This is a genomic window from Mesorhizobium sp. SEMIA396, assembly GCF_024518615.1.
Taxonomy (GTDB): Bacteria; Pseudomonadota; Alphaproteobacteria; order Rhizobiales; family Rhizobiaceae; genus Mesorhizobium.
Map to the genome: position 1 here is coordinate 111,744 of NZ_JANIFC010000005.1, position 55,417 is coordinate 167,160.

The 55,417-nt window shown below is 64.0% G+C and carries 57 protein-coding genes and 1 tRNA gene (2 of these 58 only partly in view); 21 read left to right on the top strand and 37 right to left on the bottom strand.

The annotated features are described in order from the left end of the window. Window positions 1–420: the 5' portion of an Hsp20 family protein gene (locus tag NP503_RS14385; protein ID WP_023760739.1), read on the bottom strand. 6 nt of this gene lie to the left of the window's left edge; only the first 420 of its 426 coding nucleotides appear in the window; the start codon lies at window positions 418–420; the stop codon falls past the left edge of the window. 315 nt (window positions 421–735) lie between these two features. Between NP503_RS14385 and NP503_RS14390 the strand changes: the two genes are divergently transcribed. Continuing rightward, window positions 736–1,677 carry a nucleoside hydrolase gene (locus NP503_RS14390; RefSeq protein ID WP_127267108.1) on the top strand — a complete coding sequence of 314 codons (942 nt, stop codon included), beginning with the start codon at window positions 736–738 and terminating at the stop codon, window positions 1,675–1,677. Between the two features lie 164 nt (window positions 1,678–1,841). Here NP503_RS14390 and NP503_RS14395 read toward each other — a convergent pair whose 3' ends face one another. The 10 genes from NP503_RS14395 to NP503_RS14440 all read right to left on the bottom strand — a co-directional run bounded on the left by NP503_RS14395 (window position 1,842) and on the right by NP503_RS14440 (window position 9,042). After that, window positions 1,842–2,153, bottom strand: a complete 312-nt coding sequence (locus NP503_RS14395; protein ID WP_127267107.1) for a hypothetical protein — start codon at window positions 2,151–2,153, stop codon at window positions 1,842–1,844. Between the two features lie 110 nt (window positions 2,154–2,263). After that, window positions 2,264–2,878: a LysE family translocator gene (locus NP503_RS14400; RefSeq protein WP_127267106.1), complete on the bottom strand. Its 615-nt coding sequence runs from the start codon at window positions 2,876–2,878 to the stop codon at window positions 2,264–2,266. A gap of 114 nt (window positions 2,879–2,992) precedes the next feature. After that, a complete protein-coding gene (locus NP503_RS14405; protein ID WP_127267105.1) occupies window positions 2,993–4,444 on the bottom strand; it encodes an amidase in 1,452 nt (483 codons plus the stop codon). Between the two features lies 1 nt (window position 4,445). After that, a complete protein-coding gene (locus tag NP503_RS14410) occupies window positions 4,446–5,351 on the bottom strand; it encodes a ribokinase (protein WP_127267104.1) in 906 nt (301 codons plus the stop codon). A gap of 153 nt (window positions 5,352–5,504) precedes the next feature. Then, on the bottom strand, window positions 5,505–5,987 hold the full coding sequence (locus NP503_RS14415; RefSeq protein WP_127387361.1) for a hypothetical protein: 483 nt from the start codon (window positions 5,985–5,987) through the stop codon (window positions 5,505–5,507). After that, the gene (locus NP503_RS14420; RefSeq protein WP_127267102.1) at window positions 5,962–6,474 is read right to left on the bottom strand and encodes a hypothetical protein; all 513 of its coding nucleotides are present in this window, start codon (window positions 6,472–6,474) and stop codon (window positions 5,962–5,964) included. The genes NP503_RS14415 and NP503_RS14420 overlap by 26 nt, the downstream gene beginning before the upstream one ends. Then, window positions 6,441–6,833, bottom strand: coding sequence for a hypothetical protein (locus NP503_RS14425; protein WP_127267101.1), 393 nt, complete (start codon window positions 6,831–6,833; stop codon window positions 6,441–6,443). Before NP503_RS14425 ends, NP503_RS14420 begins: the two co-directional genes overlap by 34 nt. 21 nt (window positions 6,834–6,854) lie before the next feature. Beyond that, window positions 6,855–7,325, bottom strand: a complete 471-nt coding sequence (locus NP503_RS14430; protein WP_127267100.1) for a hypothetical protein — start codon at window positions 7,323–7,325, stop codon at window positions 6,855–6,857. Between the two features lie 222 nt (window positions 7,326–7,547). After that, on the bottom strand, window positions 7,548–8,423 hold the full coding sequence (locus NP503_RS14435; protein WP_127267099.1) for a bifunctional helix-turn-helix domain-containing protein/methylated-DNA--[protein]-cysteine S-methyltransferase: 876 nt from the start codon (window positions 8,421–8,423) through the stop codon (window positions 7,548–7,550). Window positions 8,424–8,547: 124 nt separating this feature from the next. Further along, a complete protein-coding gene (locus NP503_RS14440) occupies window positions 8,548–9,042 on the bottom strand; it encodes a DUF2244 domain-containing protein (protein ID WP_127267098.1) in 495 nt (164 codons plus the stop codon). A gap of 22 nt (window positions 9,043–9,064) precedes the next feature. Here NP503_RS14440 and nth point away from each other — a divergent pair, with 22 nt between their 5' ends. Next, window positions 9,065–9,889 (top strand): endonuclease III, encoded by an 825-nt coding sequence (gene nth, locus NP503_RS14445; protein WP_127267097.1) that lies wholly within the window; start codon window positions 9,065–9,067, stop codon window positions 9,887–9,889. A gap of 1 nt (window position 9,890) precedes the next feature. On the opposite strand, the gene NP503_RS14450 is transcribed toward nth, so the two are convergent. The 4 genes from NP503_RS14450 to NP503_RS14465 form a co-directional block, all read right to left on the bottom strand. Next, on the bottom strand, window positions 9,891–11,399 hold the full coding sequence (locus tag NP503_RS14450) for a tripartite tricarboxylate transporter permease (RefSeq protein WP_127271814.1): 1,509 nt from the start codon (window positions 11,397–11,399) through the stop codon (window positions 9,891–9,893). Between the two features lie 10 nt (window positions 11,400–11,409). Next, window positions 11,410–11,883 carry a tripartite tricarboxylate transporter TctB family protein gene (locus NP503_RS14455; RefSeq protein WP_127271254.1) on the bottom strand — a complete coding sequence of 158 codons (474 nt, stop codon included), beginning with the start codon at window positions 11,881–11,883 and terminating at the stop codon, window positions 11,410–11,412. 75 nt (window positions 11,884–11,958) lie between these two features. After that, window positions 11,959–12,936: a tripartite tricarboxylate transporter substrate-binding protein gene (locus NP503_RS14460; RefSeq protein WP_127271256.1), complete on the bottom strand. Its 978-nt coding sequence runs from the start codon at window positions 12,934–12,936 to the stop codon at window positions 11,959–11,961. Between the two features lie 135 nt (window positions 12,937–13,071). After that, window positions 13,072–13,527 carry a DUF2214 family protein gene (locus NP503_RS14465; protein ID WP_127271258.1) on the bottom strand — a complete coding sequence of 152 codons (456 nt, stop codon included), beginning with the start codon at window positions 13,525–13,527 and terminating at the stop codon, window positions 13,072–13,074. A 202-nt stretch (window positions 13,528–13,729) separates the two neighbouring features. Here NP503_RS14465 and NP503_RS14470 point away from each other — a divergent pair, with 202 nt between their 5' ends. Continuing rightward, a complete protein-coding gene (locus NP503_RS14470; protein WP_127271811.1) occupies window positions 13,730–14,263 on the top strand; it encodes a GNAT family N-acetyltransferase in 534 nt (177 codons plus the stop codon). A gap of 137 nt (window positions 14,264–14,400) precedes the next feature. Here NP503_RS14470 and NP503_RS14475 read toward each other — a convergent pair whose 3' ends face one another. Further along, window positions 14,401–15,171 (bottom strand): IclR family transcriptional regulator, encoded by a 771-nt coding sequence (locus NP503_RS14475; RefSeq protein ID WP_127269609.1) that lies wholly within the window; start codon window positions 15,169–15,171, stop codon window positions 14,401–14,403. Between the two features lie 184 nt (window positions 15,172–15,355). Here NP503_RS14475 and NP503_RS14480 point away from each other — a divergent pair, with 184 nt between their 5' ends. The 5 genes from NP503_RS14480 (at window position 15,356) to NP503_RS14500 (ending at window position 20,562) form a co-directional block, all read left to right on the top strand. After that, entirely contained in the window at window positions 15,356–16,330 is a 975-nt protein-coding gene (locus NP503_RS14480; protein WP_127269608.1) for a tripartite tricarboxylate transporter substrate binding protein, read from the top strand. A 122-nt stretch (window positions 16,331–16,452) separates the two neighbouring features. Continuing rightward, complete coding sequence (locus tag NP503_RS14485; protein ID WP_027037688.1) at window positions 16,453–16,989, top strand: tripartite tricarboxylate transporter TctB family protein; 537 nt, start codon at window positions 16,453–16,455, stop codon at window positions 16,987–16,989. Window positions 16,990–16,993: 4 nt separating this feature from the next. Then, a complete protein-coding gene (locus tag NP503_RS14490) occupies window positions 16,994–18,517 on the top strand; it encodes a tripartite tricarboxylate transporter permease (protein ID WP_127269607.1) in 1,524 nt (507 codons plus the stop codon). A gap of 15 nt (window positions 18,518–18,532) precedes the next feature. Then, window positions 18,533–19,717 (top strand): CaiB/BaiF CoA-transferase family protein, encoded by a 1,185-nt coding sequence (locus tag NP503_RS14495; protein ID WP_127271808.1) that lies wholly within the window; start codon window positions 18,533–18,535, stop codon window positions 19,715–19,717. Next, window positions 19,714–20,562 (top strand): citryl-CoA lyase, encoded by an 849-nt coding sequence (locus NP503_RS14500; protein ID WP_127270868.1) that lies wholly within the window; start codon window positions 19,714–19,716, stop codon window positions 20,560–20,562. The genes NP503_RS14495 and NP503_RS14500 overlap by 4 nt, the downstream gene beginning before the upstream one ends. Window positions 20,563–20,566: 4 nt before the next feature. On the opposite strand, the gene NP503_RS14505 is transcribed toward NP503_RS14500, so the two are convergent. Both NP503_RS14505 and NP503_RS14510 read right to left on the bottom strand, forming a co-directional pair. Beyond that, complete coding sequence (locus tag NP503_RS14505) at window positions 20,567–21,043, bottom strand: NUDIX hydrolase (RefSeq protein WP_127270867.1); 477 nt, start codon at window positions 21,041–21,043, stop codon at window positions 20,567–20,569. Between the two features lie 127 nt (window positions 21,044–21,170). Next, complete coding sequence (locus tag NP503_RS14510) at window positions 21,171–21,479, bottom strand: hypothetical protein (protein ID WP_127270866.1); 309 nt, start codon at window positions 21,477–21,479, stop codon at window positions 21,171–21,173. Window positions 21,480–22,134: 655 nt separating this feature from the next. Between NP503_RS14510 and NP503_RS14520 the strand changes: the two genes are divergently transcribed. Beyond that, window positions 22,135–30,216: an autotransporter outer membrane beta-barrel domain-containing protein gene (locus tag NP503_RS14520; protein WP_306254134.1), complete on the top strand. Its 8,082-nt coding sequence runs from the start codon at window positions 22,135–22,137 to the stop codon at window positions 30,214–30,216. Window positions 30,217–30,251: 35 nt separating this feature from the next. Continuing rightward, window positions 30,252–30,830 (top strand): invasion associated locus B family protein, encoded by a 579-nt coding sequence (locus tag NP503_RS14525; protein ID WP_127272727.1) that lies wholly within the window; start codon window positions 30,252–30,254, stop codon window positions 30,828–30,830. Between the two features lie 87 nt (window positions 30,831–30,917). Here the strand turns inward: NP503_RS14525 and coaBC are convergent, their stop codons facing one another. The 6 genes from coaBC to ubiE form a co-directional block, all read right to left on the bottom strand. Beyond that, window positions 30,918–32,150, bottom strand: coding sequence for a bifunctional phosphopantothenoylcysteine decarboxylase/phosphopantothenate--cysteine ligase CoaBC (coaBC, locus tag NP503_RS14530; protein WP_127302015.1), 1,233 nt, complete (start codon window positions 32,148–32,150; stop codon window positions 30,918–30,920). A gap of 25 nt (window positions 32,151–32,175) precedes the next feature. Continuing rightward, window positions 32,176–32,577 (bottom strand): type II toxin-antitoxin system VapC family toxin, encoded by a 402-nt coding sequence (locus NP503_RS14535; protein ID WP_127270488.1) that lies wholly within the window; start codon window positions 32,575–32,577, stop codon window positions 32,176–32,178. A 2-nt stretch (window positions 32,578–32,579) separates the two neighbouring features. Further along, window positions 32,580–32,834: a hypothetical protein gene (locus tag NP503_RS14540; protein WP_127270486.1), complete on the bottom strand. Its 255-nt coding sequence runs from the start codon at window positions 32,832–32,834 to the stop codon at window positions 32,580–32,582. A gap of 2 nt (window positions 32,835–32,836) precedes the next feature. Continuing rightward, window positions 32,837–33,046 (bottom strand): hypothetical protein, encoded by a 210-nt coding sequence (locus NP503_RS14545; protein WP_127270485.1) that lies wholly within the window; start codon window positions 33,044–33,046, stop codon window positions 32,837–32,839. Between the two features lie 74 nt (window positions 33,047–33,120). After that, the gene (ubiB, locus tag NP503_RS14550) at window positions 33,121–34,695 is read right to left on the bottom strand and encodes a 2-polyprenylphenol 6-hydroxylase (RefSeq protein ID WP_127272445.1); all 1,575 of its coding nucleotides are present in this window, start codon (window positions 34,693–34,695) and stop codon (window positions 33,121–33,123) included. A 70-nt stretch (window positions 34,696–34,765) separates the two neighbouring features. Continuing rightward, window positions 34,766–35,542, bottom strand: coding sequence for a bifunctional demethylmenaquinone methyltransferase/2-methoxy-6-polyprenyl-1,4-benzoquinol methylase UbiE (gene ubiE / locus NP503_RS14555; protein ID WP_127266931.1), 777 nt, complete (start codon window positions 35,540–35,542; stop codon window positions 34,766–34,768). A 134-nt stretch (window positions 35,543–35,676) separates the two neighbouring features. Here ubiE and NP503_RS14560 point away from each other — a divergent pair, with 134 nt between their 5' ends. From NP503_RS14560 to NP503_RS14570, 3 genes are all read left to right on the top strand, one after another. Continuing rightward, window positions 35,677–36,651, top strand: a complete 975-nt coding sequence (locus tag NP503_RS14560; protein WP_127266930.1) for an adenosine deaminase — start codon at window positions 35,677–35,679, stop codon at window positions 36,649–36,651. A gap of 146 nt (window positions 36,652–36,797) precedes the next feature. Next, on the top strand, window positions 36,798–37,427 hold the full coding sequence (upp, locus tag NP503_RS14565; RefSeq protein ID WP_127266929.1) for a uracil phosphoribosyltransferase: 630 nt from the start codon (window positions 36,798–36,800) through the stop codon (window positions 37,425–37,427). A gap of 222 nt (window positions 37,428–37,649) precedes the next feature. Beyond that, window positions 37,650–38,213, top strand: a complete 564-nt coding sequence (locus tag NP503_RS14570; RefSeq protein WP_127266928.1) for a TIGR02281 family clan AA aspartic protease — start codon at window positions 37,650–37,652, stop codon at window positions 38,211–38,213. An 84-nt stretch (window positions 38,214–38,297) separates the two neighbouring features. On the opposite strand, the gene deoA is transcribed toward NP503_RS14570, so the two are convergent. From deoA to NP503_RS14600, 6 genes are read right to left on the bottom strand one after another with little or no spacing between them, the layout of a single operon-like run. Next, window positions 38,298–39,617 carry a thymidine phosphorylase gene (deoA, locus tag NP503_RS14575; protein WP_127266927.1) on the bottom strand — a complete coding sequence of 440 codons (1,320 nt, stop codon included), beginning with the start codon at window positions 39,615–39,617 and terminating at the stop codon, window positions 38,298–38,300. Continuing rightward, window positions 39,617–40,426 carry a purine-nucleoside phosphorylase gene (locus NP503_RS14580; protein WP_127266926.1) on the bottom strand — a complete coding sequence of 270 codons (810 nt, stop codon included), beginning with the start codon at window positions 40,424–40,426 and terminating at the stop codon, window positions 39,617–39,619. The genes deoA and NP503_RS14580 overlap by 1 nt, the downstream gene beginning before the upstream one ends. A 30-nt stretch (window positions 40,427–40,456) precedes the next feature. Then, window positions 40,457–40,849, bottom strand: a complete 393-nt coding sequence (cdd, locus tag NP503_RS14585) for a cytidine deaminase (protein WP_127266925.1) — start codon at window positions 40,847–40,849, stop codon at window positions 40,457–40,459. Window positions 40,850–40,905: 56 nt separating this feature from the next. Continuing rightward, entirely contained in the window at window positions 40,906–41,877 is a 972-nt protein-coding gene (locus NP503_RS14590; protein WP_127266924.1) for an ABC transporter permease, read from the bottom strand. Window position 41,878: 1 nt separating this feature from the next. Further along, window positions 41,879–43,018: an ABC transporter permease gene (locus tag NP503_RS14595; protein ID WP_127266923.1), complete on the bottom strand. Its 1,140-nt coding sequence runs from the start codon at window positions 43,016–43,018 to the stop codon at window positions 41,879–41,881. Further along, the gene (locus tag NP503_RS14600) at window positions 43,015–44,547 is read right to left on the bottom strand and encodes an ABC transporter ATP-binding protein (protein ID WP_127266922.1); all 1,533 of its coding nucleotides are present in this window, start codon (window positions 44,545–44,547) and stop codon (window positions 43,015–43,017) included. The genes NP503_RS14595 and NP503_RS14600 overlap by 4 nt, the downstream gene beginning before the upstream one ends. A 229-nt stretch (window positions 44,548–44,776) precedes the next feature. Between NP503_RS14600 and NP503_RS14605 the strand changes: the two genes are divergently transcribed. Next, window positions 44,777–44,983, top strand: a complete 207-nt coding sequence (locus NP503_RS14605; RefSeq protein ID WP_206517192.1) for a SlyX family protein — start codon at window positions 44,777–44,779, stop codon at window positions 44,981–44,983. 22 nt (window positions 44,984–45,005) lie between these two features. Further along, window positions 45,006–45,413 (top strand): hypothetical protein, encoded by a 408-nt coding sequence (locus NP503_RS14610; protein ID WP_127266920.1) that lies wholly within the window; start codon window positions 45,006–45,008, stop codon window positions 45,411–45,413. Here the strand turns inward: NP503_RS14610 and NP503_RS14615 are convergent. The 5 genes from NP503_RS14615 to NP503_RS14635 form a co-directional block, all read right to left on the bottom strand. Further along, window positions 45,408–45,869, bottom strand: a complete 462-nt coding sequence (locus NP503_RS14615; protein WP_127266919.1) for a GNAT family N-acetyltransferase — start codon at window positions 45,867–45,869, stop codon at window positions 45,408–45,410. The genes NP503_RS14610 and NP503_RS14615 overlap by 6 nt on opposite strands. 115 nt (window positions 45,870–45,984) lie before the next feature. Continuing rightward, entirely contained in the window at window positions 45,985–46,974 is a 990-nt protein-coding gene (locus NP503_RS14620; RefSeq protein WP_127266918.1) for a BMP family protein, read from the bottom strand. A 208-nt stretch (window positions 46,975–47,182) separates the two neighbouring features. Continuing rightward, window positions 47,183–47,848 (bottom strand): peptide-methionine (S)-S-oxide reductase MsrA, encoded by a 666-nt coding sequence (msrA, locus tag NP503_RS14625; RefSeq protein ID WP_127266917.1) that lies wholly within the window; start codon window positions 47,846–47,848, stop codon window positions 47,183–47,185. Between the two features lie 100 nt (window positions 47,849–47,948). Continuing rightward, window positions 47,949–48,272, bottom strand: coding sequence for a hypothetical protein (locus NP503_RS14630; protein WP_127266916.1), 324 nt, complete (start codon window positions 48,270–48,272; stop codon window positions 47,949–47,951). 308 nt (window positions 48,273–48,580) lie between these two features. Further along, the gene (locus tag NP503_RS14635; RefSeq protein ID WP_236383026.1) at window positions 48,581–49,285 is read right to left on the bottom strand and encodes a hypothetical protein; all 705 of its coding nucleotides are present in this window, start codon (window positions 49,283–49,285) and stop codon (window positions 48,581–48,583) included. 361 nt (window positions 49,286–49,646) lie between these two features. On the opposite strand from NP503_RS14635, the gene NP503_RS14640 reads away from it, so the two are divergent. Continuing rightward, a tRNA-Ser gene (locus NP503_RS14640) sits at window positions 49,647–49,736 on the top strand. Between the two features lie 192 nt (window positions 49,737–49,928). Here NP503_RS14640 and NP503_RS14645 read toward each other — a convergent pair. Together NP503_RS14645 and NP503_RS14650 are read right to left on the bottom strand one after the other, a co-directional pair. Continuing rightward, the gene (locus tag NP503_RS14645) at window positions 49,929–51,146 is read right to left on the bottom strand and encodes an FAD-binding oxidoreductase (protein WP_127271854.1); all 1,218 of its coding nucleotides are present in this window, start codon (window positions 51,144–51,146) and stop codon (window positions 49,929–49,931) included. A 15-nt stretch (window positions 51,147–51,161) separates the two neighbouring features. Next, the gene (locus NP503_RS14650) at window positions 51,162–51,926 is read right to left on the bottom strand and encodes an HpcH/HpaI aldolase/citrate lyase family protein (protein WP_127268822.1); all 765 of its coding nucleotides are present in this window, start codon (window positions 51,924–51,926) and stop codon (window positions 51,162–51,164) included. A gap of 109 nt (window positions 51,927–52,035) precedes the next feature. Between NP503_RS14650 and NP503_RS14655 the strand changes: the two genes are divergently transcribed. The 5 genes in view from NP503_RS14655 to NP503_RS14675 are tightly spaced (at most 50 nt apart) and all read left to right on the top strand, a layout consistent with a single transcriptional unit that may run on beyond the window. Beyond that, window positions 52,036–52,926: a 2-hydroxy-3-oxopropionate reductase gene (locus tag NP503_RS14655; RefSeq protein WP_127268821.1), complete on the top strand. Its 891-nt coding sequence runs from the start codon at window positions 52,036–52,038 to the stop codon at window positions 52,924–52,926. Window positions 52,927–52,932: 6 nt separating this feature from the next. Then, a complete protein-coding gene (locus tag NP503_RS14660; protein WP_127268820.1) occupies window positions 52,933–53,745 on the top strand; it encodes a shikimate dehydrogenase in 813 nt (270 codons plus the stop codon). Then, a complete protein-coding gene (locus NP503_RS14665; protein ID WP_127268819.1) occupies window positions 53,738–54,544 on the top strand; it encodes an SDR family NAD(P)-dependent oxidoreductase in 807 nt (268 codons plus the stop codon). The genes NP503_RS14660 and NP503_RS14665 overlap by 8 nt, the downstream gene beginning before the upstream one ends. A gap of 31 nt (window positions 54,545–54,575) precedes the next feature. Further along, window positions 54,576–54,923, top strand: coding sequence for a RidA family protein (locus NP503_RS14670; RefSeq protein ID WP_023810158.1), 348 nt, complete (start codon window positions 54,576–54,578; stop codon window positions 54,921–54,923). Window positions 54,924–54,973: 50 nt separating this feature from the next. Beyond that, on the top strand, window positions 54,974–55,417 hold the 5' portion of the coding sequence (locus NP503_RS14675) for a FadR/GntR family transcriptional regulator (protein ID WP_164749433.1). It continues 345 nt past the right edge of the window; the window shows 444 of its 789 coding nt (coding positions 1–444); the start codon lies at window positions 54,974–54,976; the stop codon falls past the right edge of the window.

A 55,417-nucleotide genomic window follows, 5' to 3' on the forward strand; every position in this document is an offset into this window, starting at 1 on the left:
TTTCACCGATATGTTTATTTTCCGTACCAGCCGTTCGGACTCCGGCCGATCGAGGTCGATCGACAAAAGACCGTTCTTCAACTCCGCCGCGATCACCCGCATGCCGTCGGCCAGCACGAAACAGCGCTGGAACTGGCGCGCGGCGATGCCGCGATGAAGAAATTCGCGCTCGGTGTCGTCGGTCTGACGGCCGCGCACGACCAACTGGTTTTCCTCCGTGGTGACATCGAGATCGCTTTCGGCGAAACCGGCGACCGCCAATGTAATGCGCAACCTTTCGGTCTTGCCGTCGGCGCCGCTGAGGCGTTCGATGTTGTAGGGAGGGTAGCTGTCGCCGGATTTCGCCAGGCGTTCCAGGGTCTTTTCCATGGCGTCGAAACCAAGGAGAAGCGGGCTGGAAAAGGGCGTCATTCGGCTCATGTTACACTGTCCTCTCAAGAGCGACATAAAGTGGAAAAACCCAGATGGCATTTTTCCCGATGGCCTTGATATGGTCCGCCCCGCGACCAAGTTCAAGCCGTCAACAGACCCGCTCAAAAAGACCAGGCGTGGACTCACAGGAATGACCGACATGGCGCTTGAAACGGCGAGCAGATGCAAGGAGAAGCGCGCAGGTCGGGAATTGTCTTTCCCGGTCGAGCGGTTCGACATGGCAGCTCGCGACCGCTTCGGCGTCATTTGGATGTTTCGATCGGATCGGTTCAAGCCCACGACCTCGCCAAACAAGGAATTGAAATGCCCCAATCACGCAAGATCATCATCGACACGGATCCCGGTCAGGATGATGCCGTCGCCATATTGCTGGCGCTCGGCAGCTCCGAACTGGAGATCGTCGGCATATCAGCCGTTGCCGGAAACGTGCCGCTGAAGCTTACCGAAAAGAATGCCCGCAAGATCTGCGAGTTGGCCGGCCGTCCGGACATCAAGGTCTATGCCGGCGCCATCCGGCCCCTGATGCGCGAACTGGTCACCGCCGAGGAAGTGCATGGCAAGACCGGTCTCAACGGACCGCAATTGCCAGAACCGACGATGAAGCTGCAGGACCGGTACGCGGTCGATTTCATCGTCGAGACGCTGATGGGGGAAGAAAGCGGCACGATCACGCTTTGTGCGCTCGGCCCGCTCACCAACATTGCGCTGGCGCTGATCCGCGAGCCGCGCATTGCACCGCGCATCAAGGAAATCGTGCTGATGGGCGGCGGCTTCTTCGAGGGCGGCAATGTCACCCCGACCGCCGAATTCAACATCTATGTCGATCCGCAGGCCGCCGATGTCGTGTTCAAATCCGGTATTCCGATCGTGATGATGCCCCTCGACGTCACCCATAAGGCGCTGACCACCGCCAAGCGCACGCAAACCTTCCGCGCGCTCGGCACCAAGGTCGGCACCGCCACCGCCGAGATGCTGGAATTCTTCGAGCGCTTCGACGAGGAGAAATACGGCACCGACGGCGGCCCGCTGCACGACCCTTGCGTCATCGCCTATCTGTTAAAGCCTGACCTGTTCAAGGGCCGCAACTGCAACGTCAGCGTGGAAACCGCCTCGGAACTGACCATGGGCATGACCGTGATCGACTGGTGGGGCGTCACCAAGCGGCCAAAGAACGCCATGGTGATGCGCGACATCGACCATGACGGATTTTTCGCGCTACTGGTGGAGAGGCTGGGGCGGCTGTGAGCCTCCTTCTCCCCGTTTACGGGGAGAAGGTGCCGGCAGGCGGGTGAGGGGCGGCACAAACGTTGAGATTCTGCTTGCGCCCTCGGCGCTGCCCCTCACCCTATCGCTTCGCGACCACCCCATCCCCCGTAACCGGGGCGAGGGAAGAGGCGCCAGCCGCCAGTTCACTCTGGAAACCGATAAAAGATCGTTCCATTGTCGCGCGTGACGCGTTCAATGCTTATGCGCGAGCCGATCAGATGCAGGCGTTTGTCCTTGATGAGAACAGACGGACCGTTCTCGACAGAGACCAGATAGATGCCGACGCGGTCCCACTGGACACTTCTGACCATTGCGTCGACGGTGACGACCGACCGGATTGGGCTTGCCATATTCGTCCACTTGAGCGGATCAAGGACCAACACCGCCGCAAACAAAGCAACAATCAGGATCACGCCCAGCACGTGCCCTTTCACATCCGCAAAAGTCCACGACATCGACGTGAATCCCCCAACCGCCGATTCATGTGGTGGACAGAAGGCCGACTTTCAATCGGCCTCCCTGTTTCAGGAAATTGCTGTTAGAGTCCCGGCTTGTCGGCGCGCTGTTACTTTGCCTTTGAAAGCGCCAGCCACAGGCCGCCGCCGACCATGAAGCTGCCGCTGATCCTCGACAAAAGCTTGATGCGGCCGGCCGACAGCAGGCGCCCGGCGCGGCCGGCGGCCAGCGCATAGGTCGAATCCGAGAAGGCGGCGAAGATCATGGCGGTCAGGCCCATGATGGCGATCTGCAGCGAGTAGTTGCCTTGCGGCGAAATGAACTGCGGAAAGAAGGCGCCGAAGAAGATCAACGTCTTGGGGTTGCTGAGCGCCACCAGCAGGCCCTGCAGGAAGAAGCCGCCGCGCGGTTTCCTGGCCGTTCCATCGGCGTTCAGCGTGCCTTTGGAACGGAACATCTGCACACCCATCCAGATCAGATAGGCGGCGCCGATCAGCCGCACCCACTCGAACCAGTGGCCCATGCCCGAGATCAGTGTGTTGAGGCCGATGCCGACGATGGCGATCATCACGGCAAGCCCTGCCTGCGTGCCGGCGACATTGGCGAGACCGGCGCGGGAGCCATGGCGGATGCTGTTGGCGATGATCAGCGTGACCGTTGGGCCGGGCACCAGGATGATGACGATGCAAGCCAGGACATAGGCGGCGTAGAGTTCGAGCGACATGACTTTTCCCCAGGAATGCCGCCGATGCGGCGCGGCTTGAGGACAATCAATGCATAGCAGCGCAGCCGGTGCAAGCCGCTAACTAGCGCCCTGCGACACGCCAGTCCGCTCGGTTCAGGCGCCGGTCTGCCAAGGCAGCGTTGCCTCATAGGCCGCCGCCGCCTTCAGCACGGCGAGGTCGCCGCGCGGCCGGCCGATCAGTTGCATGCCCATCGGTCGGCCCCTATCGTCGAAGCCGACCGGCACGTTGGCCGCCGGGCAGCCGCCCAAGGTCGCGAAGGCGGAAACCTGCATCCAGCGGTGATAGCTGTCCATTGCGCGTCCGGCGACCTCACGCGGCCAATGCGTATCGACATCGAAGGGGAAGACCTGCGCGGTCGGCAGCGCGACGAGATCATAGCGGTCGAAGATCGACAACAGCGTGCGATGCCAGGATGTACGGGTCACGGAGGCGGCGCGGATCTGCGGCGCCGTCAGCCGCATGGCGTTCTCCACTTCCCAGATGGCTTCCGGCTTGAGCAGGCGGCGCTTCGCGGGATCGTCATAGTGGGTTTTGAGCGCGCAGCCGCTGCTGGCCTGGCGCAGCGTCACGAAGGCCTGCCACAGCGCTTCGAAATCGAAATCCGGCAGCAGGGGTTCGCTAGGGAAGGATGCATCCGCAAAGCGGCCAAGTGCCGCCTCGCACAGGCCGAGAATGCCTGTTTCAACCGGCAGATGACCGCCGAGGTCGCCGAGCCAGGCGATGCGGCCACCAGTTGCCGGTATTCCAAGCCCTTCGAGGAACGAGCCGGGTTTCTCGTAGGACAATGGCGCGCGCGGGTGGTAACCGGCCTGCACATCGAGCAGCAGGGCCATATCACGAACGTTGCAGCCCATCGGCCCGTCGACGCCCATCTGCGCATGGAAGACTTCGAAATCGGGTCCGCCGGGAACAAGTCCTTGCGACGGGCGGAAGCCAAAAACATTGTTCCAGGCGGCCGGGTTGCGCAGCGAGCCGCCGAAGTCGCTGCCATCGGCGACGGGCACCATGTTAAGCGCCAGGGCCACCGCCGCGCCGCCGCTCGAGCCGCCGGCGGTCAGGGCCGGATCGAACGCGTTCAACGTCGGCCCGAACACGGCGTTGTAGGTGTTGGAGCCAAGCCCGAATTCGGGGACGTTGGTCTTTCCGATGATGATGGCGCCGGCATTGCGGATGCGCTCGACAAAGAAATCGTCTTCCTGCGGCACGAAATCGGCGAAGATCGGCGAGCCGAAGGAGGTCCTGAGGCCCGTGGTCGAGGCGAGATCCTTGATGGCGATCGGCATGCCGAAAAGTGGACCCGCCGCTTCGGCTCGCGACAGGCTGGCATCGGCCGCATTGGCTTCGCGCAGGATATCGGCGCGATCGCGCAAGGAGACGATGGCGTTGACCAGCGGATTGACCGCCTCGATGCGATCGAGGAATGCCGCCACCACCTCGCGCACGGAAAGCTCTCTCTCCCGGATCGCGCCGGCGAGTTCGACAGCGGACAGGCGGCAGATGTCGCTTGCCGGCGGCACGGCATGTTTCGTTTGCGGACGCAGCATTTTAACGGGTTTCCTGCAGCGCCTGATCGACGTCTTTGGCGAGCGGGATCGCCGGTTGGGCGCCAGGCTTCAGGCAGGCCAGCGAACCGGCCGCGCCAGCGCGCGCCAGCGCCTGTTCGAGCGTGAGGCCCGACGACAGGCTGGCGGCGAAATAGCCGCAGAACGTATCGCCGGCGCCGACCGTGTCGACAGGGGTGATCTTGCGTGCCGGAACGGTGAGGAATTCGCTCGGCGTTGCCGCCATCACGCCGTCGCCGCCGAGCGTGACGACGACGGTGCGGCCGGTCTTTCCGGCAAAGTCGCGCATACGGGCCGCCCGGTCGCGGCCTTGCAGCGACAGCGCTTCGCCATAGAGGTCGAACTCGGTTTCGTTGGCGACGACATAGTCCGCCTTGCCGAGAAAGCCGGCTGCCTGCCCCTGGAAAGGCGCCGTGTTGAGCACGGTAATGGCGCCGGCCGCCCTTGCCTGGTCGAGGGCGGCATCGACGGTGGCCAGCGGAATCTCATTTTGCAGCAGCACGACGTCGCCTTTTTTCAGAAAGGCCTTGGAGAGATCGCCTGGCACCACGGAAGCGTTGGCGCCCGGCACCACGGCGATGATGTTCTCGCCGTCGTCGGCGACCATGATCAGTGCCGTGCCGGTCGAGGCATGAGTCTCGGCAACGCCGGACAGGTCGACCTTGCCGTCGCGCAGCAAGGCCAGTGCCTCGGCGGCGAAGCTGTCCCTGCCGACGGCGCCAACCATGCGCACCGAGGCGCCGGCGCGTGCGGCGGCCAGTGCCTGGTTGGCGCCCTTGCCCCCAGGTGCGGTGGTGAAGGCCGAGCCGCCCACCGTCTCGCCGGGACTCGGCAAGCGGTCGACCTTGGCGATAAGGTCGAGGTTGATCGAGCCGATGACGATAATCAAGCAGGGCCTCCTGGCAACGCAAATTCAAAATATCGGAGCGTCTTCGTGCGTCCGGGCGAACGCAGATCGTTCCGATTGCGTGGAAGCTAACCTGTAAGGCCGCGGCTTGCCAGACCACGCGCATGGTCCAGTCCGATTTGAGGTGTCGTGGCCTTATTCGCAGCGCACGGTGACCGTGCCCTGATAGTTGCCGGCGGGAAAGATACCGCTCGATTTGGTGGCGGTGAGGTCGACCTGCATCGCGTGGGTGCCGTTGGCAACCCTTTGCGGCACACTTCCGTTGACATCGACCCCCGAGCCATCGAGGCGGAAGACTGAAGCGAAGATCACGTTGGTGCCGCCGCCGCTCGGCGCGGAGGAGAATGCGGCAGGCGCCGGCGCCGAAACCGAATAGCAGTCAAGCAGGTTAAGTATCGAGCACAACAGGGAACTCGCCACCACGGTGGCGCTGGCGCTCGATCCGCCTGCCTGTTTGGAGCCCAGTATGCTGATGGCGGGATTGGCCTTCATCGTTCCGGACGCCCCGACCATGATGGTGCAGGTGCCGATGATCGCCGCCTGCGCCGGAAGGCAGGAACCGGCAAGTGCCGCCATCGCAAGCAGCGCGCGGCTACTGCTTCTTCTTTTTCTTGCCATCGCCATTTCCGGTCCTGATGCTCCAGCCTTCGTTGGCCCACCCCGGTGATGCGGCTGCGGGAGCGGTGGCGGCTACGCTGGCCGTCTGGCCGTCGGCGCCGAGGCCCATTTTGAGAAGTTTCAGCTCCAGATGCAGGCGCTCGACCTCAAGCTCATAGAGACGGCTGCAATCGACGCGCTTCGGCGTACGCCCGATCGGGATCACCACCCGGCCGTAAGTGGCGACATCATTGTCGGACTGGCTGTTGCCTCTGATAACGCCGAGATCGACATAGGCCCCGGAGCCGGAGACGGCGGAACGGCATGTGGTGCCGTCCGCGGCACGGACCTCGTCCTGACCCTGGGGCAAGGTGACACCGGGCAGGTTGAAGCCGCTCTCATTCTGGTTGAGGTTGTAGACGTCCTCGGCCCCGGCCGGCGAGGCACCCGCCCAAGCAGCCGCGAGCGCCAGTGTCAGGACTTGCGGCGCCCAAAGAACTTTCCGCATATCTGTGCCCTTATCTGCGTCTGTTGATTGGGAAAGGGGATGCTTTCGGTACAGATACGCACTTTACGCTCGGCCGCGCCGTCAAAGGGCACGACCACAAGGACAGAACGGGAAGCCTGGGAAGCCAGCTGGAAGACATTTGGAGAGATTCTGGCATCTACCGGCTGAAAATCCTGATCGTAGACGTGGATTTCGACCCGGATCTTCCGGTCGTAGGGATTGGCAGGGAAGATGCGGACCGCGAAGACGTCGGTGAAGCTGTTGATCTCGCCACGCATCGGCGACATCGATTGGGCCTTGGCGGCAATGGGTGTCAATCCGATGGCCAATGCCGTCGCCAGGATTCGAGCATGTTTCAACGACCCCTCCTTCGCCACGCGTCATTCGCAGCGCAGCGTTACCGTTGCCTGATAATTGCCGTTGGCGAAGCGATTGCTGCCGCCTTTGGTTCCAGCGAGGTGAACCGAGACGAGATCGGCGCCGGGGGTGGTGATGCTGGTTGCCGAGCCGGTCTCGACGATGGCATGCGCGCCGGTGGCGGAGTAGGTCGGCGTCCAGGTCGTCGACGTGCTGTCTGCCGATGGCACCGTCATGGTGGTGACCGGATCGACGCTGAGCGACACACCTCCGGTCGTCGTCAGTGTCACGGTCCCAGCCGAGCCGCCGCTGTTGTGGGAACTGAGGGACTGGAGATCGGGGCTGGCCGTCATCGTGCCGTTGGTGGCAACGACAAGCGTGCAGGTGGGCGCGATCGTGCCATTGAAGATGACATTCTGCGTCGCGGCCAACGCGGCCTCGTCGAGGCTGGCAACCAGCAGAGCTGCGGCGCAGGCGGCGCGAAACAATGTCATCGGGACCTCCTATCAAGCCGGATCGTCCGGATTAATATGAGGGCATCATCACTTTATCGTGGTTAATTTAGAGTTACCTAAAATAACGGCTCAAAATAACAACTGCAGGGGACCGGAGGTTGCCCTGGGTTGCAACGGCGGAAACCACAGTCTAAATCGCGCTTATACTTAAGAAGGCCGATATATCCATGTTTTCCTTCGCAATATCGAGGAAAATCGATATTACGATACCTGCCCGGCTTCCCAGCCCAGAATGGCGCGCTTGCGGGTCAGGCCCCAGTGATAGCCGGTGAGATCGCCTGATTTACCGATGGCGCGGTGACAAGGCACCACGAAAGAGAGCGGATTGGCCCCGTTGGCCGCACCGACAGCACGGCTGGCGGACGGTGCGCCGATGCTGGCCGCAATCGAGGAATAGGTGCGGGCCTTACCCATCGGGATCTTGAGCAGCGCCTCCCAGACGCGAACCTGGAAGTCGGTGCCGATCATGACGACATGCAGCGGCTGGTCGGGGCGCCACAGCGTCGGATCGAAGATACGGGCGGCATAGGGACCGGTAGCAGTCATGTCCTCGACATAGACGGCGTTCGGCCAGCGGCTGGACATGTCGGCGAAGGCGGCGCGTTCCTCGCCGGGGTCGCTGAAGGCGAGGCCGGCGAGCCCGCGCTCGGTGGCCATGATCAGGGCGGTGCCGAACGGCGAGGAATGGAAGCCGTAGCGGATGGTGAGCCCGGCGCCGCGTGTCTTGTAGTCGCCCGGCGACATCGCCTCATGGGTGACGAACAGGTCATGCAGCCGGCCCGGGCCGGACATGCCCAGTTCGAACGAGGTCTCGAGCAGCGGCATGCCGGAATCGAGCAGCCTGCGCGCATGGTCCAGCGTCACCGCCTGCAGGAAGGCTTTGGGCGACAGGCCGGCCCAGCGGGTGAAGAGTTTTTGCAGGCCGGTCGGCGTCTCGCCAACCTCCTCGGCCAGTTCTTCGAGGGAAGGCTGATCGCGATAGTCGAGACTGATCTTCTCGATGGCACGGCGCACGATTTCGTAGTCGCTGCCTTCAGGCGTGATGTCCTTTTTGAGGACTGCGGTGTGTGTGCTCATGGAACTGTCTCCTTGAGCCGGAATATCGCCCCTCGGGGCGTCGATCGCCACCCGAAACTTGCCTTCCTACGCCGCATACGTAGATGGACACGGGATTCGAGCCCAGGAGCCGCCCGTGGCTGGCTCAGCGTGCCTTGGCGGTCGCCAGCGCGCGCGAAAAGGCGGTGGCAAAGCTCTCGCGGGAATCGGGGTCCAGGAAGGATCCGATCGGCACGTTCTGCCCTTGGCCTTCCACCGTCATCCCTGTGATGCCGATCTCGGCGTGGCGGGCTACCGAAAACCGCGCCCAGAACGGATTGAAGCGATGCGCTTCCGATTTGCCGGAAGGTGCGGTCTTGCGGATGTCGAGGCTGGTGCGCGAGACCGAGACTTCCTCGCGGGCGCGAGCGGCCCGGTAGTTGATGCGAAAGGCGAGGTAGACGGCGGCCACGTCGAGGCCGAAGAAGCCGAACACCGGCCAGGCGCCGCGCGACAGGAAAAACGCGCCTGTCACCAGCCAGCCGAACAGCAGCGCGCCCATCAGGATGAAGAAGCCTGTCCGGCCCAGAGACCGGTGCGGGGTGAGTAGCGCCTGAAAGAATGGCTCGTCGGCCTGAAACGAGGCGTTTGTGTCGCTCATGAGGGGATATTATAGGAGGGAAATGGCAAGCCCCAAGTCCAAAGATTCTTCCCTGTCCAAAAAAGAGCTGTTGCCCGCACGACGCGATGGGTCGAACGTCAAGCCACGCCCGCGGCCGGTGCGGAGCTCGTCGCGCTACAGCCCGGCCGAAGTGCACGAGATATTCCGGCGCTTTTCCGTCCAGCGGCCCGAGCCGAAGGGCGAGCTCGAACATGTCAACGCCTTCACGCTGCTGGTCGCGGTGGTGCTGTCGGCGCAAGCGACGGATGCCGGCGTCAACAAGGCGACGCGGGCGCTGTTCAAGGCCGCCGATACGCCGCACAAGATGCTGGCGCTGGGGGAGGCAAGGGTCGGCGAATATATCCGCACCATCGGGCTGTGGCGCAACAAGGCGAAGAATGTGATTGCGCTGTCGCAGGCGCTGATCCGCGACCATGGCGGCGAGGTACCCGACAGTCGCGATGAATTGGTCAAGCTGCCCGGGGTCGGGCGCAAGACCGCCAATGTCGTGCTCAATATGGCCTTCGGCCAGCACACGATGGCGGTCGACACGCACATTCTCCGTATCGGCAACCGGCTCGGATTGGCGCCCGGCAAGACGCCGGAACAGGTCGAGCAAGGATTGTTGAAGATCATTCCGGACGAATATATGCGCCATGCACATCACTGGCTGATCCTGCATGGCCGCTACGTCTGCAAGGCGCGCAAGCCGGATTGCCCGGCCTGCGTCATCGCCGACATCTGCAAGGCCGAGGTCAAGACGACCGATGTGCCGGCACCGCTGGTGCCGATCGCACCGCTCGACCCTGTCGAAGAGATTCAGGACCGAAGCGGAACGACGGCGTAATTCAACTCTCCTCCACAAACACCTCTTCGCGCTTTTTCTTGACCGCCGGCAGGAAGACGATGACGAGCACGGCGAGCGCGATGAGCAGCAGGCCGGCGCTGATCGGTCTGGTCAAGAAGGTGCTCGGGTCGCCGCGCGAGAGGATCATGGCGCGGCGCAGGTTTTCCTCGAGCAGCGGGCCGAGCACGAAGCCGAGCAGCAGCGGCGCCGGTTCGCAGCGCAGCTTGGTCAGGAGATAGCCGAGGAAGCCGAAGAAGGCGACGGCGTAGAGGTCGTAGACGTTGCTGTTGACGCTGTAGACGCCGATCGAGCAGAACGCCATGATGATCGGGAAAAGCACGTAATAGGGGATCGTCAGCAGCTTCACCCAAAGCCCGATCAGTGGCAGGTTGAGGACGATCAGCATCAGATTGCCGATCCACATCGAGGCGATGATGCCCCAGAACAGCGCCGGCTGTTCGGTCGCGACATTGGGGCCGGGCACGATGCCCTGGATGATCATGGCGCCGATCATCAGCGCCATGACCGGGTTGGCTGGAATGCCGAGCGTCAGCATCGGGATGAAGGAGGTCTGCGCACCGGCATTGTTGGCCGATTCCGGTCCGGCGACGCCTTCGATGGCGCCCTTGCCGAACTCCTGCGGGTTTTTCGAGACGCGTTTTTCGACCGTGTAGGACGCAAAAGCTGCCAGGATCGCGCCGCCGCCCGGCAGGATGCCGAGCGCCGAACCGATGATCGTTCCGCGCACGATGGGCGCTGCCATGCGCCGAAAGTCCTCGCGGGTCGGCATAAGGCCGGTGACCTTGCGGATCATCACGGAGCGCTCATCCTCGTTTTCGAGGTTGCGCAGGATCTCGGCGACGCCAAAGACGCCGACCGCCACCGCAACGAAATTCAACCCGTCGGCATATTCCCGGATTCCAAGCGTGAAGCGCGGCGTGCCGGTGTAGATGTCGGTGCCGACAATGCCGAGCAGAAGGCCGAGCACGACCATGGCCAGCGCCTTGACGATAGAGCCGTGGGCGAGTGCGACGGACGAAACCAAGCCGACGATCATCAGCGAAAAATACTCGGCCGCGCCGAATTTCAGCGCGATCGCCGTCAGCGGCGGGGCAAAGATGGCGACGAGGAACGTCGACACCGTGCCGGCAAAGAACGAGCCGATGGCCGCGATCGCGAGGGCCGCTCCGGCGCGGCCGTTCCTGGCCATCTGGTAGCCGTCGATCGCGGTGACGGCGGACGAGGATTCGCCCGGCATGTTGATGAGAATGGCGGTGGTCGAGCCGCCATATTGCGCACCGTAATAGATGCCGGCGAGCATGATGAGGGAGGAGACCGGATCGCCGATCTGGAAGGTGATGGGCAGAAGCATGGCGATGGTCGCGGTGGCGCCGATGCCGGGCAGGACGCCGATCAGCGTGCCGAGAAGGACGCCGATCAGGCAGAAACCGAGGTTGGTCAACGACGTCGCCGTCGAAAAGCCGAGCGCGAGGTTGTCGAGGAGATCCATGCTCATCGCCTCACGATGCCGACCCTGGGGCCAGCCACGGGCCGAAGCGGCGGAACGGCAGGCCGAGCGCGTAGCTGAAGACGAGGAAGGCAAACAACGTCAGACCGGCCGACAGCACGAGCGCGGTCAATGGCTTCATGCGGCGGCTGGCAAACGACGCGATCAGCGCCGTCAGGAAGATCGACGGGATGAATCCGAGGCCGCGCACTGTCAGGCCGAAGAAGATCGGAGCAGGCAGGATGAGCAGCATGCCGCGCCACGCAATGTGCCCGATCGCTTCGCCCTCGACGCGTACGGCCTGGACGAGAATGACCGCGCCAAGCAGGATCAGCACGATCGCCAGGACCAGCGGAAAATAGCCTGGCCCCATGCGCAAGGCGGTGCCGATTTCGAGACCGAGCGATTGCAGCGCGAACCATGCGCCGAAACCGATGAACAGGGCGGCGCACAGGCCGTTGGCCCTGTCGATCGCGAAAGGTTTCATGATGGTTCTCCAAGCCCGCACTGGGGTAGCGATGCCGAGCGGAATAGGGGCGCTGGTGGCGCCCCTATTCAAACCTCAGTCGGCGTACTGGCCGGCGGCTTCGATGATCGGCTTCCAGCGCGCGATCTCGCTTTCCAGCTTGGCCTTCAGTGCGGCGGGCGTGGCATCGGCCTCGAGCGACGGCTTGGTGCCGAGTTCGGCGAAGCGGGCGGCGACGTTCTGGTCCTTCAGCGCGACCTGCAGCGATTTCGACAGGCGTTCGGTGATCTCGGCCGGCGTGCCCTTGGGTGCATAGAGACCATGCCAGATGCCGACCTGCACATCGGGAAGGCCGCCTTCCACCGCCGTCGGCACGTCCTTCAGCACATCGAGGCGTTCCGGCGAGGTGACGGCATAGGCCTTGATGGTGCCGCCCTGGATCTGCTTGGTGGTGTTGGTCGTCTGGTCGCACATGATGTCGACCTGGCCGCCGAGGAGATCGGTCATGGCCGGGCCGGTGCCCTTGTAGGGCACGGTGACCAGCGGCGTCTTGATGGCGCTCATGAACAGCATGCCGCATAGATGCGAGGCCGCACCGATGCCGGCATTGGCGACGGTTATGGAATCCTTGTTGGCCTTGGCGTACTCCACCAGCCCCTTGAGGTCGGTGGGCTCCAGGTCCTTGCGGCCGACGATGGTCATCGGCACCTCGGTGACGAGGCCGACATATTCGAAGGCGTTCAGCGTGTCGTAGGCGAGCTTTCTGTACAGCGTCGCACTTGTCGCCATGCCGATATGATGGAGCAGCAGCGTATAACCGTCCGGCTCGGCGTTGGCGACGCGGCCGGCACCCAGCGTGCCGCCGGCGCCGCCGACATTTTCGACGATGACCTGCTGGCCGAGATCCTTCGACATCGCTTCGGCGACGAGGCGCGTGACCGTGTCGGTCGGGCCGCCGGCTGCAAACGGCACCACAACGGTGATGGTGCGTTCAGGATAGGTCTGCGCGCCGGCAGTGAACCCATAAAGCGCGACGGCCGCAGCAGCAGCCAGAGTGGTGACAAATCTTCTCATCGTGATCTCCTCCCAATACGTAAATCTCCAACCGCTGCGCGGGGTCCTCTCAACACCCTGCAGATGGAGCAACAACTAGCGCAAATTAACAGATTGCAACCGGACTCAAACGGCAAACTGCTGATGGGCGCCATCCTAATAGCCGTAGCCACGCGCCATCGCCGCGGCGAAGACCGGGATGAGCAGGAAGATGAAAGCTTCGGCGCGGATGTAGGTCTTCACGGACGCAAGCTCGGCCGCCGGCACCTGAAACGAGGCATTGCCGCTCGCCTGCCTGCTCCAGGATATGAAGCGGACGGTCGGGATGATCGACAGCAGGCCGACCACGACGAACGCCGCTATCTTGGCCCAGAACACCCAATTGTGGACGTAGAATTCCCAGCCCTTGAGGCCATAGAAGACGCGGCCGATGCCGACGACGATGATCAGCGTGGCAATGATGCCGTAATGGCGGTCGATGCCGGCGAGCCTCTTGAGCGTTGCAGCGCCCAGATCGCCGCGGATCAGGACGAATTCGGCGCCGATGATTCCCGCCAGCGAAAACACCAGCAGATGATGGAAGATCGCAAGCACAAGATCGGTGGTGTCCATGCTCTTTCCCTGGGGTTTGACGGCACCGCCCAGCGCCTGAAAAAAGGTCGCGCTGGCAGGTGTTGAATCAGCCTGCCGTGAAAAATAGCACCGTCGCGCAAAATTCCCATAGCGGTGGCTGGATGATGGGCCGTGTTGCCCTGGCCCCTTGCGCAGCACCGGCGATTTGCTAAGCGCTGACGATCCGTGCGAGGCAGATCCCATGAACAAACCACAAGCGACCAGCGCTCCTGTCATCGAAACGAAGCGAACCATCCTGCGGGCACACCGGCTGGACGATTTCGACACCTATGCCGCGATGTGGACGGATCCCGTCGTCACCCGCTTCATCGGCGGCAAACCGCGCACGCGCGAAGAAAGCTGGATGCGCTTCCTGCGTCACGCCGGCCTGTGGTCGCTGCTCGGCTATGGCTTCTGGGCGATCGAGGAGAAGGCGACCGGACGCTTCATCGGCGAGGCCGGGTTTCACGACCTGAAGCGCGACATGGAACCATCGATCGAAGGCATTCCCGAGGCCGGGTGGGCGCTGGTTCCGGCCGTGCACGGGGCGGGCTTCGCCACCGAGGTGGTTGGCCGCATCCTGGCGTGGAGCGAAGAGATTTTCGGGCGCGAGAAGACCGTCTGTATCATCGATCCGGAAAACGGCGCGTCGCTGAGGGTGGCTGCGAAGTGCGGTTACCGGGAAGTGGTGAAGACCACCTATCACGACACTCCGACCATCCTGCTGGCGCGGTGACCTGAGCCGCGGGCTGACAGCTGCCGGCGCCGGCATGATGGCGCCTGTCGCCAGCAATGATGACGAGGCGGGCCGCGCCAAGAACCGCTGTGGCCTGGTCAAATTGACTTGAGCGGGGCTTCCAACGAGGACGTGTTCTACGGCATGGCGTCCGCTGCCAGGCTTGCCCGCTCGAGCATGGAGGCGTCCTCGCCGAAGGCGCGGGTGGCGCGGGCCGCCGCCTCGAGCAGCGGACGCTTCATGCGCTGCAGAAATGCCGCGTCGACGCGCGTGCTGGGTCCAGCCAGGGTCAAGGCGCCGAGCAGGACGCCTCCCGGGCCGAACACCGGCGCCGACACGCCCCCCGTCTCAGGGTCCCGGTCGCCCACGGCGAGGCAGTTGCAGGTCTCGCGGATGGTCTCGTACGGTTCGCCCTGCTGGCCCGAAAACGCTGCGAGCACGCGGCCTCCCGAGCCGAGCAGCAAAGGCAATACGTCGCCTTCGCGTATCGTGTAGCGGATCGGGTGCTTGGATTCGACGCGGTAAAGACAGGTGCGGACATCGCCCGAGCGAACATAGAAGGCAACGCTCTCCCAGCTTCGCTCGGAAAGATCGCGCATGATCGGCAGCAGGATATCGACCGCCACGACCGAACGCTGGTAGAGCGCACCGAGCCGAAAGGTCGCGGGTCCGACGCGGTAGCGTCCATTGTCGAGGCGCTCGAGCAATCGTCCGCGCATGAGGGAATTCGCAAGCCGCAGGATGGTGCTCTTGTAGAGGCCGGTGCGCGCCGCGATTTCGGCCAGGCTGAGCGACCGGTCATCCGTGGTGAAGGCATCGAGGATGGCAATGGCCCGATCAAGCGCGGCAACACCGTCCGCCGAGGTGCGATCTATTTCCCCATCTGCCGATTTGCTTGGCGAGTCCATGGTGGTTCCAGTTTGAAGAAAGCCGAGCGACGCGACTCTGTCGCGCCGCCAAATCGTTCTGTCCAGTAGAATATCGTTTCCGTTGACAGAACTCCGTAACATCTGCTTGAAATCGATGACGGGTCTGGATGCAGGCGCGTTTTGGCGGGCACCGGAGGAGGTGTCGTGATTTGGAGGAATCCCCATGCTGAACAGACGCAGATTTTTGATGAGCACCGCAGCCGTGGGTGCCGGGCTGATGACGTCGCATCTTTCTCCCGCTTACGCCGAAGGCGCGCCCCAGATACAGCTCTTCGTGCCTGCCGCACCGGGTGGCGGCTGGGACCAGACGGCGCGCACGATCGACCAGGTGCTGCGCAGTGAAAAGCTGATCTCGGGTTCGCAGATCACCAATGTCGGCGGCGCCGGCGGCACTGTCGGGCTGCCGCAATTCATCAGCCAGTGGAACGGCAAAGGCAATTCCCTGATGGTTGCCGGCATGGTCATGGTCGGCGCCATCATTGCCAACAAGGCCGCGAACAATCTGACGCAAGTCACCCCGATCGCCCGCCTCACCGGCGAGTTCGAGGCCCTGGTCGTGCCGGCGGAGTCACCGTTCAAGACGGCCGCTGATTTCGTCGCCGCGCTCAAGGCCGATCCGACAAAGGTTCCCGTCGCCGGCGGCTCCGCCGGCGGCTCGGATCACATCTTGTTCGGCTTGATTGCCAAGACGGTCGGCGTGCCGGCGACAAACCTGTCCTACGTGCCGTTCGCCGGCGGCGGTGAGGCGTTGTCGGCGCTGCTCGGCAACCAGGTCGCGGCCGGCATCTCCGGCTTTGGCGAGTTCTCCGAGCAGGTCAAGGCGGGCGCGCTGCGGCTGCTCGCCATCTCGGCTGACAAGCGTCAGGACGGCATCGACGCACCGACGATGAAGGAAGCCGGCATCGATGTCGAACTGTTCAACTGGCGCGGCGTCTTCGCACCGCCCGGCGTTTCCGACGCCGACAAGGCGGCGATGGTCACAATGATCGAGACCATGGCCAAGAGCGATGCATGGGCAACCGAATGCAAAAACCGCAACTGGACGCCCATCCTTTTGACTGGCGACGACTACGCAAAATTCCTCACCGAGGACACGGCCCGCATCACCGCGATCCTCAAGGATCTCGGCCTCGCCTGATGTCTTCAGGGGGCGGTTAGAGTGCCGCCCCCTTCCCATCTCGCCTGCCGCATGGACATATGATGCGGCGAAACTGCGGATGCGGCCGGCTGGAGGATGCCGGCCATCTTGGGAGGATACCGATGAGCACCAGCGACCAGCAGGCGGCGCCGTGGCGCCTTGCCGTGCCGGAATTGTTGATAGGCATCGGGCTCCTGGCCTGCGCCGGCGCCGTCGCCTGGCAGACGCTGGCAATCCCGGTGTCGCCGCTCTACTCCAAGGTCGGCCCGACCGTCTTTCCCTACCTCACCATGTTCGGCCTGGTGGTTCTTTCGCTGTTGCTCATCCTTGCCGCGCTTCGCGGCGGCTGGCAGCCGGAGGAGGAAAAGGAGACGCCGACCGACTGGAAGGCGATGGGCTTCGTCGTCATCGGCCTGATCGCCAATCTGCTGCTCATCCGGCCGCTCGGCTTCACGGCGGCATCCGTCATCATGTTCGTTCTGGTCTGCTACGGCTTCGGCAGCAAGCGCACGCTGCGTGACGCAGTGCTCGGCCTGATCCTGGCGCTGGCCGCCTATTTCGGCTTCGCCAGGGCGCTTGGCGTCAACATCGGTGCCGGTTTCATCGAGAACCAGCTGAACACGGTCATCGATGCGTTCATCACCATGTTGAGGGGCTGACGCCATGGAAACGCTCGGACATCTCGCACATGGCTTCTCGGTTGCCTTCACCCCGGTCAACCTTCTGTGGTGCCTGCTTGGCACCACACTCGGTACCGCCATCGGCGTGCTGCCCGGTCTTGGGCCGGCGCTGACCATCGCGCTGCTTTTGCCGATCACCTATCAGGTGGCGCCGGAGGCATCCTTCATCCTGTTCGCCGGCATCTACTACGGCGCCATGTATGGTGGTTCGACGACGTCGATCCTGCTCAACACGCCCGGCGAAAGCGCCACCATCGTCACTGCGTTGGAAGGCAACAGGATGGCGCGTTCCGGGCGCGGCGGCGCGGCACTCGCCACTTCGGCGATAGGCTCGTTCGTCGCCGGCACGATCGGCACGATGGGCGTCGCTTTCCTGGCGCCGGTGGTGGTCAAGTTCGCATTGGCCTTTGGTCCGGCCGAATATTTCTCTTTGATGGTGCTGGCCTTCATCACCGTTTCGGCGGTGCTCGGCTCGTCTTCCGTACGCGGCCTGACCAGCCTGTTCGCCGGCTTCGTCATCGGCATGATCGGCGTCGACCTGCAGACCGGCCAGCCGCGCTTCACCTTCGGCACGAACGAACTGCTTGATGGCGTCGATGTCATCATTGCCGCGGTCGGCCTGTTTGCCGTCGGCGAGACGCTCTACATGGCCTCGCGCCGCTATGCCGGCAAGGACGAGATCGTGCCGCTGAAGGGCTCGCTCTACATGACGGCGGCCGAGTGGGGGCGTTCGTGGAAACCCTGGCTGCGCGGCGCTGCGATCGGCTTCCCGATCGGCGCCATGCCGGCCGGCGGCGCCGAAATCCCGACCTTCCTGTCCTATGCCATCGAAAAGAAGCTGTCGAAGCACAAGGAGGAGTTCGGCACCGTCGGCGCCATCGAAGGCGTTGCCGGCCCCGAGGCTGCCAACAATGCCTCCGCCGCCGGCGTGCTGGTGCCGATGCTGACGCTCGGCCTGCCGACTTCGGCGACGGCGGCGATCATGCTGTCGGCCTTCCAGAGCTACGGCATCAATCCCGGGCCGCTGCTTCTCACGACCCAGGGCGACCTCGTCTGGGGGCTGATCGCCAGCCTGTTCATCGCCAACGTCATCCTCGTCGTCCTCAACCTGCCGCTGATCGGGCTGTGGGTGCGGTTGCTGAAAATCCCGGCGCCGCAGCTTTATGCCGGCATCCTGGTGTTCGCCACGGTCGGCACCTATGGCATTTCGCAATCGCCCATCGACCTCGTCATCCTCTATCTCCTGGGGGCCGCCGGCTTCCTGATGCGGCGCTTCGATTTCCCGACCGCGCCCGTCATTATCGGCATGATCCTTGGACCGCTCGCCGAAACCCAGTTCCGCCGGGCGATGACCATCTCGAATGGCGACTGGTCGGTGTTTTACACCCACAAGCTGTCGCTGACGCTGCTGACGCTCGCCTTCATCGGCCTCGCCGGCCCGCATATCTGGGCCTTCATCGAGCATCGGCGTCGGCGCGGACCGGAGCATGTGCCCGGCGATGCCTGATCGATCCATGACGCCATGACAGAATTGCTTTCCGGTATCCGCGTCCTCGACCTGACCAACGTCCTGGCCGGTCCCTACTGCGCCTATCAGCTGGCGCTGCTCGGCGCCGATGTGATCAAGGTCGAGGCGCCGCAAGGCGGCGACCTAGCCCGCCAGCTCGGCGGCTCGCCAAAGCTGAACAGCGCCGGCATGGGCGCATCGTTCCTGGCGCAGAACGCCGGCAAACGGTCGGTGGTGCTCGACCTCAAGCAGCAAGCCGATCGCGAGCGCTTTTTCGATCTGGTGGCCAGCGCCGACGCCCTGGTGGAGAATTTCCGCCCGGGCGTGATGGATCGGCTGGGGCTTGGTTACGAGGCGCTGAAGACGGTCCGTCCAGGCCTCGTCTATTGCGCGATATCGGGTTTCGGCCAGACCGGGCCGATGCGCGACAATCCCGCCTATGACCAGATCATCCAGGGCCTGTCGGGGATCATGAGTATCACCGGAACACCGGAAACGGCGCCGCTGCGGGTCGGCTATCCCGTGGCCGACACGCTTGGCGGACTGGTCGGCGCGTTCGCCATTACCTCGGCGCTGGTGCGGCAGAAGACGAGCGGCGAGGGTGCCTTTCTCGACGTCTCGATGCTCGAATGCACACTTTCCGCGCTTGGCTGGCCGGTTTCCAACTATCTGACCGTAGGCATCGACCCCAAGCCGATGGGCAATGAGAACATGACGGCGGCACCCTCCGGTACGTTTCGCACCGGCGACGGGCTCGTCAACATCGCCGCCAACAAGCAGGAGCAGTTCGTGGCGCTGTGCCGGCTGATCGGCCGGCCGGAACTGGCCTCCGATGTCCGCTTTGCCGAGCGCGAGACGCGCAAGCGCAACCGTGCGGCGCTTAAAGTCGAAATCGAGGACGCCCTGGCGGGCGCGCCGGCCGCGGCCTGGGAAGAGATGCTCAATCGCGCCGGCGTGCCTGCCGGCAGGGTGCTGACGATCCCGCAAGTGCTGGCCGAGCCGCAAGTGCTCGAACGCCGGGTGACCGCGAATTTTGATGATGTGGCCGGCATGGACAAGCCGCTGACCGTTCTGCGCGGCGGCTTCATGGTAGATGGCGAGGCGCCGTTGCCGACAAAGCCGCCGCCGGCGCTCGGCGAACATATGGGCGAGGTGTTCGCCGACCTGCCACCCCGCGCCAAGACAAAGGCAGGCGCATGAGCGACACGGAGAAGACGGGCCGTGAGCGCGGCGAGGAATGGTGGCAGACCGACATCATCGAGATGCGGCCTGGTGTCATCCGGCTGCGCGGCTACGAGATCCAGGATCTGATCGGCCGCGTCAGCTTCCCGGCTGTCATCTGGCTGATGCTGCGCGGCGAACTGCCCGGCGAGGACCAGGCAGAGTTGCTCGGCATTGCCTTGGGAGCCGCCGTCGACCACGGACCGCAGGCGCCATCGATCGCCATCGCGCGCATGGCCGCAACCTGCGGCGTCGGTATCAACAGCGCCATGGCCTCGGCCATCAACGTTCTCGGCGACGTGCACGGTGGCGCCGGCGAGCAGGCGCTTTCCTTCTATGGTGACATTGCCGTGGCAATCGATGCCGGGATGACGCTGAATGAAGCGGTCTCGACACGGCTCGACCGGTTCTTCGCCGAGGAGAAGGGCTATGTGCCGGGGCTCGGACATCGCTTCCATCCCGTCGACCCGCGCGCGCCGCGCTTGCTGGAACTGACCCGCGAATTTGCCGCACGCGGTGCCGTCAACGGACGTTTCGTCGATATTGCAGAAGCGATCGAGGCGGACGTCGCGCGACGCAAGAGGAAAAAAATACCGCTCAACATCGATGGCGCTACCGCCGTCATCTATGGCGAACTCGGTTTTCCGCCAGCGCTGACGCGAGGGCTTTTCGTGCTGTCGCGCTCGGTCGGCATCCTTGCGCATGCCTGGGAGCAGTCGCAGCAGGCCGAGCGAAACAAAGGGCCGCTGCCGCGCGAATGGCTGTGGACCTATACCGGCACGCCGGTGCGGCCGTTTCCCGAAAGCGATGAGCCCGGCGAGTGAGGCTTTACGCCTGGTCCACCTGCAAAGGCTGAGGAAGCTTCAGCGTCTTCACCAACGTTGAAAGATCAGGCTCGTCGATGAGCATGGCTGCGTCGGCTGGCGCCAGCCAGGCCCGCTGGCGTCGTTTGGCTTCCTGCCAGTCGGCCAGTTCCTCGCTCACCTCGAGCAGATAGACGATGACGTCGACGCGGACAAAGCGATTGGCCAGCCGCTTCCAGTAGGAATAGGTGCCCGCCGGCTGCTTCAGCGTCTTGCCGAGCACGCCGGCTTCCTCCTGTGCCTCGATGGTGGCCGCCTTGCGTCCGCTCTTGCCCTTCATCGGCCAGCCCTTGGGGACGATGAAGCGCCTGGTGGTACGCGACGTGACCAGCATGACCTCGATGTCGCCGCGCGCGGTCAGCCGAAAGGGAATAGCCGCCACCTGGCGGATCCTCTCGCCCTTTTTTGCCTTGCGTACGGCCTTTTTCTTGGTGGCTGCCATTCGTCAATCCAGTCGATGCAATGCCGCATAGCGCGACAAGGCATCGTTGCGAAACCAAAACTTTCGCATGTGCCGAAAGACACTCGAAATACCTAAGTCGGCTAAATAAATGAAAAACGCCTTGATGTCAGCGGCAATTGCTCACGGCGGTGGTGCCGATTATCTGGGTCTGGCAGCTTGGCTTGAGCTGCTGCACGACCGGGGGCGGCTGCTGAACGATCTGGCGGTCCTGGGCGCGGTACTGCTGCTGTTGCTGCTGATATTGCTGCCGTTGTATCCTGTTTTGCAGGATTTGCAGGTCGTTCTGCCGGATCAGCGCATTGTTGCCGGTAGCGGAATTGAGCGCTTGCGCGGAAGCCGGCAGGCAAACGCCCGCCAGCACTGCCGTGGCCAGCATTGCCACTGTGAAGATCGTTGATGGCCGAAGTGCCGACATTCGCTCATTCCCGCGCAAAAAACTCTGCCCACTGATATAGGACGTTTGCGCGGCGATGCCATGGCCAGCGGGTCGAGCATCACGAAATCGGGCAGTCCGATCGCTTTGTTCTGCGATTCCAGCAGTGAACCGCAGATAGTCGTCATATGACGACTATGAAACGTCAGCGGCTTTAGTCAGTGTCCGCACGTAAATTTTCGGTTTCATCCGGCATAAGTTAATGTATTCTAATTGAGTCAGAGCTCCGCAAGTGGGAATGCGGATGCTCTGTTTTAATGCATTGAACCTTATTGCGCAGTGCCGGCATCCTTATTGCAATTGCATGAGCATAGCGGTGGCGTCGCCTTAAGCAGGCATTGAGGCGCGCCCCCGTAAAACGGGGGGTAAGTGCATGGCTTTGTTTTCAAAGCGTGGTGGCTTTGCCATCAAACGCGCATTCGCGGTTCCGGGTTCCGGTATCGACGCTGCCAATGCCCATGTGGCAGAGGTATCCCAGCAAGCAGGGCTTGCCCGCCAAGCGCTGCCCGGCAGTTCGCCTTGTTCGCTTCGTGCGGCGCAAGCGTGGACTTTGTTCAAACTTGGACCGGTGGCACGTGCGCAAGAAGCGTCTGGCTCGGGTCGCCGTCGCCGGCCAGGTGTGATTGCCGGACGGTTGATGGTCCTCCTCGGCGCCACCGCGCTGGTGGGTTTTCCGCCGATACCGGCGGCGCATGCTCAGTTCGTCATAGACGAGAACGGCCCGGATGCTCCGGACAGGGGACCTGGTGGCTTTGACGCAGATGGCGATAATGGCGATCCCGGCGGATCGATTACAAATGCGACCCCTGGAGCCGTAAACAACGTTCCGCAGATAAACGTCAACGCATCTGGATTTGGCGGCACGGCGAATGGCGGCGATGGCGGCGACGGCGGCGAAGGCCTGGCTGGAACGCCCTTTGAAACCAATGGCGGTGAGGGCGGCAATGGCGGCGTTGGCGGATCCGTCGATGTTCTCAACAACGCCACGATTTCGACCATCGGCTCGGGCCATCATGGACTCATAGCTTCCGCGGTCGGCGGCGATGGCGGCAGTGGCGGTGGCGCCCTTCCGGCGATCGTGAACCTTGGCGGCGACGCCGGAAGCGGCAACACCGGCGGCAGCGCCAACGCGGTTGCGTCTGGCACCAGCGACATCACGACGACGGGCGACTTTTCCTACGGCATCTTTTCCAACGCCAGCGGCGGCAATGGCGGCCAGGGCGGTGACAACATCGTCAGTCTCGGCGTCGATGCTGGTGACGGCGGTGATGGCGCTTCCGGCGGCACCGCATCGGCAAGCAACGCCGGCAAGGTGGAAACATCGGGATTGGCCTCTTATGGCATGCTGGTGCGGTCGGCAGGTGGTGTGGGTGGCAATGGCGCCGATGGCGTCGGGGTCGTCAGCGGCGGCGGCAATGGCGGCGGCGCCACTTTGGGCGGAAATGCCACGGGCAGCAATTCGGGCGGCATCATAACGCATGGTGATTTCGCCAGCGGCATGGCCGTACAGTCGGTCGGCGGCGGCGGTGGTGGCGGCGGCGACGCCTTCGGCCTGTTCGGCGGCGGTGGCACCGGCGGCGCAGGCAATGATGGCGCCAATGCAACCGGTACCAACACCGGCAACATCACCACCAATGGTCGGGGTGCTATTGGCATGCTGGTCGAATCGATCGGTGGCGGCGGCGGCGATGGCGGCGGCGCAGCCGGCATCGTGTCGATCGGCGGCACAGCCGGCGGCGGCGGCAAGGGCGGGACTGTCATCGCCAATGTCGGCGGCACGATAACAACTGGCGCTGACGGCAGCGGCGACGGCGCGCATGGCGTTCTGGCTCAGTCGGTCGGTGGTGGTGGCGGCAATGGCGGCTTTGCCCTGTCGGTCGCCCCGGCAGTCGCTGTCGCGATCGGCGGCGGCGGCGGAACCGGCGGCAATGCCGGAGCCGTCAACGTCAACCAGGCCGCGACCGGTCCGACGGTCGACACCAACGGTCGTTCGGCCATCGGCATCCTCGCACAGTCTGTGGGTGGCGGCGGCGGCAATGGCGGTGGCGCCTTTGCGCTTGGCGGCATCGTGTCTGTTTCGGTGGGCGGCAGCGGCAGCGCGGCCGGCAACGGAGACGAGGTCACCTATAACATCGCAAACGCCAAGGTCACGACGCGCGGCACCGATTCCATCGGCATCCTCGCCCAGTCGGTGGGCGGCGGCGGCGGCAATGGCGGCTTCGCTCTCGGTGGCGCGGGTCTCGTGGCTGTCGGCGTCGGCGGCTCGGCTGGTTCAGGCGGCTTCGCCAGGAAAGTCGACGTCACCACCGGCGGCTCGGTCGAAACCCTGCAGGACCGGTCGGCAGGCATCGTCGTCCAATCGCTTGGCGGCGGCGGCGGCAATGGCGGCTTTGTCGTGGAAGGCGCCCTCTTCGGAGCGAGCGTTGGAATCGGCGGCAAGGGCAGCGGCGGCGGCGATGGCGGCGACGTGTTCTTCCGCACCGCCAATGGCGGCCAGCAATCGATCATCACGCGCGGCACCGACTCGATCGGCCTCGTCGTACAGTCGGTCGGCGGCGGTGGCGGCAATGGCGGCTTCGTCGGCACGTTTGGCGCGATCGCCAATCTGGGCATCGGTGGTGGCGGCGGCGCGGCAGGCGCGGGCAAGGCGGTCGATGCGACCTATAATGGTTCGGTCGAGACCTTCAAGGAAAGGTCGGCCGGTATCATCGTGCAATCGATCGGCGGCGGCGGCGGCAATGGCGGCGGCGTCATCGGTGTCGGCCTTGGCTTGACCGTCGGCATCGGCGGCAGTGGCGCCGGCGGCGGCGCCGCGGGCAAGGTCGTCTACAACTCCACCACCACGAATATCACAACCCACGGCGCCGACTCCGCTGGCCTGATCGTTCAATCGATCGGCGGCGGCGGCGGCAATGGCGGCTTTTCCTTCAATGGCGCTATCGCTGCGACCATCGGCATCGGCGGCAAAGGCGGAGCGGCCGGCGAGGCCGAGACGGTCAGGGCCACAATTGGTGGCGGCTTGATCCATACGATCGGCGATCGCTCGACGGGTATTGTCGCGCAATCCATCGGCGGTGGCGGCGGCACGGGCGGCGGTTCCGCAGGACTGAACCTGGGCCTCGGCATCGGGATCGGTGGTAAGGGCGCCGGCGGTGGCGGCGGCAAGACCGTTGATGTCATCAACGGCGCCGTCGTCCAGACCGAAGGTATTCAGTCGCACGGCATCATGGCGCAGTCGGTCGGCGGCGGCGGCGGCTCCGGCGGCTTTGCGGTGACGGTCGGCGGACCTTCCTTCTCGCTGGGCGGCAATGGCAGTTCCGGTGGTGGCAGCCAGAAAGTCTATGTCGAAAATACGGCTCGGATCACCACTGACAGGGACCTCTCGATCGGCATCTTCGCGCAGTCGGTCGGTGGTTCAGGTGGTGATGGAGGCTTGGCGGGCGCCGGTGGTGCCTTTGCGGCCGTCGCTGTCGGTGGCCAGGGCGGCGCTGGCGGGGCAGGTGGCCAGGTCGAGGTCAAAAACACCGCAAACATAACCACCAAAGGCGCGCTCGCGCACGGCATCCTGGCGCAATCGGTCGGCGGCGGCGGCGGCAATGGCGGCAGCGCCGGTGCGGTCGCGGTTGGTATATTCGGTGCGGCTGGCGTCGCGATCGGCGGCGGCGGCGGCGATGCGAACCTGAGCGATCAGGTTACCGTCACCCACAAGGGCGACATCCACGTCGGCGGCGCGGGCGCGAAGGCCATCCTGGCGCAATCGGTCGGCGGTAGCGGCGGTAATGGCGGCAATGCCTATTCCGGAGCCTTCAGCGCCGGTTTCTACGCATCGGCAGCTGTCGGCGTTTCGGTTGGCGGCGAGGGCGGCGATGGCGGCCCTGGCGGCAAGGTTACGGTCAGGGCGGACGGCAACATCATCGCCGACACCGACGCGGTCGGCTCGGGCGGCATCGTGGCACAGTCGATTGGCGGCGGCGGCGGCAATGGCGGCCGTGCGGCCACGATGGCCGGCTCGGTCAGCAACGGCGTCAATGTCAGCCTCGGCGTTACGGTCGGCGGCTGGGGCGGCGACGGTGGCAGGAGCGACCTGGTGATCGTCGATACCGGCCTCAGCGGCGGCGGCAGCATCGTCACCAAGGGTTACCAGGCTGGCGGCATTCTTGCCCAGTCGGTTGCCGGCAGCGGCGGCAATGGCGGCGATTCCTGGGCGGCGGCTGGCGGTTACGGCGTCAATGTCAGCGTTAACGCGACCGTCAGCATCGGCGGCGGCGGCGGCGACGGCAATGTCAGCGACGATGTGCTCGTCCACAATGCCATGACGGTGCAGACGGATGGCGACATGAGCGCGGCGATCCTTGCGCAGTCGATCGGCGGCGGCGGCGGCAATGGCGGCTCGACCAACGGTGCGACCGCCGATCTGGGCGGCGGCCAAGGCGTCAACGTTGCGGCCAACGTGACCGTCGGAGGCGGGGGCGGCACCGGCAATATCTCCGGCGCGGTCGACGTGATCAACACCGGCAATTTGACGACCAAGGGCGATTTCTCCTCAGGCATCGTCGCGCAATCGCTGGGCGGCGGCGGCGGCATGGGCGGATCGAGCAACGCCAAGGCGTTCCACCTTGGCGGCACCAGCGAGACGAGTGTCACCGTCAATGTCGGCATTGGCGGTTCGGGCGGCTCCGGCAACGATGCGGCGTTGTTCCGCCTGGATGACGGCAACAACGTCATCGGCGCCGGCGTGCATGTCGACAATTCCGGGGTAATCCGGACCCAGGGCTTCAATTCCATCGGTATCCTGGCGATGTCGGTCGGCGGCGGCGGCGGCGGCGGCGGCGCGGCTTCGACCGACGAGGAGATCGTTGGCGGAGGCAGCGAAGGCGAGACGTCCGTCGGCATCGGCGCGGCGATCGGCCTCGCCGCGGGTGGTGCCGGCAATGGCGGCACGGTCTCTGTTACCAACCGGAGCCTGATCGTGACCGACGGCGCCGATTCGTATGGTATCAGCGCCAACTCGATCGGCGGCGGTGGTGGTGTCGGCGGCTCGGCGACATCGGGCGTATTGGGTAAATATGCGATCGGTGGGGCGCTTGGCGGGGCAGGCGGCGGCGGTGGCAGCGCTTTCCAAGTCGACGTCTTCAATCTCGCCACGGCCGGCATCTGGACCCAGCAGGAGCGTTCCATCGGCATCTTCGCACAGTCGGTGGGTGGCGGCGGTGGCGCCGGTGGCGCCGGCGAAAGCACCGGTCACACCGATGAATCGGAAGTCAGTGTCAACCTGTCACTGGGCGGGTCCGGCAACGTTGGCGGTAACGGCGGCAAGGTCAATGTCGAAAACAGCGGCTGGATCCAGACCGAGAAGGCCTATTCGCACGGCATACTGGCGCAGTCGATCGGCGGCAGCGGCGGCGTCGGCGGCGCTTCGGGCACCTCGGCCAAGGACTCCAATGTGGCCATAACCTTGAGCCTCGGCGGCGCCGGCGGCACCGGCGGCAAGAGTGGCGAAACCGTTCATGTGACTAATTTCGGGTCGGGCGAGATCCTGACCAAGGGCGATAATTCGCACGGCATCTTCGCGCAATCGGTGGGCGGTGGCGGTGGCGCGGCGGGCGCCGGCTCGACCGAGACAGGCAGCGCGGAAACGTCGGTGACGCTGGCGATCGGCGGGCTGGGCGGCGGGGGCAGCAGCGGTGGCGACGTAATCGTCGACAATCATGGCAAGATCACCACGCTCGGCTATCTTTCGCACGGCATTTTCGCGCAATCGGTAGGCGGTGGCGGCGGTGCTTCGGGTGCCGCGGCCAACGCTTCGGAGGCCGACATGACGATCGGCGGCGCGATTTCTCTGCCGAGCGGCGACGGCTCCAATGGCGGCCATGTCACGGTCAACAATGACGGCATCATCGAAACCTGGAAGGATGGAGCGCTCGGCATTTTCGCCCAGTCCGTCGGCGGCGGCGGCGGTTATGGCGGCGTGGTATCGGCCGACACGGCGGGAGACGAGTCGGTTGCGCTGCAGCTTGGCGGCTTCGGCGGCAATGGCGGCAATGGCGGCAAGCTCGATGTCACGGTTTCCGGCACCATCATCACCCATGGCGAGCGCGCGCATGGCGTGGTCGCGCAATCGGTCGGCGGCGGTGGCGGCTATGGCGGCGACGCCAAGGGCAAGAGCTCGAATGCGTTGGCCATTGGCGGTCTCGGCGGCAATGGCGGCGATGGCGGCGATGTTACCGTCATCCGCACCGGCACGATCACGACGACGGGCAAGGATTCCATCGCCATCATCGCGCAGTCGGTCGGTGGCGGCGGCGGCATCGGTGGTGCCGGTTTCGGCCGCTTTGGCGCCGACGACGACGGCGGCGGGCCAAACGCCATCGGCTTCAACACGCCTGGTGGCACCAAGGGCACCGGCGGCAAGGTAACCATCATCCAGTCCGGCGCCATTGAGACCGATGGCGACCGTGGACACGGCGTCGTTGCCCAGGCGGTGGGCGGTGGCGGTGGCGCCGGCGGCATGGATTCGCTGGCCATGGGCCAGTCGGCGGCCGGCTCGCAAGGTGGTATCGGCGACGCTGCGGCGTCGGCCGCTAGCACGGACAGCCAAGTCTGGGTCAAGGGCGCAAGTTCGTATGCGATGTTCGGCCAGAGCGCGACAGGCGACGGCAATGCCCATGCGGTCGATCTGACGGCGGGTGACAGCCTGTTCGCGCAAGGTGCGGATTCCGTGGCTGTCTATGGCGAGAGCACGGCCAAGGGCGCCAAGGGCAACATCACCATCAACCTGAATGGCCAGTACACGATCGGCGGTGCCGGAACCGGCGTGGCGGCGATGCTTGTCGGGGGCGCAGACAACACGCTGAACAACCACAGCCTGCTCTATGCGATGGGGGCAACGCCGAGTTTCACCATCCAGGCGTCGCAATTTCAGGCATTCCAAGCCTTCCTGTTGGCGCCCGGTCCCGTCGTGCCGACGAATGCGATCCTGGAATCGCTTCTGGACGATTTCAGCCCACTGGCTATCACCGGCACATCGGGCGATGACCATGTGGAGAATTCGAAGAGCGCCGACACGCTCGGACGGGTGATCGGCAACATGGACCTCGGCGGCGGCACGAACAGCTTCCACAATATCGCCGACGCCTCGATGGTCGGCCTCAAGACCATCGATCTCGGCGGCGGCAAGTTCACCAATGACGGGCTGTTTACCAATCAGGGCATCGGCGTCGTGGCCAAAGTGGATGTCACGGGCGGCTTCACGCAGATATTCTCGGGCGACTTCGTCACCGACGTCGATCTCAACAACCAGATCACGGATGCCCTGGCACTAACGGTGGCCGGAGACTTCGATGGTGAAGCGCCGTTGAATTTCCTGTCGATCGACAAATTGTTCGCCGAATATGTGCTGGCCACCGGATCGGCGATGACCGATTCCGGCATCACGCCCACGACGCTGCATCCGGCGGTCGGCTTCAATTTCCTGACCAAGGTGGTCGGCGGAACGGATCTGGTTCTCTATGCCGACAATCCGACTTTCCTGGAGTTGGCACAGGATCCTAACTCCGGCACGACCGATCCCGGCGTCTTCCAGATGGCGCAGTATCTCGATGATGTCGAGGCTTCTTCGAGCCCAGACAATCCGATGGCGCTGTTGATCAACATGCTGCGCTTCCTGCCCGATGAAATGGAGCTCGGCTCGGCCCTGACGCGGCTGACGCCGCACTATGCCGTGCACACATTCGAGATGATCAACCGCTCCACGGACATCATGCTGGAGGCGGCGCGCGAATGCACCGGCGTTCGCGCCTACAAGGATCCCGACGGACGCTGTGTCTGGGCGTCGATCAGTCCGCAAGCCGAGTACAGCCGCGACGCTGAGGCCGGCACCACCAGCCGAGACGACGTCATGAAGACGATGTCGCTTGGCGGCATTGGCGAGGTCAGCCAGCACTGGTCGCTCGGCGCAACGATAGGCCGGACCGAATTCGACTCGAAGATCGATTTCAACGGCGAATTGCTGTCGGCCACGACAGGCGAATCCTGGCAGGCGTATGCGCTGGCGAAATATGCCGACAAGAACTACTTCATCGACTTCGCAGTCGGCGGCGGCACCGGCTCCTTCAAGGGCGAGCGCGATACGCATCTCGATCAGGTGGCCTTCATTCCGGGCGAAACGCTGATCGGCGATTATCTGCCGGAGGCATTGCTGCCTGGCATCGGCAACAGTGTCACCTACACGCAGAAAACCGCCCAGTTCGGCGGTTCGGCGCGGCTCGGCATAACGCAGGAGATGGGTGCTTTCTACCTGCAGCCGACCCTGCAGTTCGACGCGCGCTGGCTGCGTGTTTCCGGCAAGGAAGTGGGCTCGGTTGCCGCCTTCAACTTCGACGGCAGCGCCAACATGTATTATTCGGCGACGCCGGCTTTCGAGATCGGTACCGACATTGCACTCAGCGACATTGCCAGCCTTCGCGTCTACGGCAAGGCTGGCGTGGAGTTTTCCGACAAGGAGTGGGAAATCGAAGGTCGCTTCGCGGCGGCGGAGAATCTGCCTGGCAACCCCGCATTGCACTTGACGGAGGCCGTCGATTCGCCGCTCTATCGGGTCGGCGCCGGCCTTGAGCTGAACGGCGTCAATGGCGTCGGCATGTCCGTCAGATATAATGGCGCCTTCGGCGAAACGGTTAAACAGAACGCGATCAGCGCGTCTCTCAAGGTCAGTTTCTAGCTGGCCCGAGGCGGAGCCGGGCGGGAGGGATCTTGATGAGGAAGTACGCGTATTTCGTGGCGATGCTGGGTGTTGCCTGCACCGTCGGCGTGGCGGCCGTGGCGGCGCAAACCAAGAGCGACAAGGCGGTCGCGGCACCCGCTGCCGCGGATGTGCCGCAGTTGCCCGGCGGCGCGTCGGCACTGTCTGAAACCCACGGCGACTGGACGGTCAATTGCCAGATATCGGGCACGGCCAAGACCTGCAGCCTGTCGCATCAGCAATTCAACAAGCAAAGCAATCAGCGGCTGCTGGCGATCGAGCTGTCGAGCAAGACCGGCGAGGATGCCATGGGCACGCTTGCGTTGCCGTTCGGCCTGGCGCTGGCCAAGGGGGTCAGCCTGACCATCGACGATCAGAAGCTGGACGGCAGCCTGGCGTTCAACACCTGCCAGGTCGTCGGCTGTCTGGTGCCGGTGGTGTTCGATGCGACTGTCACGCCGCTGCTGAAATCAGGCACCACACTGAAGATCGACGCTTTCGCGGCAGATACCGGACAAGCGGTGAACTTTTCCATTCCGCTCAACGGCTTCGCCGGCGCGCTTGCCCGGACCGCGCAGCTTTTGACCAATTGAGGTAGAGCCGCAGGACTTAAAGCGCTGCCTGAATGTCGTCTCGCGGCAGGGCAGTGCGTCACTGCCTCAGAACGTCTCTGCGTCGGTTCAAACGATGATGGTTTTAAGCCTTTCGGCGATCAAGGCGGCGAGCCGCGCCGCCACATCGTCCTTGCTCATCTCCGGCCATTCCTCGACGCCAGCCTTTGACACGATCCGCACCCGGTTGCGATCGCCGCCCATCACGCCAGAAGAACCGACGCCGCTTCCCTGCGACACGTCGTTGGCGACGATGAGATCGGCGCCTTTTTTCTTGAGTTTGGCCTCGGCGTTGCGCAGGAGATCCTGCGTCTCGGCGGCGAAGCCGATAATCAGGCCGGGTCGCTGGCTGTGATGGCCGACGCCGGCGAGAATGTCGGGATTTTCGACCATGCGCAGCACCGGCGGCCCTTCGCCGGCCACCTTTTTGATCTTCTCACCGGCTGAATTTTCGGTTCGCCAGTCGGCAACGGCGGCGACGAACACCGCCGCGTCGGCAGGCAGGAGCTGTTCCACCGCGTCGCGCATCTCTTGCGCACGTTCGACATGGATGGTCTTCACGCCAGCCGGATCGGCAATGCCGACAGGACCGGAGACGAGGTGCACATCGGCGCCGAGCCTGGCCAGTGCTGCCGCTATGGCATGGCCCTGCTTGCCGGACGAACGGTTGGCGATGTAGCGCACCGGGTCGATCGGCTCATGCGTGGGGCCGGAGGTGACGATGATCCTGCGCCCCGACAGCGGCTTCGGGCCGACGTCGAGCAGTGCGTCGATCGCGGCGACGATCTCCAGCGGCTCGGCCATGCGGCCTTCGCCCGCTTCATTGCTTTCGGCCATCTCGCCCCTGACCGGACCGACGAAGATGACACCGTCTTTCTGCAGCGTCGCGCGGTTGCGGCGGGTGGCCGGATGCGCCCACATCCTCGGGTTCATGGCTGGCGCCATCAGCACCGGCTTGTCGGTGGCGATGAGCACCGTGGAGGCCAGATCGTTGGCGTGGCCATTGGCGAGCTTGGCCATCAGGTCGGCGGTGGCTGGCGCCACCACCAGCAGGTCGGCCTCGCGCGACAGCCTGATGTGGCCGACATCGTGCTCGTCCTGGCGGTCGAACAGTTCGGTAAAGACATGGTCGGCGGAGAGCGCGCCGGCCGACAGCGTGGTGATGAACTCCTGCGCGGCCGATGTCATGACCACCCGAACGCCGGCTCCGCGCTCGCGCAGCCGGCGGATGAGATCGAGCGCCTTGTAGGCGGCGATGCCGCCGCCGATGATGAGCAGGATGCGCTTGCCGGAGAGGCTCATGCCCAAGACCAGTTCTTATCGAGTGTCATGCCGGCTTCAGCGCCGGTTCGATATCGGTATGGATGAAATCATTGCCCTTGAAAAGCAGCGGCAGGTTTCGCGTCCTGGCGAGGGCGTAGGAAAAACAGTCGCCCATGTTGAGTTTGGCGGGATGGCCAGTGCCGCGGCCATAGAGGGCATAGGCTTCAATGCCGGCCTGTGCATGTTCGGCAGTGAGAGCGACGATCGTGACTTTCAGTCTTTCTAGAAGGCCTCTCAACTCAGCTGTGCCGGCCGCCCCATAACGTCCGACGACGACCGTGCCACATTCCATCAGGGTCGCGGCGCTCATAAACATCAGCTGATTTCCGGCGAGGCGCTGGGCTATCACCGGTGCATCAGGCTCCTGCTTGAGGATGGCCAAAATCGCGGAGGTGTCGATCACCACAGTCAGTCCTCCTCGATGAAGGACCAGAGCTCATCCGTTAGTTTTTTCTGATCGAAGTCCACTTTTCGCAATCGTCGACCGAATTCGAGGATTTCCTCTGCCGTGACGACATCGTCGTCGTGCTTGTTGACTGCCGCTACATCCTTCAACAACAGGGTTCTTGCCTCCTGCTCCATTGACACGCCATGTCTGGCGGCCTGCTCGCGCAGCCTTTGCTTCAAATCCTCGTCGAGATTGCGGATCGTCAGGGTGCCCATGGCTATTCCTGCATTCTTGCGATTGATTGATCCTTGGGTTTTTCCCCAGATGCCAAACCCGTTCGGTCGAACCCTTTTGTGGTCGGCAGCCCAACGGATGCGGCGAGCACGTCCCGCGCTTCCTGCTCCATGGAAACGCCCCGCGCGGCGCCGCGCTCGCGTAGCCGCCGCATGACATGGTCTTCCAGATTGCGGACGGTAATCCTCGCCATATGCACACTCCTACGTAGAATATAGCGATCTCGATTTCCGACTGCAATGACAGCATTGCTGTCATTGCCTGCACTCAGATGATCTTCCAGGCGATATAGACCAGCGTCAGCGCAATTACCCAGAGTGCCCAGCGGCCGGAGCGGCTGTAGCGCGCCTCGGCCTTGCCGATGGCGTCGGCGGTGGTCTCGTCGAAGCGCAGGCCGTGCTCGGCCATCAGGTCGATCTCGCGCGACAGCCGGTCGGTGCGCGCCGCAAGCTCGGGAATCTGGCGGGCCAGGGTGAGCAGCGCCCGGGCGCCGTCACGCGCATCGATCATCATGCCACGCGGCCCAAGATTGCCTGATATCCAGTCGCCGACCACCGGCTCGGCCGTCTTCCACATGTTGAAGGCCGGGTCGAGCGTGCGCGCCACGCCCTCGACCACCACCATGGTCTTCTGCAACAGGATCAATTCGGGCCGCGTCGCCATGTCGAAGAGTTCGGTGACCTCGAACAGCAGCGTCAGAAGCTTGGCCATCGAGATGGTCTCGGCCGGCTGGCCATGGATCGGCTCCCCGATCGCCCGGATCGCCTGCGCGAAGGCCGCGACATTGTGCTGGCGTGGCACATAGCCGGCCTCGAAATGGACCTCGGCGACACGCAGATAGTCGCGCGTGATGAAGCCGTAGAGAATTTCGGCGAGGAAGCGGCGCTCCTTCTTGCCGAGCCTGCCGGCAATGCCGAGATCGACGGCAACGATGGTGCCGTTTGCCTCGACGAACAAATTGCCCGGATGCATGTCGGCATGGAAGAAGCCGTCGCGCAGGGTGTGGCGCAGGAACGACTGGATGAGATTGGCTGCGATCGCCTTCAGATCGTGGCCGGCGGCCTCCAGGCCGGCAATGTCGTTCATCTTGACGCCGTCGACCCACTCCATGGTCAAGACGTCGCGGCCGGTGCGCTCCCAGTCGACGGACGGCACGCGAAAGCCGGGGTCATCCCTGGTGCTTTCGCCGAGCTCCGAGAGAGCCGCCGCCTCGAGGCGAAGATCCATCTCGATCTTGGTGGTCTGCGCCAGCGTCTGGGTGACCTCGACCGGCCGCAGCCGGCGGGACGAGGGGATGTATTTCTCCTGCAGGCGAGCGGCGAGGAAATAGCTTTCGAGATCCTGGAAGAAACGGCGGCGCACGCCGGGACGGATCACCTTGACCGCCACCTTGGTGGCAATGCCGTCATGGACAGCGTCGGCGGCATGGACCTGGGCGATGGAGGCGGCGGCGACCGGGTCGCCGAATTGCGTATAGAGATCGCCGATCTTGCGCCCGAGCGAAGCCTCGATCGCCGCGATGGCCTCGGCCCGGGGGAAGGTGTGCATCTTGTCCTGCAACGTGGCGAGATCGAGCGCCATGTCGTTGCCGACGACGTCGGGCCGTGTCGCCAGGAACTGGCCGAGCTTTACATAAGATGGACCGAGCCGGACGACCGCCTTGGCCAGCCGGTCGCTGCGCTCATAGGCCAGCGCGCGGCGGCGGGTGAACAGCCGCGCCATCCGCCATCCGAACTTCGGCAGGCCGGACAGTTCCTCACCCGGCAGAGCGGCGACGACACCCTCGCGGACCAGCACCCAGCCGGCCCTTACGAGCCGGAATCCTGCACTGACATTGCTCATGGCAGCGCCAATCCTGCCGGCTCTTTGAACCGGCATAGCACGCGTCGGTTGTGAGAAATGCGGCCCGGCCTCAAAGCTTCCAGCCCGAATGAAGTGCTGCAATACCGCCGGAGTAGTTGCGGAAGGAAACGCGGTCGAAGCCGGCGCGGGAAATCATCGTCGCGAAATTCTGTTGATTGGGAAACCTGGCGATCGATTCGACCAGATAGGAATAGGGTTCGCCGTCGCCAGTGACCATCTTGCCGATCTTTGGAATGGCGTTGAACGACCAGGCTTCGTAGGCCTTGTCGAGAAGCGGCATCTCGACCTCGGAAAACTCTAGGCACAGGAAGCGCCCGCCGGGCTTCAGCACGCGAAACGCTTCGCCCAAGGCCACCTCGATGCGCGGCACGTTGCGGATGCCGAAAGCGATGGTGTAAGCGTCGAATGTGGCATCGGCAAAGGGCAGTTCCTCGGCATTGGCCTCGACGAAATCGGTGTTGCCGGACAGGCCCTTCTTTTCGGCCCGGTCGCGGCCGACAGCCAGCATCGAGCCATTGATGTCGAGCACGGTGGCATGGGCATTGCCGTGGCTGGCATCGACGATGCGGAAGGCGATGTCGCCGGTGCCGCCGGCAACGTCCAGCACGCGCCAGCCGATCCTTTTGGGAGGATTGAGCCAGGTGACCATGGCGTCCTTCCACAGCCGGTGCAGGCCGGCCGACATCAGATCGTTCATCAGGTCGTAGCGGTTGGCGACCTTGTGGAAAACATCGTTGACCAGGGACTGCTTGTCGCCAGCCCCTACACGCTTGAAACCATAGGAGGTTTCCATGCCGCCCGCGGCCGTGGTTCTCTCAACTGACATTTTTTTGATCCGTCATAAAACCGGCGGGACCATAGCCGATCGATGGTGCGGGCGCTATTGTTTAAGGCGCGGTGTTCAGCCGCGCTTCCAGGTGGCGGGTTTTCGAGACCTGGACGGACCGACGGGATGGTTGAATGCCTTTGAAAGCGGAACTGCACTGCCACATCGAAGGGGCAGCGGCGCCCGAACTCGTCATCCGCCAGGCGCAGAAATACGGCAAGGACACCTCGCCCTATATCCAGAACGGTTCCTTCGTCTGGCATGACTTCACCTCCTTCCTGGCGGCTTATGATTTTTCCGCCGATCTGTTCCGGACCGAGGAGGACTATGCGCGGCTGGCCGACCATTATCTGACCAGTCTCGCTCGCGACGGCGCCATCTATTCCGAGGTGTTCACCTCGCCGGACCACGCGAAAAAGGCCGGCCTGTCGCCCAAGGCCTATACCGATGCGCTCGGCGAAGGCATGGCCCGCGCCAAGGCCAAGACCGGCATCGAGGGCCGCATGATCGTCACCGGCGTGCGCCATGTCGGCGTCGAGTCGATCGAGCAGGCGGCGCGCTTTGCGGCGCGCTGCGGGCATCCGCTGGTCACCGGTTTCGGTGTCGCCGGCGATGAGCGCATCGGCGATATGGAGGACTATGTCAGGGCTTTCGAGATCGCCCGCGAGGCCGGGCTCGGCATCACCATCCACGCCGGCGAATTGACGGGCTGGGAGACCGTCCAGGCGGCGCTCGATCATATCCGTCCGTCCCGCATCGGCCATGGCGTGCGCGCCATCGAGAACCCGGACCTCGTCCGGCGCATCGCCGACGAGGGCGTCGTGCTGGAATGCTGCCCCGGTTCCAACATCGCGCTCAAGGTGTTCGACAGTTTCGCCGATCATCCATTTCCGGCCCTGCAGGCGGCCGGCTGCAAGGTGACGCTCAATTCCGACGATCCGCCCTATTTCTGGACCTCGCTGAAGCGGGAATACGACATTGCCGCCGAGCATTTCTCGATGAACGAAAAGGCGCTGGCCGCCGTCACCCGCACCGCCATCGAAGCCGCTTTCGTCGATAGAAAGACGAAGACCGCGCTTCTTGCCCGGTTGAACAGCGCGGCACGCTGATTTCCGCCGACAAAGCTGTGGTCGGTGCGGGCCAAGCGGTTCCTTGACCGGCGCATTGCCGCTAGGGTTCGCTCAGGCAGCTTGAAGCGCGGCGCGTCCGAAAGGGCCATGCGCGCATTTTCGGGCGCAGGCATCAGGAGAACACCATGCAGGGCGTCACCGTCGTCGACCACCCGCTTGTCCAGCACAAGCTGACCATCATGCGCAAGAAGGAAACCTCGACGGCCGGCTTTCGCCGGCTGCTGCGCGAAATCTCGCTGCTGCTCGGATACGAGGTCACCCGCAACCTCGAACTGACGACGACGACCATCGAGACGCCGATGGAAACCATGGAAGCGCCGACGCTTGAGGGCAAGAAGCTGGTCTTTGCCTCCGTGCTGCGCGCCGGCAACGGCTTGCTGGAAGGCCTGCTCGACCTGGTTCCGGCGGCCCGCGTCGCCCATGTCGGTCTCTACCGCGATCACGAAACGCTGGAAGCGGTCGAATATTTCTTCAAGGCGCCGAGCGATCTCGCCGACCGGCTGGTGATCGTCGTCGATCCGATGCTGGCCACCGCCAATTCGGCGATCGCGGCGATCGACAAGCTGAAAGAGCGCGGCGCCACCAACATCCGTTTCCTTTGCCTGCTGGCGGCGCCCGAAGGCATCGAACGCTTTCTCAAGGCGCATCCGGACGTTCCCGTCTTCACCGCTTCGATCGACCGCCAGCTCAACGAGAAGGGCTACATCATGCCCGGCCTCGGCGACGCCGGCGACCGCATGTACGGGACCAAGTAATACCAGGCAAAGTCACCTGGTGCGATTTACCAAACGTTTACGCAAAGGCGCGGTTTTGGCGCGCGTTAAAGCGGCAAACACCATCCGGGTCTAACGATCGGCTGTCACTACGGCGCCGCGCGTCCATTTCGGACGCGCAAAGGACGCTGTAGCATTTTGATTTGCGCGTGAGCCTTTCGGAAATCGATCCCGATTTCCGGGGTCATGCGGCGAGGCCGATCCATGCTGCGCAAACTTCTGATCCTCGCCGTTTTCGCCGGTTCATCGGCATCGATACCGATTGTGTACCAGTCCAATCCGCAACTCGTCGAAAACCTGCTGAGGTCGGCGGTGCCGGGCAAACAAGCGGTCGAAGCCCAACCAGACGTCAATCTGGCATCGGTGCCCAACAAGCCCGCGGCACCGCTGCCGATGGGCCGCAAGGTGGTCGTCGCGGCAGACGAGCGCGGACATTTCTCATCGGCTTTCAAGTTCAACGGGCGCCAGGTCGACGGCATGATCGACACCGGCGCCACGCTGGTCGCCATCAACATGTCGACGGCACGCCGAATCGGCTTGTCGCTGAATGCTTCGGACTTCAGCCACGAGGTCAACACGGCCAACGGCACCATCAAGGCGGCCGTGGCCATGATCGACCGCCTGCAGATCGGCAACATCACGGTCAATGACGTCCAGACCATCGTGCTCGACGACAGGGCGCTGCGCACCAATCTGATCGGCATGAGCTTTCTCAACCGGCTCGACAAATACCAGGTCGAGAACGGCACGCTGCTGCTCGTCCAGTAAGGCTATTCGTTTTCCGCAATTTCCAAGGGAAAGCGCTATGCGCTTTCCCGGGAAAACCGGTCCACCACTTTTCCTGGAATTGCTTCAGCCGCGCGGCAGAATCCGCCGGATGACCGACTTGTCGGCGGGCGGCTTCGAGGCGCCGACCGTATAGGCCGAAAGCACGGTAGCCGCGGCGGCCTCGGCATCGGCCGATGAGCGGGCATGGATCAGCGCCAGCGGCTCGCCGATCCCAACCTCCGCACCGACCGGCAACAACCTGGTGATGCCGACCGCGGGGTCGATCTTGTCGTCCGGCCGCGTGCGCCCACCTCCCAGGCCGACCACGGCGAGCCCGATATCGCGGGTGGCGATGCCGGTGACGAAGCCGTTTGCGGTCGCGTTGACGGCAAATTCGATCGCCGCCGCTGGCAGATACTTTTCCGGTTTCTCGATGAAATCGGCGGGGCCGCCAAGCGCGGCCACCATGCGTGCGAAGGTGGCGGCGGCGCGGCCGCTGGCGAGTGTCTCGGTGGCGCGCCGCATGCCATCCTGGTTGGACGACACCAGCCCGGCCGACTGCAGCATTTCGGCGGCCAGCGCCAGCGTCACGTCCTCGAGCCGACGGTCACGATACCGGCCGGTGAGGAAATCAACGGCGTTGCGCACCTCGACGGCGTTGCCGGCGGCCGACGCCAAGGGCTCGTTCATGCCGGTGATCAACGCCGAAGCCTTTAGTCCGGCGCCGTTGGCGATCTCAACCAGGCTGTTGGCGAGTGCGGTGGCGTCGCGCGATTTTTCCATGAAGGCGCCGTTGCCGACCTTGACGTCGAGCACCAGCGATTGCAGCCCGGCCGCCAGCTTCTTCGACAGGATCGAAGCGGTGATCAGCGGCACCGATTCGACCGTGCCGGAGACGTCGCGGATCGCGTAGAGCCGTCGATCGGCGGGCGCGAGGTCGGCGGTCTGGCCGATGATGGCACAGCCTGTTTCGAGCACCGCCTTGCGAAACAGCGCTACATCGGGCTGGCTGATGTAGCCGGGAATGGCATCCATCTTGTCCAGCGTGCCGCCGGTGTGGCCAAGGCCGCGGCCCGAGATCATCGGTACATAGGCGCCGCAGGCGGCGACGATCGGCGCCAGCATCAGCGAGACATTGTCGCCGACGCCGCCGGTCGAATGCTTGTCGGTGACCGGGCCGGGCAGGTCCGACCAGTCGAGCACATCGCCGGAATCGCGCATCGCCAGCGTGAGCGCCACGGCCTCGTCGCGGTTCATGCCGTTGAAGAACACCGCCATGGCGAAGGCGCCGGCCTGGCCATCGGTGACGGCGCCCGACGTCACGCCCGCGACGAAGCCGGCGATCTCCTCTTCCGACAGCCTGAGGCCATCGCGCTTGCGGCGGATGATTTCCTGGGGAAGCATCAGATCTCCAGCAGTCCGTCGCGGAACACGCGTTGCAGGATCGTCGCCAGCCGCGCGCCACCGACCGGGGCCATGTCCTTGGTCTCCTGGTGCGAAAGCTCGGCCCCGGTCATGCCGGCGGCCAGATTGGTGATGACCGAACAGGCGGCGACGCGCAGTCCTAGGAAGCGGGCGAGAATGACCTCCGGTACGGTCGACATGCCGACCGCATTGGCGCCCATGATGCGCGCCATGCGGATCTCGGCCGGCGTTTCGAAGCATGGACCGGAGAACCACATATAGACGCCCTTGTGCAGGGTGGTGCCGGTCGCATTTGCCGCCCGTTCGATGGCCTGGCGGATGCCGGCATCATAGGCTTCAGTCAGGCCGACGAAACGCCGGTCGCTTGGTTCGCCGATCAGCGGATTGGTGCCCGAGAAATTGATGTGGTCCGATATCAGCATTACCGAGCCAGGCGGCATGTCCGGATCGACCGAGCCGGCGGCATTGGTGAGGATCAGTTTCGTGATGCCGATGCCGGCAAGCACTTCCAGCACCGGCCGCATCGCCGCGGCGTTGCCGTGCTCGTAGTAATGGGCGCGGCCCGACAGCATCAGCACCGGCACGCCGGCAAACAGCCCTGCCACCACTTCGCCGGCGTGCCCGGTGACACCGCTTCTGGGAAAACCGGGCAGGTCGGCATAGGAGATGCGGATCGGGTCCTCGATCTGGTCGACCAGACCGCCGAGGCCCGAACCGAGCACCAGGGCCGTGGCCGGCGCCAGGCCGTCCAGCCTTTCGACGAGATGATCCAGGGTTTTTTCCGTCATCGCTGCCAGCTGTTCATTTGAGCCCGTTGTTCATTTCAAAATATCGCCGCGGAAACCGTAAGGCAGCATGTCGCCCATGGTCACGGTCTCGGCCACACCTGCATTGTCGCAGAGATAGAGCTTTGTTTCCGGCCGGCAGAATTCGGCCAGCCGCTGCCGGCAGCCGCCGCAAGGCGAGCATTTCGCCATGCGTTCGGCGATGACGGCGATTTCCACGATCTTGCCGCCGCCGCCCATGATGTAGTGGCCGAGCGCCGTGGTCTCGGCGCACCAGCCTTCCGGATAGGAGGCGACTTCGATGTTGGCGCCGGTAAAGACGCGCCCGTCCTCGGTGCGCAAGGCAGCGCCGACCGGAAACTTAGAATAGGGCGCGTAGGCCTTGGCCATGGCGGCCTTGGCGGCCTCGAACAGATCATGCGACATTCAGGTGTTCTCTCCGATGATCGTGTTCAAAACCCGGCGCAAAGCCGACCTGCCGCTCAACGTTCCTTGACATAAGGTACGCCGCCGGCGCGTGGCGGGATTGCCTTGCCGATGAAGCCGGCGAGCAGGATGACGGTGAGGATGTAGGGCAGCGCCTGCATGAACTGCGCAGGCACCTTGCCGATGATGGGCAGCGGTGATCCCTGCAGGCGGATCGACGCCGCGTCCAGGAAGCCGAACAGAAGGCAGGCGAACATGGCGTTGACCGGCTTCCACTTGGCAAAGATCAAGGCTGCCAGCGCGATATAGCCCTTGCCGGCGGTCATGTCCTTCACGAAGCCGCCATTTTGCACCATCGACAGGTAGGCGCCGGCAATGCCGGTGAGGATGCCGGTGCAGATCAGCGCCCTGTAGCGCAGCCAGGCGACCGATATGCCGGCAGTATCGACGGCGGCCGGGTTCTCGCCTACGGCGCGCAGCCTGAGGCCAAAACGGGTGCGAAACAGCACCCACCAGGTGAACGGCACCATCAGGAAGGCAAGATAGACCAGGATCGAGTGGCCCGACAGGAGCTCGGCATAGATCGGTCCGATGATCGGAACGCCGCGGATGGCCTCGGCGCCCGGCAAGGTGATGGCCTCGAAGCGCTCGCCCGGTTGCAGCGCCGGCGTGCGCCCGCCCTGCTGGAACCAGGCCTGGCCGAGGATGATGGTCGAGCCGGCGGCGATGAAATTGATCGCCACGCCGGAGACGATCTGGTTGCCGCGATGGGTGATCGAGGCAAAACCGTGGATCATGGCAAAGGCGACCGAGATCAGGATCGCCATGCCGAGGCCGAGAAAGGCCGAATGGAACACGGAAGCGGCGGCCGCACCGGCGAAGGCGCCGACCAGCATCTTGCCTTCGAGACCGATGTCGAAGATGCCGGCGCGTTCCGAATAGAGGCCGGCGAGGCAGGCAAGCAGCAGCGGCACCGAAAGGCGGATGGTGGAGTCCAGTGTCTGGATGATCGCGTTGAACACATCCATCTCAGGCACCTTTCCCCTTGACCGCTTCCATGCCCACCGATCGCGGACTGAACGAGGCGAACAGCGCCTGGATGTAGGGCCGGAACATGTGCTCGAGGGCACCGGCAAACAGGATCACCAGGCCTTGAATGATGACGATCATGTCGCGGCTGATCGCCGGCATCTCGAAGGCGAGTTCGGCGCCGCCCTGGTAGAGCATGCCGAACAGGATCGCCGCCAGCACGATGCCGACAGGGTGCAGGCGGCCCATCAGCGCCACGGCGATGCCGACGAAGCCGGCGCCGGAAACGAAGTCGATGGCGACATTGTGCTGATCGCCCATCACCGGATTGAGTGCCATCATGCCGGCCAGCCCGCCCGAGATCATCATGGCGGTGATGATGATGCGGGTTTCGGAGATGCCGGCATAGCGTGCCGCTTTCGGGCTGTGACCGTAGGTGCGCATTTCATAGCCGAGCTTGGTGCGCCAGATCAGCAGCCAGACCAGGAAGGCCATGACCAGCGCCAGCAGGAAGGTGACATTGAGCGGCGCCGAACGGATCTTGGCGCCGAACAGCTCGATGATCCAGTTGAGCTTGGGCAATTCCGCGCCGGCGAGGAAGTTACGCGTCTGCGGCGCTTGCGAGGCGGCTGGCTTCAACGGGCCGACCAGCAGGTAAACCATGATCGAGGCGGCGATGAAGTTGAACATGATGGTGGTGATGACGATGTGCGAGCCACGCTTGGCCTGCAGATAGGCCGGGATGAGCGCCCACAATGCGCCGACCGTCGCCGCAGCAATGATCGCCAGCGGGAAGGTCAGCCACCATGGCAGTGTGCTGTCGAAGCTCAGGCAGACGATGGCGATGCCGAGGCCGGCGATGTAGGCCTGCCCTTCGGTGCCGATGTTGAACAGGCCGCAATGCGCGGCCACCGCCACCGAAAGCCCGGTGAAGATGAAGGTGGTCGCATAAAAGAGGGTGAAGGCGATGCCTGTGCCTTTGCCGAAGGCGCCCTCGACCAGGATGACGGCTGCGCGCAGCGGATTCTCGCCGACCAGAAGCACGACGAAGCCGGCGACGACGAAGGCGACGAACAGATTGATCAGCGGGATCAGGCCATAGTCGGCCCAGGCCGGCAGTTTGGCGTAGGGCGCGCTCAAAGTGCTGCCTCCTGGTGCTCGATGCCAGCCATCAGCAGGCCGAGCTCGCCCTCGGTCGCTTCGGGGCCGCGTTCGCCGACGATGCGGCCCGCAAACATCACCAGGATACGGTCGGACAGCGAACGGATCTCGTCCAGCTCGACCGACACCACCAGCACCGCCTTGCCCTGGTCGCGCATGGCGATCAGGCGCTTGTGGATGAATTCGATGGCGCCGACATCGACGCCGCGTGTCGGCTGGCCAACGATCAGAACACCAGGGTCCTGTTCCATCTCCCGCGCCAGCACGATCTTCTGCTGGTTGCCGCCGGAGAAATTGGCGGTCTTCAGCCGGCAGTCGGCCGGCCGGATATCGTATTTGGCGATCTTGTCCCTGGCATCGTTGCGGATGGCATCGATGTTGAGGAACGGCCCCTTCAAATAACGGGGATCATCGTGATAGCCGAGGATCGAATTCTCGTTCTCCTCGAAGGCCAGCACCAGCCCGACGTGATGGCGGTCCTCCGGCACATGCGCCAGGCCGCGGTCGCGCAGTTCGCCCGGGTCGGCGGCGCCGGTCAGGTCGATCGGCTTGCCGTCGAGCATGACCGAGCCGGACACCGCACGCCTGATGCCGGAAATCGCCTCGAGCAGTTCGGATTGTCCGTTGCCGGCGACACCGGCGATGCCGACGATCTCGCCGGCCCTGATATCGAAGGAGATGTCGTCGACCATGGTTACGCCGCGCGTATCCTTCACCGTCAGGTTCTTGACAGCGAGCTTGACGGCGCCGGCCTCGGCCTCGCCCTTCTCGACCCGCAAGAGCACGCGCCGCCCGACCATCAGCTCGGCCAGTTCCTCGACAGTCGTCTTCCTGGTTTCGCGCGTCGCCACCATCGTGCCCTGGCGCATCACCGACACGGTGTCGGTGATGGCCATGATCTCGCGCAATTTGTGGGTGATCAGCACCACCGTCTTGCCCTGGTCTTTCAATTGCCCGAGGATGCGGAACAGGTGGTCGGCCTCGGCCGGCGTCAGCACGCCCGTCGGCTCGTCGAGGATCAGGATCTCGGCGCCGCGATAGAGCGCCTTCAGGATCTCCACCCGCTGCTGCAGGCCGACCGGCAATTCCTCGATGATTGCATCGGGATCGACTTCCAGCCCGTATTCACGCTCCAGCCGCTCCAGTTCGGAGCGCGCCTTGGCGATGCTCTTCTTCAAGAGCGCATCGCTTTCGGCGCCGAGGATGACGTTCTCCAGCACCGTGAAATTGTCGACCAGCATGAAGTGCTGATGCACCATGCCGATGCCGAGCGCGATGGCGTCATTGGGGGTTTTGATCGAGGCCGACTGGCCGCCAACGCGGATCTCGCCGCTGTCGGCCTGGTAGAAGCCGTAGAGGATCGACATCAGCGTCGACTTGCCAGCTCCGTTCTCGCCGACAATGCCGTGGATCGTGCCGCGACCGATCTCAAGGTTGATGTCCCGGTTGGCGCGCACCGCACCAAAACTCTTGTTGATGCCGATCAACTCGATTGCGGCTTGCGCCATGCAGCCTGTCCCACTCTTATTTTTTTATCGCTTGGTCAAAACGCCTAGCATGACGCTCCGCCCGTGCCAATTGGCGGAGCCGGTTCACTCTCGACAAATCCCGGTGCGCTTGTCAATTTGCAACGTGGCCGGGGCCTTCACATTCGCTAGTATGACGGCGCCGAAATTCGCATCACGGCGCAAGACATCGCGGTGAACGACATCGCGGTGAGACTGGGGAATTCACATGATCACGCCCGCCGACCGGCTGACGACGCTGGAAATACGCGCCGCCGAGCAGGAGAAGATCATCGAGGAACTGTCCGGCCAGATCGCCGAGCAGTGGAAAGTGATCGAGCGCATGCAGCGCAAGCTGGACGCGCTGACGGATCGCTTCCTGGCGCTGGAGGAGCAGACAGGAGATGAAGTGCCGGTAACCAAGCCACCGCACTGGTGAGGAAAAAGGGAAGGTGCACGCCTTGGTCAGTGAAAGCGATCGCATCGCGCGGGCCGGCGAATATGTGCTCGGTCTTATGAACGACAAAGACCGCGAACGGGCCGAACGTGACCTGGAGGTCGATCCCGCCTTCCGCGACGCGGTCGCGCGACTTGCCGAGCAGATGTATTTCTTCGACCGTTACGGAAAACGCGACCTGCTGCCTGGCAGGCATTGGGAACTGGTTACCCAACGCCTAGCCGAGTTACCTCAGATGCGCAGCGTCGAGCTCGGCGGCAATGAGGTCAAACCGCGCACGGTGATCCGAAGCCTGTCCCGGCCACCATACGGCATTGGCGTGCACGCGCTTGGCGGCCGGCGCGGAGTTGTCGTTGCCGCCGGGCTGATGGTGGCGTTCGCGCTGGGCTGTCTCGTCGCGAAGCTGCTATAGGCGAGGGCGGCGCGACATCAGCGCCATCTTCTCGCCGTCCGAGCCGCTTATCTCAACGGTATTCCAGCCGAGAGCCGCGTAGAAATCACGCGCATCCCATGTGTAGAGATGGAGCATCTCGACGCCCCGTGACGCCGCATGGGCTTCCGTTGCCTTGACCAGCGCGGTGGCGATGCCTCGGCGTCGATACCTTGCATCGACGACCAACCCGGCCAGCCATGGCGTCAGATCATGTACGGGCTCCAGCTCGTGGCGGACCAGCAGGCATGTCCCGACCGGGGTGTCGCCGATCCGGGCAACGAATGCCGCCTCGAAGCCGTCACCGGCGATCAAGCCACGAAGCCCTGCCGCATCTTCCCCGAGCGTCCTTCCGGTTCCCTCGAAAAACGTGGCCAGGCGCAGCTGGGCTACCGCTGCTACGTCGTGCTCGCCGATGGGTGCGATCTTTGGCTGCATCTGTATCCCGAAACGGTGGCCGGCACGGAGCGAACGTTTCGCTCGATCCGGTAAAGACAAAACCGCCGGGCTGGCGCCCGGCGGTTTGCAGATCATGTCTGTGTGTTCGTGCCGCTCAATAGGGGCAAGCGTTGTCAGCCGTATAGTCGTGCACTTCGGTCTTGCCGGCAATGATGTCGGCCTTGGCCTTTTCGACGGCCGCCTTCATCTCGTCCGTCACCAGCGCCTTGTTGTTGTCGTCCATGGCGTAGTCGACGCCGCCTTCCTTGAGGCCCAGATTCTCGACTCCGCCCTTGAAGGTGCCGTTCTTGCCGTCCATGAAGGCGGTGTAGACGGCGACGTCGACGCGCTTCAGCATCGAGGTCAGCACCTTGCCCGGCTGCAGGCCGTTCTGGTTGGAATCGACGCCGATGCCGAGCTTGCCGGCATCTGCCGCCGCCTGCAGCACGCCGACGCCGGTGCCGCCTGCCGCGGCGTAGATCACGTCGGAGCCCTGGTCGATCTGCGTCTTGGCGATCTCGCCACCCTTGGCCGGATCGTTCCAGGCAGCCGGCGTGTCGCCGGTCATGTTCTGGATGACATCAGTCGCACCCGCCGACTTGGCGCCGCCGACATAGCCGCATTCGAACTTGCGGATCAGAGGGATATCCATGCCGCCAACGAAGGAGACCTTCTTGGACTTAGAGGCCATCGCCGCCAGGATGCCGACGAGGTAGGAGCCCTCCTGTTCCTTGAACTTCAGCGACCGCACGTTCGGCAGATCGACCTGGTCGTCGATGATGGCGAAGTTCAGGTCGGGATATTCGGCGGCGACCTTGGTCAGCGCGTCCGTCCAGGCAAAGCCGGCCATGACGATCGGGTTGCGGCCGTCCTCGGCGAAGCGGCGCAGCGCCTGCTCACGCTGCGAGGCATTGGAGACCTCGAATTCGACGTAGGCCGTGCCGGTTTCCGTCTTGAATTTCTCGGCGCCGTTGTAGGCAGCCTCGTTGAAGGATTTGTCGAACTTGCCGCCGAGATCATAGAGGATGGCCGGCTGGACATCCGCGGCGAAAGCCGGAAGAACCATTGCGGTTGCGGCCAGGAGGCCGAGAACGATACGTTTCATGTGATCCACACCCTGTCGGTTATTTTTTCCGTTATGCACCGCATGCCTGCCCGGTTCTCCGGCAGGCATACGACGTCAGCCAGGAGTGTACTCCCTCCCGCTCGGCGGCAATCTGGCATGGCCCGAAACAAAATTCACGCGGAATTTTGACCTTTTGGAAAAGCTTGGTGCGGACAAGCCGCACCGCAGCTTGTCCTTGCGCCAAGTGTCAGGCGGAGGCGGCGGCAGGGATGGCGCAAGCGACGCCGGTGCCTTTGAGGTTGCACGTGCCGTAAGGGTTCTTCGCCAAATATTGCTGGTGATCGGCTTCGGCGAAGTAGAATTCGGCCGCCGGCGCGATCTCGGTGGTGATCCTGCCGTGGCCGGCACCGCGCAGCGAGGTCTCATACGCATCGCGCGAGGCGCTCGCCGCCCGCAATTGCGCCTCGTCGCTCGTGTAGATCGCGGAGCGATAGGCGGTGCCGACATCATTGCCCTGGCGCATGCCCTGCGTGGGGTCGTGGCTTTCCCAGAACAGCTTCAGAAGCCCAGCATAGGAGACGATCTCGGGGTCATGGACCACCAGCACCACTTCGGCATGACCGGTAAGCCCGGTGCAGGTCTCCTGATAGGTCGGATTGGGGGTGAAGCCGCCGGCATAGCCAGCCGCGGTGACCCAGACGCCTTCGATCTGCCAGAACAGCCGCTCCGCACCCCAGAAGCAGCCCAGTCCGAACATCGCCGTCTCCAGCCTCTCGGGATAAGGACCCTTGAGCGATCTTTTCAAGACCTTGTGTCTGGATGCGGTCGGGATCGCCCTGGCGCGGCCCGGCAGGGCCTGGGAGGGCTTCGGCAGATTGAGCTTCTTGTTCAGCATGTCGCTGAGAAAGAACATGCGCGGCTCCTCTCCGGGTGAAACGCAAGAAGCCGCATGACGGCGGCTTTGTTTGAGCATCGGATTCCCAAAACCGGCAACCGCTTTTGGGTCCGATGCTCTAGGTGGCGGCGAACTGCCCAGCACGCGGCGGCCGCCTGTAGCCTATCGCATAGAGCAGGAAAGCCAGCACCGCGAACACGGCGAAGCCCGGCTGGTTCAGCACCCAGGCGACGGCGCCGTCCCACAGCAGCGGGCTGGCCTTGGTTCGGATGAAGGTTTCGAAGGCGGCCCTCGTGTCGGGCGAGACCGCCAGCCAACTGGTGTTGAGCGGGGTCAGCACCAGCACGGAGGCCGCCACGGTGCGTGTCGCGTCGAGCACCGCCATGATGACGGAAATCGACAGCGCGATCATTGCGGCAAGACGAAAGACGAAGCGAAACATCAGAACCCTCCTCCGGGCTGGTCCCCTCCCGAGGGGCCTTTCAGAGATAGAATGCGCATGGCTGGATCGCAATCGCCATACGCGAATTTGCAGACTCCAAACTCAGGTCAACAGAAGGCCGGACGACAGTCGGTCGGGTGGCTTTTCATTGACATGTGAGGGCAGCTATGCTAACAATTTCAGCAGGGTGCTGATTTGCGCCGACGACCCGCCGCACAGGCGGGTTTTTGCGTTTGGTGCCTCGCAAACCGACGTGCCGGCCAAGTCTTCAAAGACCGGGTGAACCCGGATTCGTTGCCCTGCGCGAATTATGCGGCCGGCTTCCTTTTGCGCCGATGGACACGCCAGACGGCAAAAACGCCGCCGCCAATGGCGCCGATCACCAGGCCGGCCAGGCCGGTGAACACGGCGAAATAGCCGCAGGCGCCCTCGAAACAGCTCATCTCGGTGGCATCAGCGATCACCGAGCCGATGGCGAATCCGCCCACGGCGCCGATGACCGCGCCCAGGACGATGCCGAGCAGCGCGGCGACGACCGAGACGAAGACAGGCGGGCTTTCGGTTTCCGGATTGACATAAACGGCATCGGCTTCGGATCCACGGCGCAGCAGATAGATGCAGAGGACCCCGATGGCGAGTTGAGCAGCGGTGATGGCAAGCGCCTGGCCCGAAAAGACGAAATCCGAAATCGTCAGTGCACAGGCCTGCCAGGCCACCAGCCAGATGATTGTGGCGACCTGCCAGATGGTGAACTGGCGCGGGAAACGGGCCGAGCGGCCGAAGGCGAGGCCGAGCAGGTAAAGCCCCCACAGGATGGTGATGATGTCGACGGCGAGCCCGCCATAGACAAGGTAAAACACGCTGTCTGGCAGGCCGGTGGCGCCGACCGCGGGCCAGACGGAGATCAGGCCGTAGACCGACCACGCCATGACGAAGACGAGCCAGCCCACCGGCACGAAGGAAAGCCCGCTGTCCGGCCGCCTGACTGGCGTCTGTCCATTGCTCGATGTCATGTCCGCACAATGCCCCCGCAAAGCCTCGGCACCCGACAGGCAACTCCGGGGGAAGTCAAGGGCGGCCGGCCCGGCGGTCGTGCCTGTGCACACCATTGCAGCGGCGGCGCCCGTAAAAACGGGCATGCCGGCGGCCTTGCGAAACACTGTATGGCCGGCAAAGCGAATAGACTGCTGATATGGCTTGGCATTCGGCGCCGGATCGACTAGATGAGCCCCGCGCCTGTTGCTTCGACGGCTCAGGTGCGGGGAAGGGCGTTCGCTGGTTGGCGGCGCCGATGGCGGAAGTTCCGCCTTGCCCCAAGGGAGGTGCATCTCCCCAACCCGCGCGGCAAAACCGGCCGACGCGACATGCATGGACGGAGAGGTGGCCGAGTGGTTGAAGGCGCACGCCTGGAAAGTGTGTTTACGGGAGACCGTAACGCGGGTTCGAATCCCGCTCTCTCCGCCAGCTTGCACCTAGGTGTGATCAAGATCGGCGCGCCCCAGGCAATATGATCTGGCGCAGGCTGCCGACGCTCATCGCGATCTCGAGGCCAGGAGGACAACCGGGGCGCTTGTGCTTGGTGCAATCTCGAACACGACCGACGTCCCGTGATGAATTGCTTCGCCAAATCAAAACGGGGTGGTCGATCGTCTCGCCCTAGATCACCGCTTCCTCGAGGAACGGCTCGTTGCGCTCTATGCGCTCGTAACAGAATGGCGACAGATCGAGCGTCTGGAAAGCCCCGTGAACGATAAGTTCTGAAACTCCCCGGCCCACGGCTGGCGACTGTTGCAGCCCGTGCCCCGAGAAGCCGTTGGCAAACATGAAATTGGTCACCTGCGGGTGGAAGCCGACGATGCCGTTGTGGTCGAGCATGTTGTACTCGTAGTGGCCGGTCCAACTGGTCTGGACCTTGAGTGCGTCGAAAGACGGAATGCGGTGCCAGAGTGCCGGCCAGATGTAGTCGTCGAACTCTTCATGGTGCATTTCAAAGTCGTCGTAGCCGGCCGGTCCGTCGCCCTGCGGCGTGTTGCCGGTGAGAAAAAGTTCGCCTTCCGGGCGCACGAATGTACCGGAAAGGTCGATGACGTTGGGCATCCGGCCGGGGATCGGGTTGGCGCTGGCAAAGACGAAGCTGTAGCGCTTGTAGGGCGCGACCGGGATCGACAGGCCGGCCATGGCTGCGACCTGCTGCGCGCGCGGACCCGCGGCGTTGACCAATGTTCCGCAACGAACCGTCTGGCCGGTCGCGAGGCGCACCGAGATGACCCGTCCATCGGCAATATCCAGCCCTGTCGCTGCATTGTCGATATACTCGACGCCGCTGGCGCGGGCGGCGCGGCGGAAACCGTTCATCAGCCCCACGGAGTCGAACCAGCCCTCTTCCCTAGCCCCCCAGGAACCGCCACCGAGATCCTCCACATTGAGCCAGGGGAAGCGATCCTTCAGCGGGCCCGGCTCGAGGAACACTGTGTGGGCCCCAAAACTGCGCTGCAGATCGACGCGCTCGCGGGCCGCTTCGACGCCGTCGGGTGAACAGCAGTAAAGATATCCATGCTCCTTGAAGCCGAGGTCGGGCGCCGGTTCGTCCTTGTAGAAAGGTGCCATACGCTCCTGGAAGGTGCGGATGATCTCGATGCCGAACTGGCTGATCTTCACATTGATCGGATTGGAATATTGCTGCCGGATCGCGCTGGTGGACAGCGCCGTCGATGAAAACTCGTAACTGCTATCGCGCTCGACCACGAGGATCGAGGCACCGCTGCCCAGCGCCTGGCTCAGCCAGTAGGCCGTGGACGAGCCGACAACCGCTCCGCCGACGATGACGATGTCGTAGGCGTTGCGCGATGGCGCTTTGTAAGGCGGGATCGCCATGGCTCCGACTCCAAGCTACTGGTTGAACAAAGCGATCAGGGCATCCGAGCCCCGCGCAAGAAGGCCAAGGTCCGAACCGACGGCAACCATGGTGAAGCCTTCGGCAAGGTAGCGGTCGGCATCGGCCTTCGCCGGCGCCAGGATGCCGCTTGCCTTGCCTGCCGCCGTTGCGGCCTGGCGCACGGACGAGATTGCCTCCTGGACATGTGCCGCGCCGGGATTGCCCATCGCGCCCATATTGGTGGAAAGATCGCCGGGACCGACGAAGAGAACGTCGACCCCGTCGACCCCCGCGATCTCGGCGGCATTCGCCACGCCCAATTCATCCTCGATCTGCACGGCGAGAAGCTGCTGCTCGCGCGCCTTGGCGTGGTAGCCGGCGATGCGGCCGAAGCCATTGGCGCGGTGACCGACCGAGAAGCCGCGAAATCCGCCGGGCGCATAGCTCATGGCCGCGACGATGGCGCGGGCCTGATCGGCGGTTCGTACATTGGGGATCATCAGGCTGCGTGCGCCGATATCCAGCGCCTGCTTGATCAGATTGGGATCGTCGGAGGGCAGCCTGACGACAGCCTCGCTGTCGAAGCCGCCCATCACCTGAAGCTGCGCCATGATGCTGCGCAGATGGTTGGGGCTGTGCTCGCCGTCGATCAGAACCCAATCGGCTCCGGAGCCGGCGACGATCTCCGTGGTGAGCGCCGAAGCCAGCGAGCACCAGATGCCGATGTGAGCCCGGCCAGCCGCGGTGGCGGCTTTCAGCGTGTTGAGGCGTTCTTGCATCTTGCGATCGTCTCCAATCATTTGGTTGAAATTTGTATGATGTCCTATATCATATGGCTACAAAACGCTGCAAGATGCGATGTAGGGACTTTCGAATGGGAGCTGGAGAATGAGGATCGGGTTCATCGGGCTTGGCGTCATGGGAGCACCGATGGCGCGCCACCTGGCCGATGCCGGGCATGAGATCGTCACCGTTCTCAATCGCTCCCCTCTACCGCAGGGCCTGACCGCATCGGTCGTCGCGTCCGCCGCCGAAGTGGCACGGCGGTCCGAGATCGTCGTCACCATGCTGCCCGACACGCCTGACGTCGAACGCGTCCTGTTGGGCGAGGACGGCGTCCTGGAAGGACTGTCAGCCGGCAAGCTGGTCATCGACATGAGCTCGATCAGCCCCATCGCCACGGCGGCGTTCGCGGCGAAACTGCGAGAGAAGGGAGCCGGCTACCTCGACGCCCCGGTCTCGGGCGGCGAGGTCGGCGCCAAGGCGGCAAGCCTCACCATCATGGTCGGCGGCCCGGCCGCCGAGTTCGAGCGGGCGCTGCCGATCTTTGAGACACTCGGCAAGAACGTCACTTTGATCGGCGAGCAGAATGGCGCCGGGCAGACCTGCAAGATCGCCAACCAGATCATCGTCGCGCTCAACATCGAGGCCGTGGCCGAAGCGCTTGTCTTCGCCAGCAAGGCCGGGTGCGACCCGGCGAAGGTTCGCGGCGCCCTGATGGGTGGCTTCGCCGCTTCCCGCGTCCTGGAAGTGCATGGCCAGCGCATGATCGACCGGACCTTCGCCCCAGGCTTTCGCATCAAGCTCCACCAGAAGGATCTCAACCTGGCGCTTGACAGTGCCCGCGCCCTTGGCGTGGCGCTGCCGAACACCGCCATGGCGCAGCAACTGATGAATGCCTGTTCGGCCCATCCAGGTGGCGCCGAGGCCGATCACTCGTCTCTCGTCCGGGCGCTGGAGATCCTCAGCGGCCACGAACTGTCAAAAGAAAAGGAGTAAAAACCGATGCGCGGAACCGGCAAGGCCGAGATCTTCGTGATGCTGGCCCATCCCGTGGCCCACGCCAAGAGCCCCGGCATATTCAACGAGATCTTCGAGCAGAAGGGCCTCGACAGCCTCATGGTGCCCTTGAGCTGCCGCCCGGAGGATTTTGAGACCTTCTGGGCCGGCATCACGGCAGCCGAGAATATCAGGGGCGTGATCATCTCGGTGCCGTACAAGGTTGCGGTCTACCACAAATGCTCCGCCGCGCATGACCGCGCCGCGCGGGTGGAAAGCGCCAACTCGGTGCGACGGCTGCCGGATGGCAGCTGGTATGCCGACAATTTCGACGGCGTCGGCTTCATCGATGCGCTCAAGGCGAACGGGCATCAGATCGCCGGCCGCCGCATTCTTCAAGTCGGTGCCGGTGGCGCCGGTGCTTCGCTCGCCTATTGTCTCGCGGAAGCCGGCGCCGACGAAATCCGCCTTACCGACATCGATACGGCGCGCGCCGGGAAACTGGCGGCGCTGGTTGGCCGCGCGTTCCCGAAATGCCGCATCCAGGTCGGAGAGGCCGAGCCTTCCGGCATGCATATGGCGATCAACGCCACGCCTGTCGGCATGCATGCCGGCGATCCGCTGCCGCTTGACGTCAGCCGGCTGACCCCGGATATGACGGTCGTGGACATCATCATGGAGCCTGCGGAAACCGCTCTGCTGCGGGCGGCCAAGGGGATCGGCTGCCGCGTTCAACCGGGACGCCCGATGATGGATTTCCAGGTCCGGGCGATGTCCGAATTCTTCGACATCGAAGGCAAGGACCGCGGCCATGGCTGAGACACCGACTGCCGTCGTCATCGGCGGCACCTCCGGCATCGGACGCGCTATCGCGCAGCGCTTCGCAGAAGACGGTTATCATGTGGTCGTCTCCGGCCGGGATGCGACGAGGGGCAATGAGGCGGCCGGCTCCTGCCAGGCGGCGGGCGCGCCGCGTGCGCTGTTTGTCCAGACAGATGTCGCAGATAGCGGCTCAGTCGAGGCTCTGGCACGGATTGTCAGCGACGGGTTCGGCACGCCTCACGTCGTCGTCAACTGCGCCGGCATCTTGCAGAGCGGCAAGTACGTCCTTGATCAGGATCTGGACGAGGACGAGAAGATGTGGCGGGTGAATTATCGCGGCACGCTGTTGGGGTGCCAGGTGTTTGGCCGGCTGATGTCGGCCGCCCGGCGAGGCGCGATCCTGAATGTCGGCTCGCTCGCCTCTTTCGCGCCGCTGTCGCTGCCCGCCTACACGCCGGGAAAGCATGCGGTCCTGGCCCTGACCCAGATCCTCGCCGCCGAACTCGGCCCGCATGGCGTTCGCGTCAATGCGGTCGCGCCCGGCTATACACTTTCCGATGGTCTGAAGACCAAGATCGCCAGGGGTGAACGCAACCCCGAAGCCATACAGGCCACCACGGCGCTGCGACGCTTCGTCGAGCCGCGCGACGTCGCCGAGGCGGCATTGTTCCTCTGCTCGGAGCGCGCCGCTTCGATTACCGGCGTCACCTTGCCGGTCGACGCCGGCTGGCTGGTTCAGGCGCCTTACGCACAATATCTGCAGGGAAATCCCATCCGGCAAACGCCGGCTATCTGACAAGGATAATCCAGTGATCAATATCTCGCCAGTGAGCGACATCCAGCGCTTCGACTTCGATACCCGCATACACCATGGCGTCATCCATAACGGCACGCTCTACCTCACCGGCCAGGTCGCGAGGCCCGGCCAGTCCGCGGCCGACCAGATGCGCGAGGTGCTCGGCAAGATCGATGCGCTGCTTGGCAAGGCGGGCACGGACAAGACCCGCATCCTTCATGTGCAGATGTGGCTGGACGACATCAGGGATTTCGACGAGGTCAATGCGGTGTGGGACGCCTGGATGCCCGGGGAGCACGCACCGGCGCGCTCATCGGGCGAAGGACGGATGGCGAAGCCCGGAATGCTGGTCGAGCTGATCGTCACCGCGGCGGTTTGAATGGTCCTGCCGGTTCGGGCATCATCCCGAATCTGGCGAGAGGGAGACTGATGACGAAGCGCAAGCCGCTTTCCACCGTCGTGGCGGAGAGCCTGTCCGAGAAGATCCGCTCCGGACAGCTGCTGCCCGGCGCGCAATTGCCGACTGAGGCGGAGCTTTGCGCCGAGTACGATGTCAGCCGCACCGTGGTGCGGGAAGCTGTGGCGCGACTGCGTTCCGAAGGCCTGGTGGTGCCGCAGCAGGGGCGCGGCATGTTCGTCAGCGAGACGCCGGCGCCGCGCAACTTCTCGATACCGGACGAAGCGCTCAGGACCTTGCCGGAAACCATTGCGCTGCTCGAGCTGAGGTTGAGCGTCGAGGTGGAGTCGGCGGGATTGTGCGCGGAACGGCGCACCGATGCGGAAGCCAGCGCGATCCGCACCTTGATGGAACAGGTCGACGCCCAGCAGGCCGATCCCGCCGTCGTCCAGATCCACTACGACTATGATTTCCAC

Excerpts from the sequence above, each read along its gene's own strand:
- NP503_RS14510 (WP_127270866.1), bottom strand. The coding sequence starts at position 21,479 with ATGTCGGCACTTCGGCCATCAACGATCTTCACAGTGGCAATGCTGGCC.
- NP503_RS14525 (WP_127272727.1), top strand. The coding sequence starts at position 30,252 with ATGAGGAAGTACGCGTATTTCGTGGCGATGCTGGGTGTTGCCTGCACC.
- NP503_RS14435 (WP_127267099.1), bottom strand. The coding sequence starts at position 8,423 with ATGAGCACACACACCGCAGTCCTCAAAAAGGACATCACGCCTGAAGGC.
- NP503_RS14390 (WP_127267108.1), top strand. The coding sequence starts at position 736 with ATGCCCCAATCACGCAAGATCATCATCGACACGGATCCCGGTCAGGAT.
- NP503_RS14460 (WP_127271256.1), bottom strand. The coding sequence starts at position 12,936 with ATGAGAAGATTTGTCACCACTCTGGCTGCTGCTGCGGCCGTCGCGCTT.
- NP503_RS14645 (WP_127271854.1), bottom strand. The coding sequence starts at position 51,146 with ATGGCGATCCCGCCTTACAAAGCGCCATCGCGCAACGCCTACGACATC.
- cdd (WP_127266925.1), bottom strand. The coding sequence starts at position 40,849 with ATGTCGCATGATCTGTTCGAGGCCGCCAAGGCCGCCATGGCCAAGGCC.
- coaBC (WP_127302015.1), bottom strand. The coding sequence starts at position 32,150 with ATGAGCCTCTCCGGCAAGCGCATCCTGCTCATCATCGGCGGCGGCATC.
- NP503_RS14495 (WP_127271808.1), top strand. The coding sequence starts at position 18,533 with ATGACAGAATTGCTTTCCGGTATCCGCGTCCTCGACCTGACCAACGTC.
- NP503_RS14520 (WP_306254134.1), top strand. The coding sequence starts at position 22,135 with ATGGTCCTCCTCGGCGCCACCGCGCTGGTGGGTTTTCCGCCGATACCG.
- NP503_RS14470 (WP_127271811.1), top strand. The coding sequence starts at position 13,730 with ATGAACAAACCACAAGCGACCAGCGCTCCTGTCATCGAAACGAAGCGA.
- upp (WP_127266929.1), top strand. The coding sequence starts at position 36,798 with ATGCAGGGCGTCACCGTCGTCGACCACCCGCTTGTCCAGCACAAGCTG.
- NP503_RS14475 (WP_127269609.1), bottom strand. The coding sequence starts at position 15,171 with ATGGACTCGCCAAGCAAATCGGCAGATGGGGAAATAGATCGCACCTCG.
- NP503_RS14615 (WP_127266919.1), bottom strand. The coding sequence starts at position 45,869 with ATGCAGCCAAAGATCGCACCCATCGGCGAGCACGACGTAGCAGCGGTA.
- ubiE (WP_127266931.1), bottom strand. The coding sequence starts at position 35,542 with ATGTCAGTTGAGAGAACCACGGCCGCGGGCGGCATGGAAACCTCCTAT.
- NP503_RS14450 (WP_127271814.1), bottom strand. The coding sequence starts at position 11,399 with ATGGATCTCCTCGACAACCTCGCGCTCGGCTTTTCGACGGCGACGTCG.
- NP503_RS14485 (WP_027037688.1), top strand. The coding sequence starts at position 16,453 with ATGAGCACCAGCGACCAGCAGGCGGCGCCGTGGCGCCTTGCCGTGCCG.
- NP503_RS14455 (WP_127271254.1), bottom strand. The coding sequence starts at position 11,883 with ATGAAACCTTTCGCGATCGACAGGGCCAACGGCCTGTGCGCCGCCCTG.
- NP503_RS14665 (WP_127268819.1), top strand. The coding sequence starts at position 53,738 with ATGGCTGAGACACCGACTGCCGTCGTCATCGGCGGCACCTCCGGCATC.
- NP503_RS14500 (WP_127270868.1), top strand. The coding sequence starts at position 19,714 with ATGAGCGACACGGAGAAGACGGGCCGTGAGCGCGGCGAGGAATGGTGG.
- NP503_RS14650 (WP_127268822.1), bottom strand. The coding sequence starts at position 51,926 with ATGCAAGAACGCCTCAACACGCTGAAAGCCGCCACCGCGGCTGGCCGG.
- NP503_RS14395 (WP_127267107.1), bottom strand. The coding sequence starts at position 2,153 with ATGTCGTGGACTTTTGCGGATGTGAAAGGGCACGTGCTGGGCGTGATC.
- NP503_RS14440 (WP_127267098.1), bottom strand. The coding sequence starts at position 9,042 with ATGAGCGACACAAACGCCTCGTTTCAGGCCGACGAGCCATTCTTTCAG.
- NP503_RS14405 (WP_127267105.1), bottom strand. The coding sequence starts at position 4,444 with ATGCTGCGTCCGCAAACGAAACATGCCGTGCCGCCGGCAAGCGACATC.
- NP503_RS14400 (WP_127267106.1), bottom strand. The coding sequence starts at position 2,878 with ATGTCGCTCGAACTCTACGCCGCCTATGTCCTGGCTTGCATCGTCATC.
- NP503_RS14570 (WP_127266928.1), top strand. The coding sequence starts at position 37,650 with ATGCTGCGCAAACTTCTGATCCTCGCCGTTTTCGCCGGTTCATCGGCA.
- NP503_RS14660 (WP_127268820.1), top strand. The coding sequence starts at position 52,933 with ATGCGCGGAACCGGCAAGGCCGAGATCTTCGTGATGCTGGCCCATCCC.
- NP503_RS14560 (WP_127266930.1), top strand. The coding sequence starts at position 35,677 with ATGCCTTTGAAAGCGGAACTGCACTGCCACATCGAAGGGGCAGCGGCG.
- NP503_RS14620 (WP_127266918.1), bottom strand. The coding sequence starts at position 46,974 with ATGAAACGTATCGTTCTCGGCCTCCTGGCCGCAACCGCAATGGTTCTT.
- msrA (WP_127266917.1), bottom strand. The coding sequence starts at position 47,848 with ATGTTCTTTCTCAGCGACATGCTGAACAAGAAGCTCAATCTGCCGAAG.
- NP503_RS14430 (WP_127267100.1), bottom strand. The coding sequence starts at position 7,325 with ATGACATTGTTTCGCGCCGCCTGCGCCGCAGCTCTGCTGGTTGCCAGC.
- NP503_RS14420 (WP_127267102.1), bottom strand. The coding sequence starts at position 6,474 with ATGCGGAAAGTTCTTTGGGCGCCGCAAGTCCTGACACTGGCGCTCGCG.
- NP503_RS14590 (WP_127266924.1), bottom strand. The coding sequence starts at position 41,877 with ATGGATGTGTTCAACGCGATCATCCAGACACTGGACTCCACCATCCGC.
- NP503_RS14415 (WP_127387361.1), bottom strand. The coding sequence starts at position 5,987 with ATGGCAAGAAAAAGAAGAAGCAGTAGCCGCGCGCTGCTTGCGATGGCG.
- NP503_RS14580 (WP_127266926.1), bottom strand. The coding sequence starts at position 40,426 with ATGACGGAAAAAACCCTGGATCATCTCGTCGAAAGGCTGGACGGCCTG.
- NP503_RS14540 (WP_127270486.1), bottom strand. The coding sequence starts at position 32,834 with ATGGGCACCCTGACGATCCGCAATCTCGACGAGGATTTGAAGCAAAGG.
- NP503_RS14545 (WP_127270485.1), bottom strand. The coding sequence starts at position 33,046 with ATGGCGAGGATTACCGTCCGCAATCTGGAAGACCATGTCATGCGGCGG.
- NP503_RS14655 (WP_127268821.1), top strand. The coding sequence starts at position 52,036 with ATGAGGATCGGGTTCATCGGGCTTGGCGTCATGGGAGCACCGATGGCG.
- NP503_RS14630 (WP_127266916.1), bottom strand. The coding sequence starts at position 48,272 with ATGTTTCGCTTCGTCTTTCGTCTTGCCGCAATGATCGCGCTGTCGATT.
- NP503_RS14505 (WP_127270867.1), bottom strand. The coding sequence starts at position 21,043 with ATGGCAGCCACCAAGAAAAAGGCCGTACGCAAGGCAAAAAAGGGCGAG.
- NP503_RS14465 (WP_127271258.1), bottom strand. The coding sequence starts at position 13,527 with ATGGACACCACCGATCTTGTGCTTGCGATCTTCCATCATCTGCTGGTG.
- nth (WP_127267097.1), top strand. The coding sequence starts at position 9,065 with ATGGCAAGCCCCAAGTCCAAAGATTCTTCCCTGTCCAAAAAAGAGCTG.
- ubiB (WP_127272445.1), bottom strand. The coding sequence starts at position 34,695 with ATGAGCAATGTCAGTGCAGGATTCCGGCTCGTAAGGGCCGGCTGGGTG.
- NP503_RS14635 (WP_236383026.1), bottom strand. The coding sequence starts at position 49,285 with ATGACATCGAGCAATGGACAGACGCCAGTCAGGCGGCCGGACAGCGGG.
- deoA (WP_127266927.1), bottom strand. The coding sequence starts at position 39,617 with ATGCTTCCCCAGGAAATCATCCGCCGCAAGCGCGATGGCCTCAGGCTG.
- NP503_RS14490 (WP_127269607.1), top strand. The coding sequence starts at position 16,994 with ATGGAAACGCTCGGACATCTCGCACATGGCTTCTCGGTTGCCTTCACC.
- NP503_RS14600 (WP_127266922.1), bottom strand. The coding sequence starts at position 44,547 with ATGGCGCAAGCCGCAATCGAGTTGATCGGCATCAACAAGAGTTTTGGT.
- NP503_RS14480 (WP_127269608.1), top strand. The coding sequence starts at position 15,356 with ATGCTGAACAGACGCAGATTTTTGATGAGCACCGCAGCCGTGGGTGCC.